This window comes from Cupriavidus sp. 30B13 (assembly GCF_049059565.2).
Taxonomy (GTDB): domain Bacteria; phylum Pseudomonadota; class Gammaproteobacteria; order Burkholderiales; family Burkholderiaceae; genus Cupriavidus.
Genome location: NZ_CP188223.1, coordinates 1,114,866 through 1,170,491 on the forward strand (window position 1 = coordinate 1,114,866; position 55,626 = coordinate 1,170,491).

Annotated in this window: 49 protein-coding genes (2 of these 49 running past the window's edge); 18 read left to right on the forward strand and 31 right to left on the reverse strand. The window is 69.3% G+C overall.

The genetic code is table 11. The features are described 5' to 3' along the window. The 3 genes in view from ACKI2N_RS05225 to ACKI2N_RS05235 are tightly spaced (at most 34 nt apart) and all read right to left on the reverse strand, a layout consistent with a single transcriptional unit that may run on beyond the window. Window positions 1-1,410, reverse strand: the beginning of a protein-coding gene (locus ACKI2N_RS05225; RefSeq protein WP_420995497.1) for an efflux RND transporter permease subunit. Its footprint begins 1,800 nt before the window's first position; only the first 1,410 of its 3,210 coding nucleotides appear in the window; its start codon is at window positions 1,408-1,410; the stop codon falls past the left edge of the window. After that, window positions 1,407-2,636, reverse strand: coding sequence for an efflux RND transporter periplasmic adaptor subunit (locus ACKI2N_RS05230; protein ID WP_420995498.1), 1,230 nt, complete (start codon window positions 2,634-2,636; stop codon window positions 1,407-1,409). The genes ACKI2N_RS05225 and ACKI2N_RS05230 overlap by 4 nt, the downstream gene beginning before the upstream one ends. 34 nt (window positions 2,637-2,670) lie before the next feature. Continuing rightward, complete coding sequence (locus ACKI2N_RS05235; protein ID WP_420995499.1) at window positions 2,671-4,113, reverse strand: efflux transporter outer membrane subunit; 1,443 nt, start codon at window positions 4,111-4,113, stop codon at window positions 2,671-2,673. Between the two features lie 732 nt (window positions 4,114-4,845). Between ACKI2N_RS05235 and ACKI2N_RS05240 the strand changes: the two genes are divergently transcribed. The 3 genes from ACKI2N_RS05240 to ACKI2N_RS05250 all read left to right on the forward strand — a co-directional run bounded on the left by ACKI2N_RS05240 (window position 4,846) and on the right by ACKI2N_RS05250 (window position 6,897). Further along, window positions 4,846-5,130: an ArsR/SmtB family transcription factor gene (locus ACKI2N_RS05240; protein WP_420995500.1), complete on the forward strand. Its 285-nt coding sequence runs from the start codon at window positions 4,846-4,848 to the stop codon at window positions 5,128-5,130. A gap of 199 nt (window positions 5,131-5,329) precedes the next feature. Beyond that, window positions 5,330-5,941, forward strand: a complete 612-nt coding sequence (locus ACKI2N_RS05245; RefSeq protein WP_420995501.1) for a 2OG-Fe(II) oxygenase — start codon at window positions 5,330-5,332, stop codon at window positions 5,939-5,941. 68 nt (window positions 5,942-6,009) lie between these two features. Further along, window positions 6,010-6,897, forward strand: coding sequence for a LysR family transcriptional regulator (locus ACKI2N_RS05250; RefSeq protein WP_420995502.1), 888 nt, complete (start codon window positions 6,010-6,012; stop codon window positions 6,895-6,897). Between the two features lie 13 nt (window positions 6,898-6,910). On the opposite strand, the gene ACKI2N_RS05255 is transcribed toward ACKI2N_RS05250, so the two are convergent. The 4 genes from ACKI2N_RS05255 to ACKI2N_RS05270 all read right to left on the reverse strand — a co-directional run bounded on the left by ACKI2N_RS05255 (window position 6,911) and on the right by ACKI2N_RS05270 (window position 10,633). Next, window positions 6,911-7,852 carry a GGDEF domain-containing protein gene (locus tag ACKI2N_RS05255; protein ID WP_420995503.1) on the reverse strand — a complete coding sequence of 314 codons (942 nt, stop codon included), beginning with the start codon at window positions 7,850-7,852 and terminating at the stop codon, window positions 6,911-6,913. 38 nt (window positions 7,853-7,890) lie between these two features. Then, window positions 7,891-8,571, reverse strand: coding sequence for a chemotaxis protein (locus tag ACKI2N_RS05260; RefSeq protein WP_420995504.1), 681 nt, complete (start codon window positions 8,569-8,571; stop codon window positions 7,891-7,893). Next, complete coding sequence (locus ACKI2N_RS05265; protein ID WP_420995505.1) at window positions 8,552-8,932, reverse strand: response regulator; 381 nt, start codon at window positions 8,930-8,932, stop codon at window positions 8,552-8,554. The genes ACKI2N_RS05260 and ACKI2N_RS05265 overlap by 20 nt, the downstream gene beginning before the upstream one ends. Before the next feature lie 696 nt (window positions 8,933-9,628). Further along, complete coding sequence (locus ACKI2N_RS05270; RefSeq protein WP_420995506.1) at window positions 9,629-10,633, reverse strand: zinc-dependent alcohol dehydrogenase family protein; 1,005 nt, start codon at window positions 10,631-10,633, stop codon at window positions 9,629-9,631. A gap of 358 nt (window positions 10,634-10,991) precedes the next feature. Between ACKI2N_RS05270 and groES the strand changes: the two genes are divergently transcribed. Both groES and groL read left to right on the forward strand, forming a co-directional pair. Then, a complete protein-coding gene (gene groES, locus ACKI2N_RS05275; RefSeq protein WP_017225479.1) occupies window positions 10,992-11,282 on the forward strand; it encodes a co-chaperone GroES in 291 nt (96 codons plus the stop codon). A gap of 38 nt (window positions 11,283-11,320) precedes the next feature. Continuing rightward, window positions 11,321-12,964: a chaperonin GroEL gene (gene groL, locus ACKI2N_RS05280; RefSeq protein WP_420995507.1), complete on the forward strand. Its 1,644-nt coding sequence runs from the start codon at window positions 11,321-11,323 to the stop codon at window positions 12,962-12,964. Between the two features lie 106 nt (window positions 12,965-13,070). On the opposite strand, the gene ACKI2N_RS05285 is transcribed toward groL, so the two are convergent. The 14 genes from ACKI2N_RS05285 to ACKI2N_RS05350 form a co-directional block, all read right to left on the reverse strand. Next, window positions 13,071-13,859, reverse strand: a complete 789-nt coding sequence (locus tag ACKI2N_RS05285) for a metallophosphoesterase (RefSeq protein WP_420995508.1) — start codon at window positions 13,857-13,859, stop codon at window positions 13,071-13,073. Window positions 13,860-13,979: 120 nt separating this feature from the next. Beyond that, on the reverse strand, window positions 13,980-14,648 hold the full coding sequence (locus ACKI2N_RS05290) for a methyltransferase family protein (RefSeq protein WP_420995509.1): 669 nt from the start codon (window positions 14,646-14,648) through the stop codon (window positions 13,980-13,982). Window positions 14,649-14,693: 45 nt separating this feature from the next. Next, window positions 14,694-16,157, reverse strand: coding sequence for a VWA domain-containing protein (locus ACKI2N_RS05295; RefSeq protein ID WP_420995510.1), 1,464 nt, complete (start codon window positions 16,155-16,157; stop codon window positions 14,694-14,696). Window positions 16,158-16,191: 34 nt separating this feature from the next. Further along, entirely contained in the window at window positions 16,192-16,830 is a 639-nt protein-coding gene (locus ACKI2N_RS05300; RefSeq protein WP_420995511.1) for a TadE family protein, read from the reverse strand. Beyond that, window positions 16,830-17,309: a TadE/TadG family type IV pilus assembly protein gene (locus ACKI2N_RS05305; RefSeq protein ID WP_420995512.1), complete on the reverse strand. Its 480-nt coding sequence runs from the start codon at window positions 17,307-17,309 to the stop codon at window positions 16,830-16,832. The genes ACKI2N_RS05300 and ACKI2N_RS05305 overlap by 1 nt, the downstream gene beginning before the upstream one ends. A 66-nt stretch (window positions 17,310-17,375) precedes the next feature. After that, window positions 17,376-18,329 (reverse strand): type II secretion system F family protein, encoded by a 954-nt coding sequence (locus tag ACKI2N_RS05310; RefSeq protein ID WP_420995513.1) that lies wholly within the window; start codon window positions 18,327-18,329, stop codon window positions 17,376-17,378. Window positions 18,330-18,360: 31 nt separating this feature from the next. Next, a complete protein-coding gene (locus tag ACKI2N_RS05315; RefSeq protein WP_420995514.1) occupies window positions 18,361-19,335 on the reverse strand; it encodes a type II secretion system F family protein in 975 nt (324 codons plus the stop codon). A 31-nt stretch (window positions 19,336-19,366) separates the two neighbouring features. After that, entirely contained in the window at window positions 19,367-20,719 is a 1,353-nt protein-coding gene (locus ACKI2N_RS05320) for a CpaF family protein (protein WP_420995515.1), read from the reverse strand. Between the two features lie 67 nt (window positions 20,720-20,786). Beyond that, on the reverse strand, window positions 20,787-21,998 hold the full coding sequence (locus ACKI2N_RS05325) for an AAA family ATPase (RefSeq protein ID WP_420995516.1): 1,212 nt from the start codon (window positions 21,996-21,998) through the stop codon (window positions 20,787-20,789). A gap of 67 nt (window positions 21,999-22,065) precedes the next feature. Beyond that, complete coding sequence (locus ACKI2N_RS05330; protein WP_420995517.1) at window positions 22,066-22,389, reverse strand: hypothetical protein; 324 nt, start codon at window positions 22,387-22,389, stop codon at window positions 22,066-22,068. A gap of 14 nt (window positions 22,390-22,403) precedes the next feature. Then, a complete protein-coding gene (locus ACKI2N_RS05335; RefSeq protein WP_420995518.1) occupies window positions 22,404-24,329 on the reverse strand; it encodes a type II and III secretion system protein family protein in 1,926 nt (641 codons plus the stop codon). Window positions 24,330-24,395: 66 nt separating this feature from the next. Next, window positions 24,396-25,247, reverse strand: coding sequence for a Flp pilus assembly protein CpaB (gene cpaB, locus ACKI2N_RS05340; protein WP_420995519.1), 852 nt, complete (start codon window positions 25,245-25,247; stop codon window positions 24,396-24,398). A 509-nt stretch (window positions 25,248-25,756) separates the two neighbouring features. Then, window positions 25,757-26,284, reverse strand: coding sequence for an A24 family peptidase (locus ACKI2N_RS05345; protein ID WP_420995520.1), 528 nt, complete (start codon window positions 26,282-26,284; stop codon window positions 25,757-25,759). Between the two features lie 109 nt (window positions 26,285-26,393). Next, window positions 26,394-26,588 (reverse strand): Flp family type IVb pilin, encoded by a 195-nt coding sequence (locus ACKI2N_RS05350; protein ID WP_420995521.1) that lies wholly within the window; start codon window positions 26,586-26,588, stop codon window positions 26,394-26,396. Window positions 26,589-27,832: 1,244 nt separating this feature from the next. Between ACKI2N_RS05350 and ACKI2N_RS05355 the strand changes: the two genes are divergently transcribed. Next, window positions 27,833-28,930, forward strand: a complete 1,098-nt coding sequence (locus tag ACKI2N_RS05355) for a YjgN family protein (protein ID WP_420995522.1) — start codon at window positions 27,833-27,835, stop codon at window positions 28,928-28,930. 77 nt (window positions 28,931-29,007) lie between these two features. Then, complete coding sequence (locus ACKI2N_RS05360) at window positions 29,008-30,150, forward strand: M48 family metallopeptidase (RefSeq protein ID WP_420995523.1); 1,143 nt, start codon at window positions 29,008-29,010, stop codon at window positions 30,148-30,150. Here ACKI2N_RS05360 and ACKI2N_RS05365 read toward each other — a convergent pair. Continuing rightward, window positions 30,147-31,028 carry a LysR substrate-binding domain-containing protein gene (locus ACKI2N_RS05365; RefSeq protein WP_426990830.1) on the reverse strand — a complete coding sequence of 294 codons (882 nt, stop codon included), beginning with the start codon at window positions 31,026-31,028 and terminating at the stop codon, window positions 30,147-30,149. The two genes, ACKI2N_RS05360 and ACKI2N_RS05365, sit on opposite strands and share 4 nt — an antisense overlap. A 224-nt stretch (window positions 31,029-31,252) precedes the next feature. Between ACKI2N_RS05365 and ACKI2N_RS05370 the strand changes: the two genes are divergently transcribed. Next, window positions 31,253-32,533: an MFS transporter gene (locus ACKI2N_RS05370; protein WP_420995525.1), complete on the forward strand. Its 1,281-nt coding sequence runs from the start codon at window positions 31,253-31,255 to the stop codon at window positions 32,531-32,533. Between the two features lie 55 nt (window positions 32,534-32,588). On the opposite strand, the gene ACKI2N_RS05375 is transcribed toward ACKI2N_RS05370, so the two are convergent. From ACKI2N_RS05375 to ACKI2N_RS05385, 3 genes are all read right to left on the reverse strand, one after another. Beyond that, window positions 32,589-33,095 (reverse strand): TPM domain-containing protein, encoded by a 507-nt coding sequence (locus tag ACKI2N_RS05375; protein ID WP_420995526.1) that lies wholly within the window; start codon window positions 33,093-33,095, stop codon window positions 32,589-32,591. Between the two features lie 6 nt (window positions 33,096-33,101). Then, entirely contained in the window at window positions 33,102-33,959 is an 858-nt protein-coding gene (locus ACKI2N_RS05380) for a TPM domain-containing protein (RefSeq protein ID WP_420995549.1), read from the reverse strand. A 105-nt stretch (window positions 33,960-34,064) separates the two neighbouring features. After that, window positions 34,065-34,697: a LemA family protein gene (locus tag ACKI2N_RS05385; protein WP_420995527.1), complete on the reverse strand. Its 633-nt coding sequence runs from the start codon at window positions 34,695-34,697 to the stop codon at window positions 34,065-34,067. A 446-nt stretch (window positions 34,698-35,143) separates the two neighbouring features. Here ACKI2N_RS05385 and dapA point away from each other — a divergent pair, with 446 nt between their 5' ends. Then, window positions 35,144-36,085 carry a 4-hydroxy-tetrahydrodipicolinate synthase gene (gene dapA, locus ACKI2N_RS05390; protein WP_420995528.1) on the forward strand — a complete coding sequence of 314 codons (942 nt, stop codon included), beginning with the start codon at window positions 35,144-35,146 and terminating at the stop codon, window positions 36,083-36,085. Between the two features lie 19 nt (window positions 36,086-36,104). Here dapA and hemL read toward each other — a convergent pair whose 3' ends face one another. Continuing rightward, window positions 36,105-37,397 (reverse strand): glutamate-1-semialdehyde 2,1-aminomutase, encoded by a 1,293-nt coding sequence (hemL, locus tag ACKI2N_RS05395; RefSeq protein ID WP_420995529.1) that lies wholly within the window; start codon window positions 37,395-37,397, stop codon window positions 36,105-36,107. A gap of 215 nt (window positions 37,398-37,612) precedes the next feature. Between hemL and ACKI2N_RS05400 the strand changes: the two genes are divergently transcribed. The 6 genes from ACKI2N_RS05400 (at window position 37,613) to ACKI2N_RS05425 (ending at window position 48,186) form a co-directional block, all read left to right on the forward strand. Beyond that, entirely contained in the window at window positions 37,613-37,783 is a 171-nt protein-coding gene (locus tag ACKI2N_RS05400; RefSeq protein ID WP_017225880.1) for a rubredoxin, read from the forward strand. 420 nt (window positions 37,784-38,203) lie between these two features. Further along, entirely contained in the window at window positions 38,204-38,698 is a 495-nt protein-coding gene (locus ACKI2N_RS05405; protein ID WP_420995550.1) for a response regulator, read from the forward strand. 21 nt (window positions 38,699-38,719) lie between these two features. Further along, on the forward strand, window positions 38,720-39,088 hold the full coding sequence (locus tag ACKI2N_RS05410; protein ID WP_420995530.1) for a response regulator: 369 nt from the start codon (window positions 38,720-38,722) through the stop codon (window positions 39,086-39,088). A 52-nt stretch (window positions 39,089-39,140) separates the two neighbouring features. Continuing rightward, complete coding sequence (locus ACKI2N_RS05415) at window positions 39,141-39,701, forward strand: chemotaxis protein CheW (RefSeq protein WP_420995531.1); 561 nt, start codon at window positions 39,141-39,143, stop codon at window positions 39,699-39,701. A gap of 119 nt (window positions 39,702-39,820) precedes the next feature. After that, the gene (locus tag ACKI2N_RS05420; protein WP_420995532.1) at window positions 39,821-41,986 is read left to right on the forward strand and encodes a methyl-accepting chemotaxis protein; all 2,166 of its coding nucleotides are present in this window, start codon (window positions 39,821-39,823) and stop codon (window positions 41,984-41,986) included. A 65-nt stretch (window positions 41,987-42,051) separates the two neighbouring features. Further along, window positions 42,052-48,186 carry an Hpt domain-containing protein gene (locus ACKI2N_RS05425; RefSeq protein ID WP_420995533.1) on the forward strand — a complete coding sequence of 2,045 codons (6,135 nt, stop codon included), beginning with the start codon at window positions 42,052-42,054 and terminating at the stop codon, window positions 48,184-48,186. A gap of 355 nt (window positions 48,187-48,541) precedes the next feature. Here ACKI2N_RS05425 and ACKI2N_RS05430 read toward each other — a convergent pair whose 3' ends face one another. The 3 genes from ACKI2N_RS05430 to ACKI2N_RS05440 all read right to left on the reverse strand — a co-directional run bounded on the left by ACKI2N_RS05430 (window position 48,542) and on the right by ACKI2N_RS05440 (window position 51,620). Further along, the gene (locus tag ACKI2N_RS05430; protein WP_420995534.1) at window positions 48,542-49,846 is read right to left on the reverse strand and encodes an MFS transporter; all 1,305 of its coding nucleotides are present in this window, start codon (window positions 49,844-49,846) and stop codon (window positions 48,542-48,544) included. A 102-nt stretch (window positions 49,847-49,948) separates the two neighbouring features. Then, entirely contained in the window at window positions 49,949-50,191 is a 243-nt protein-coding gene (locus tag ACKI2N_RS05435; RefSeq protein ID WP_420995535.1) for a hypothetical protein, read from the reverse strand. Then, window positions 50,184-51,620: an aldehyde dehydrogenase family protein gene (locus ACKI2N_RS05440; RefSeq protein WP_420995536.1), complete on the reverse strand. Its 1,437-nt coding sequence runs from the start codon at window positions 51,618-51,620 to the stop codon at window positions 50,184-50,186. Before ACKI2N_RS05440 ends, ACKI2N_RS05435 begins: the two co-directional genes overlap by 8 nt. 222 nt (window positions 51,621-51,842) lie before the next feature. On the opposite strand from ACKI2N_RS05440, the gene ppa reads away from it, so the two are divergent. Both ppa and ACKI2N_RS05450 read left to right on the forward strand, forming a co-directional pair. Continuing rightward, window positions 51,843-52,370: an inorganic diphosphatase gene (ppa, locus tag ACKI2N_RS05445; RefSeq protein WP_017228479.1), complete on the forward strand. Its 528-nt coding sequence runs from the start codon at window positions 51,843-51,845 to the stop codon at window positions 52,368-52,370. A gap of 177 nt (window positions 52,371-52,547) precedes the next feature. Then, window positions 52,548-53,123, forward strand: a complete 576-nt coding sequence (locus tag ACKI2N_RS05450; protein ID WP_420995537.1) for a cytochrome b — start codon at window positions 52,548-52,550, stop codon at window positions 53,121-53,123. A gap of 18 nt (window positions 53,124-53,141) precedes the next feature. Here the strand turns inward: ACKI2N_RS05450 and ACKI2N_RS05455 are convergent, their stop codons facing one another. Further along, the gene (locus ACKI2N_RS05455) at window positions 53,142-54,419 is read right to left on the reverse strand and encodes a GNAT family N-acetyltransferase (protein WP_420995538.1); all 1,278 of its coding nucleotides are present in this window, start codon (window positions 54,417-54,419) and stop codon (window positions 53,142-53,144) included. Between the two features lie 181 nt (window positions 54,420-54,600). On the opposite strand from ACKI2N_RS05455, the gene glnK reads away from it, so the two are divergent. Continuing rightward, window positions 54,601-54,939, forward strand: a complete 339-nt coding sequence (gene glnK, locus ACKI2N_RS05460) for a P-II family nitrogen regulator (RefSeq protein WP_006162803.1) — start codon at window positions 54,601-54,603, stop codon at window positions 54,937-54,939. A 456-nt stretch (window positions 54,940-55,395) separates the two neighbouring features. Here glnK and ACKI2N_RS05465 read toward each other — a convergent pair whose 3' ends face one another. Then, on the reverse strand, window positions 55,396-55,626 hold the 3' end of the coding sequence (locus ACKI2N_RS05465; RefSeq protein WP_420995539.1) for a trimeric intracellular cation channel family protein. 411 nt of this gene lie beyond the right edge of the window; only the last 231 of its 642 coding nucleotides appear in the window; its start codon lies beyond the right edge, outside the window; the stop codon is at window positions 55,396-55,398.

The window sequence follows — 55,626 nt, forward strand, 5'->3', positions numbered from 1 at the left end:
CCGGCCCACGATGCCGCCCATCAGCAGCAGCGGGATGAACACGGCCACCAGCGAGACCGAGATCGACACGATGGTGAAGCCGATCTCTCCGGCGCCCTTGAGCGCCGCCTCCATCGGCGTCAGGCCCTCTTCCACGTGCCGGTAGATGTTCTCCAGCATCACGATGGCGTCGTCCACCACGAAGCCCACCGCGATGGTGAGGGCCATCAGCGAGAGGTTGTCGAGGCTGTAGCCGAGCAGGTACATGCCGCCGGCGGTGCCCAGCAGGGCCAGCGGCACCGTGACGCTGGGGATCACCGTGGCCGGCAGGTTGCGCAGGAAGACGAAGATGATCATCACCACCAGGGCGATGGTCAGCACCAGCGTGAACTCCACGTCCGCCACCGAGGCGCGGATGGTCTGGGTGCGGTCGGCCAGCGTGTTGACGGTGATGGTCGGCGGGATGGCGGCCTGCAGGCGCGGCAGCGCGGCGCGGATGCGGTCCACCGTCTCGATCACGTTGGCGCCGGGCTGCTTGGTGATGGCGAGGATGATGGCGCGCCCGTTGCGCAGGGTGTTGCCCGCCGGCGCGGAAGCGCCGGCATAGGCCCAGCCGGCCAGCATGACGTTCTCGGGGGCGTCCACCGCCACGCCGATGTCGCGCACGCGCACCGGCGCGCCGTTGCGGTAGGCCAGCACCACATCGTTCCAGGGGGCGGCCTTGGTGAGCTGGTCGTTGGTATAGACGTTGAAGGCCTTGGCGCGCCCGTCGGTGCTGCCGGTGGGCTGGTTCACCGTGGTGTTGGCGATCACGCCGCGCACGTCTTCCAGGCTCAGGCCCATCGAGGACAGCTTCTCGGGACTCACCTGGATGCGCACCGAGGGCTTCTGCTGGCCGCCGATATTGACCAGGCCCACGCCCGCGATTTGCGAGATCTGCTGCGCCAGCACGTTGTCGGCGTAGTCGTTGACCTCGGTCCGCGGCAGGGCATCGGACTGCACCGCCAGCACCAGGACCGGCGAGTCCGCCGGGTTGACCTTGCGGAAGGTCGGCGGGGTGGGCAGGTTGTTCGGCAACTGGCCGCTGGCGGCGTTGATGGCGGCCTGCACGTCCACGGCCGCGGCGTCGATGCTGCGGTTGAGGTCGAACTGCAGCGTGATCTGCGCATTGCCCTGCGCGCTGGCCGAGGTCATCTGCGTGAGCCCGGAGATCAGGGAGAACTGGCGCTCGAGCGGCTGCGCCACGTTCGATGCCATGGTCTCCGGACTGGCCCCGGGCAGCGTGGCCGAGACCTGGATGGTCGGGAAATCCACCTGCGGCAGCGGCGCGATGGGCAACAGCGGCCACGCCGCCATGCCGACCAGCAGCAGGGCCACCGCCAGCAGCGAGGTGCCGATGGGACGCTTGATGAAGGTTGTGGAGATGCTCATGGTGCGTTCCCGGCGCCCGCCGCGGAGGTCGGCGCGGCGGGTGGATTGCTGCCGGCGCCGCCGGCGCTGGCCACGGTGGCCGCGGCCGGGGTCTCGCTGACCAGCGAGCCGGGCTTGATCTTGTACTGCCCGTCCACCACCACGCGGTCGCCGACGGCCAGCCCCTTGGTCACGATGGCGCGGCCGTCCTGCGTCTCGCCCACCTCGATGGGGCGCGAAGCCACGGTATGGTCGGGCTGCACCACGTACACATAGGTGCCGGCCGGGCCGCGCTGCACCGCCGGGGCGGGGATGGTCAGCGCCTGGTCGCGCTCGCCCAGCACCAGCCGCGCGTTGACGTACTGGCCCGGCCACAGCGTGTGGGTGGGATTGGGGAAGCGGCCCTTGAACTGGATCGTGCCCGAGGTGGTGTCGATGGTGTTGTTGACCAGGATCAGCTTGCCCTGGCCGAGCAGCGCGCCGCTTTCGCGCTCGGTGGCTTCCACGGTCAGCGGCGTGCGGTTGGCCTGGATGGCGTGGTTGATGCGCTGGAAGTCGCCGTCGGGCAGCGTGAAGACCACGTCGATCGGGTCGATCTCGCGGATCACCACGATGCCGGTGACGTCGGTCGCGTGGATGATATTGCCCGGGTCCACCAGCCGCGCGCCCACGCGCCCGGACAACGGCGCCCTGATGGTCGTGTAGTCGAGCTGCACGCGCGCGGCATTGATCTGGGCGTCGTCGTTCTTTACCGTGGCGACGAGCTGCGCCACCAGGGCCCGCTGCGTGTCGAGCGTCTGCTGCGTGGTGGCGTTTTCCAGGATCAGGCCTTCGAAGCGCTTGAGGTCCACGCGGGCGTTGGCGAGCAGCGCTTCGTCGCGCGCCTTCTGTGCCTCGACCTGCTGCAACTGCGCCTGAAAGGTGCGCGGGTCGATCTGCGCGAGCAGCTGGCCTTCCTTGACGTCCTGGCCCTCGACAAAGCCGACGCGGTCGAGCTGGCCGTCCACGCGCGACTTGATCGTCACCGTGCGCGGGGCCTGGACGGTGCCGACCCCGGTCAGGCGGATCGGCACGTCCTCGCGCGTGACCAGCGCGCTGGTCACGGCGATCGCGGGCGTGGACGCGGCCGCCTGCCGCGGCGCCAGCATGTGTTTGAGCGGGCTGGCGGCGAACCAGGCCAATGCGGCCAGCGCGAGCACGGCCAGGCCGATCAGGAAGGGATTGCGGCGGGAGATCTGGGTCGCCATGGAATGCCTTGGATAGTGAGACTGCCGATGCAAATCAGGGGTGGGCCGCGGCACCCGTGCCGGGCGGAGCGGCGGATGCGGCGGCCCTGGCCGGCGCGGCGCGGGTGCCGGGGCCGGTGTTGGTGCCGCCGGTGCCGCCGGTGGGATCGGCCATGGCCAGCGCCTTGCTGTCCCAGCCGCCGCCGATCGCCATGATCAGGCCCACGCTGGCGGCCAGTTCGCGGCCGCGCAACTGGATCGCGGTACGTTCGTTGGACAGCGCCAGCGCCTGCGCCGTTACCACCGTCAGATACGTGGTCGTGCCGGCGCGGTACTGCGCCAGGCTCACGCGCTCGGCCACGCGCGCGGCGTCCACCGCCCGGTCCTGAACCACCACCTCATCGTCGAGCACGCGCAGCGCGGAGAGGTTGTCCTCCACGTTCTGCAGGCCGCTCAGCACGGTCTGGCGGTAAGCTGCCGCCGCGCCGTCGTAGGCGGCCACCGCCTGGTCGTTCTCCGCGTTGCGCAGGCCGCCGTCGAAGATGGTGCCGGCCAGCGTCGCGCCGAGCGCCCACACGCGCCCGGGCGGACCGAACCAGCTGGCCAGGCTGCTGCCGCTGCCGCCGCCGAGGGCGGACAGCACCAGCGATGGATAGTACGCAGCGCGCGCCACGCCGATATTGGCGTTGGCTGCGGCCATGCGCCGCTCGGCGCCGGCGATGTCGGGGCGGCGCTCGAGCAGCGCCGAGGGCAGCCCGGGCGGCACCACCAGCGGGCGCATGCCGAACGGCGCCGGCGGCAGCGAGAACTGGGCCGGCGCGCGGCCGATCAGCACGGCGATGGCGTGCTCCAGCTGGGTGCGCTGCACGTCGAGGTCGACCCCTTGCGCGCGCGCGGATTCCAGCGTGACCTGCGCCAGCGCCACGTCGCCCGAAGTGGCCACGCCGGCGCGGAACTGGCTCTGGGTGAGCTTGAGCGATTCCTCGTCGGCGGTGACCGTGCGGGCGAAGAGGTCCTTGAGCACATCGGTCACGCGCAGCTGGACATAGTCCTGCACCACCTCGCCCTGGATGGACAGGCGGGCGGCGGCGAGGTCGGCGGCGCTGGCCTGTGAGTTGTCGCGGGCAGCTTCGATGGTGCGCCGCACCTGTCCCCACAGGTCGACTTCCCAGCTGGCGTTCAGCGTGCCTGTCTGCGTGGTCGCCATGGTTCTGGTGCCCTGCGTATCGGTGCGCGAGCGCATCGCCGACACACCGGCACCCACCGTGGGAAACAGGCCGGCGCGCGCGGCCTGCACCATCGCGCGCGCCTGCCGGTATTGCGCCTCGGCCTGTCGCAGGGTCTGGTTGGCCGCGTTGGCTTGTGTCACCAGTTCGTCGAGGCGGGTATCGCCGAAGCTGCTCCACCAGTCCCGGCTCAGGTCCACTTGCCGCGGTTCGGCGATCTTCCATTTCTGGTCCGCCGGCGCGACCTCGCCGTAGGCCGCCGGCAGGTCCATCGGCGGGCGCCGATAGTCGGGGCCGACGGCGCAGCCGGCGAGCCAGGCGCAGGCCAGGGCAACGCAGAGCAGGCGTGGCGGAAGCGGGCGCGCTTTTTTCATGGGCGGGAGAAACGGTCGGGCGTCATGGCCAAGCTTCGATGGGGTGATGCCGGTTCTTGTGCCGCGCCGCAAATCCTGTCGGAGGTGTGTGCGTCGGGGCATTCCATGTCCGGCTGGATATGCACCACTGGCGCCGTGCCGCGGGGCTGTGTTAAGGCAAGCATAGTGCGAGGTGCAACGCGGTGAAACGCATGGCCCATTACTGAATATTTCAGCGGTTTACGCCGGCTTGTGCGGCGCAATGCGCGCCGCTGCGGCGATGTGCCGGCTCGCAGACTTCGTGACGCGCGGTGGCATGCGTGGGCCGCCGCGCTGTTACCGGATCTTGCATGCGGACGATCGGGGCTTGTGCGATGCGGCAGGATTGCCCTTCGCCGTGCGGGCCGGCGGGGGGCGGCCCGTGCCCGGGTTGCGTGGCGCGGTGGGCGGAGCGCTTGTCCGGCCGCCAGGCGGGCGCGCCGGGCTGTTGTAATCTTGTGTAATTGTGCGGCGGCGAGCGCTGGCAGGTTGCATTTGCCAGGGCTGCCGCGTAGAAAGTAGATGTCGGGCGGCGCAGCGGGCGTGCTGTGGAAAGCGGGGCTGCCGGCCGGCGCACGAAGACTATCTGGACGACGAGCGGGAAGGCGTGGCATGGAGACCGATCAAGAAAGCACACTCACCTATGCGCTGCTGACGGTGCCGGCGCGCGCCGCCATCTGCCGCGCGCTGCTGGAAGCGGGAGAGGAGGGCATGCCCGCCTGCGATCTGGCCGGCGTGGCCGGGCTGAACCTGGCGCGCGCCAGCCACCACTTCCGGGAACTGACACAGGCCGACGTGCTGGCCCTGATCATCCGCGACCGCCAGGTCGTCTATGCGCTCAAGGCGCGCCGGGCCGTGCGCATGGCGCTGGAATACCTCGACAGCGGCGGGATGTAGGTCGGGATGTAGGGCGGGAGGTAAGGCCGGGGATGTGAAGCGGGGGTGCGGCAGTGCCTTGCCGGCGCCGCCCCGTATAATCGCTGCCGGCGCGCCTGCCGGCCATGGCCAGTGTTCCGCACACGCCGCGCGGCGGGGCGCGCTTGCTGCCCGGCAGCCGCCGGTCGCCGCCTCACCTCATCCCCGCATTCCCGTGTCCATGTCAGAGCTGGAAAACCTGTTTGCCGCCCTTGAAGCGCAAGGCTGGGCGGTCTCCGATCATCTGGTCGGCGCCGAACTCGCGGCCGGCCTCCACGGTGAAAGCCGCGCGGCCTGGGAGGCCGGGCTGTTCCACCCGGCGCGCGTGGGCAGGGGCGAAGGCACCGCGCGCGCGGAGGACATCCGCGGCGATTCGATCCTGTGGCTCGGCGACCTCACGGCCGGCCCGGCCACGCGCGAGTTCCAGGCCTGGGCCGCCGAATTCCGCCGGGCGCTGAATGGCCGCTACTTCCTCGGCCTCAAGCGCGAGGAATTCCATTTTTCGCATTATCCGGTCGGCACCGCCTACAAGAAGCATCTCGACCAGCACCGCGCGACGCGGGACCGCCAGGTTTCGCTGGTGCTCTATCTCAATGACGAATGGGGCGAGCACGACGGCGGCGAACTGGCGATCTATCCGCCCGGCGCCGCGGATGGCGCCGCGCCGCACCGCGTGCTGCCGCGCCTGGCGCGGCTAGCGGTGTTCCGCAGCGACCTGATCCCGCACGAAGTATTGCCATGCCGGCGGACCCGCTGGGCGCTCACCGGCTGGTTCCGTACCGACGCGGCATAGCCGGGCGAGGCATTCCTGCCGCGCCTTCTTTCCCACAGCGTTCGACCTGAACGGGAGCAGTCTGGCAGATGGAGTGGAGCGATATCCGGATCTTCCTCGCGATCGCACGGGCCGGCAGCCTGGGCGGCGCCGCGCGCGCGATCGGGCAGACCCAGCCGACCATGGGACGCAGGATCAGGGCGCTGGAGCAGGCGCTGGGGCAGACCTTGTTCCAGCGCACCAGCGACGGCTTCGTGCTGACCGCCGAAGGCGCCGCCGTGTTCGCGCACGCCGAGCGCATGGAGGAAGAGGCGCTTGCCTTCGAGCGCCAGCTTTCCGGGCACGGGCGCGGCCTGGACGGCATGCTGCGCATTTCTTCGTCGGACTGGTTCGGCGTGCACATGCTCACGCCGGTGATCGCCGGCTTCATCCGCGCGCATCCGCGCGTGGCGGTGGAACTGGTGACCGATGCGCGGCTGTTCAGCCTGGCGCGGCGCGAGGCCGACCTGGTGTTCCGCATCCGCGCCTTCGACGAGGCCGACGTGGTGCAGCGCAAGCTGATGCACATGGACTACGCGCTCTACGGCGCGCCCGGCACGGCGCCCCCGCAGGCGGGCGGCGGCGAGGGCCATGCGCTGCTGACGCTGGATGCCGGCTTCTCCGACCTGCCCGACGTGGCCTGGATGCGCCGGCTGCTGCCCGCGGCGAGGGTGGCGTTCGGCAGCAACAGCCGCGAGGCGCAGGCCCGGCTGTGCGCGGCCGGCGCCGGGCTGGCGGTGCTGCCGTGCCTGCTGGCCGAGCGCATCGGCGGACTGCAGCCCATCGACCTGGGCGAGCCGCCGCCGGGACGCGACGTATGGGTAGGCTATCACCGCGACCTGCGCCGGCTGGGCCGGCTGCGCGCTTTCCTCGACGCGGTCTTCGGGCAGCTTGGCGCCGGCCAGGCGCAGGCGGCGCCCGCGAGCGGCACGCAATGAGGATACCGGGACGCTAGAAGGCGACCCGGTTGCGGCCGGCCGCCTTGGCGCGGTAGAGCGCCTCGTCGGCCAGGCGCACGAGCTGGTCCGCGCTGCCGGTGGCGGGGCCGGCCTGCGCGACGCCGAAGCTCGCGCTGACCGTGATGGACCGGCCCGCATAGCGGACCGTCTCGGCCCGGATGGCGCTGCGGATCCGTTCCGCCACCGCGACCGCGTCGGCGAAGGCCGTGTTCGGCAACAGCGCGGCGAATTCCTCGCCGCCGTAGCGGCCCACCACGTCCCGGTCCCGCAGGCAGGCGCCCACGCGCAGCGCGACCGCCTTGAGCACCGCGTCGCCGCCCGGGTGGCCGTGGTCGTCATTGACGCGCTTGAAATGGTCCAGGTCGAAGATCAGGACGCAGAGCGCGCTGCCGGACTTGCGCCAGCGCTGGAATTCCTCCTGGAGCCGGTCTTCGATATAGCGGCGGTTGTAGAGCCCGGTCAGCGCGTCGCGTATCGATGCCTCGCGCAGCGCCTCCACGGCCTGGTCGCGCGCGCGCTGCGCAATGGCCAGTTCGGTCACGTCGAGGATGGTCACGCACACGGCGATGACTTCGTCGCCCTCCATGAGCGGGAGGAATTCGCAATCCTGCTGCATCCACTCGAGGTCGCAGGTGATCGGCAGGTCGTGCGCGAAGCGGAACAGGTAGGGCCGGTGCTCCCACGAGGTGAAGGCGCTGATCTTGAGCAGGAACACCGAGTCGAGCGTGCGCCGGAGCCAGGCCGCGGGCAGCTCGGGGAACAGCGCCAGCAGCGGCTGGCGCAGCGCGGCCGCGGCGCTCACGCCGCTGCGGTCCGCCATGAAATGGTTCCACAGCACGATGCGGTGCTCGCGGTCCAGCACGAACACGCCGCAGCCCATGCGTGCCAGCGCCAGTTCGTGCAGCCGCGCCTGCGAGGACGGGTCGATGGACATGTCGGGGCTCCAGGGACTGCCGGACAGGCCGGTCGCGGCTACAGGCTGGCGAGGAATTCATCGAGCGCCACGCACAGCCGGTCGATCGCGCTCTGCGCCAGTAGCGCGACCAGGTTGGCCTTGAAGCGGCTGCCCTCGATGCGGATATGGAGGTCGAGCAGCAGCGCGCCGCCCGCGGCCGGATTGCCGGACCTGGCGATGGCGCCGAAAACCTGCTGCGCATCGATCTCGCGCGGCACGGAGAAGGTCGGCACGCGGCCCAGCTGCCCGAGCAGGCCCGAGACGCACGCGCCCGCCAGCACGTTCGCCACCTCGAGCAGCAGGCCGCGGAATGCCATCTCCCGGCTGCCCTCGGCGGCCATGCCCTTGCGTCCGTAGAAGGCTTCGCAGAGGTCGCGCGCGCCGTCGCGCCCGAAGAACACCATCGTCTCGCCGGCGATATCCGAGCGGAAGCTCTGGCGGAAGGCAGCCATGTCGGGCATGCCGCCCAGCTGGCGCTCGATTTCCTCCTTGATCTGCTTCGGGTCGACCACGCTGATGCGCGGAATCGACAGCGTGACGAAACGGTCCAGCAGGCAGGCGAGCTTGGCGCCGGCCGCGCCCATGCCGATATTCGCCAGCTCCTGCAGCGCGTCGCGCCGGTCCGCGCCGAGCCGGGCCGGCACGCGCTGCGGCTTGCGGCTGTCGCGCGCGCCGCGCTCAGTCATGGTCGTGGTCATACAAACCGTACTCCCTGAGGATGGGCAGCAGCTTGTCGCGCGACACCGGCTTTTCGACGAAGGCGATGGCGCCGCTCGCGTTGGCGCGCTCCTTGGCACCCGTCTGCACGTCGGCCGAGACGATGATGACAAAGGTGTTGAGCTCCTCCCGGCGCAATGCCGCCAGCACCTCGTATCCGGTCATGCCCGGCATGGTGAGGTCGAGGAACATGATCGAGGCCAGGCCCGCGCGGTAGGCGGCCAGCGCCTCGATGCCGTTGGCAGCCTCGGATATCTCGATATCCCAGTCCTCCGGCAGCGCTCTGATGAGCAGCTTGCGCGCCAGGGTGGAATCGTCGCAGACAAGGACAGGGAGCGGCATGAATCTCCTCCGATCTATATTGATGTCCGCCGGGCGGGGGCGCGGCCCCTCTCTCGTGGCAGCCTTCGTGGTGGCCGGATGGTTGCGCCGGCAACCGGGTGGCGGTCCGCCGCATCTCGTTGCCGGCGGGATTCGCGTCGGACTCGCCGCGCCCGCGTCGTGCGTGAACAGGCCGACCCGCCTGTGGTGCGCCAGTCAACGATGACGCCGCCGCAATACGCCGGCGCCGCCCTCAATTAGATGGGCATGGCGGCCAAGAGTAAAGCGATTTGTGATTCGGGTTTCTATCAACGAAATTCGCTGCGAGGCCGGATTGCGGGCGAGGAATGCGGCGTTGGAGATTGAGATTATTCTTAATTTGAACTGGTGCGATCCGGGAGAGATGCTCACCGAGCCAGCCCGCGGAAGAACGATCCACGGCAAGGGGAAATGCCGGGCCTCTTGCGGCCTGGAAAGGGATATGGCGGCAGGCATGAAACCAGTGCGAAGCCGGAGGCGCATCGCACGGGCTGGAAAATTAAATGAGATTGCTCTTAATTTTTCTTAAGAGATTCGATGGAAAAAATGGTTGCGCGAAAGTCGGGAAATTCAATTCGGAATTCCCTTCGCGAGGAAATGGACGGGTTATCCGCCTTTGTTCTCCGGTTTGATTTTCCCGCCGGCCGCCGCGTATGGCGTGGCCGGCGCGGGTGCGGTCTAGCTTTGCGCGATTTCCACCACCAGCTTGCCCCGCGCCGTGCCGGTCTCGATGGCGTGGTGAGCCTCGATGGCATTGTCGAGGCCGAAGCGCCGCGGGTCGACGCGCGCTGCGAGCTTGCCGGCCTCGGCCAGGCGGGCCGCCTCGCGCAGGATCGCGCCGTGGTGCGCGCGGCCGCGGCCGGTGAGCAGGGGGATCAGGGTGAACACGCCGGAGTACGTCGCGGCGCGCAACGACAGCGGCGCCAGTTTGTGCGTGCCCCAGCCCAGGCAGCTCACCACGTGGCCGCCATAGGTGCGCGCGGCGAGGAAGGCGTTGTCGAGCACCTCGCCGCCCACCGTGTCGTAGACCACGTCGAAGCCGGCGCCCCCGGTGTACTGCCCGACATACCGCTCGACGGTAGCCGTGGCGAAGTCGATCGCGGTCGCGCCGTAGCCTTCGATGACCTCCCGGCTGGCGGCCGAGCCGGTGGCATAGACCTGCGCGCCGAGCGCGCGCGCGATCTGCACCGCGACATGCCCGACACCGCCGGCGCCGCCGTGCACCAGCACCGTCTGCCCGGGCTGCAGGCGGGCCCGGTCCACCAGGCCCTCCCACGCGGTGATGAACGCCAGCGGCAGCGCGGCCGCGTCGCGCATGGAGAGGCCGGCCGGCTTGCGCGCGAGGAGGTCGGCATCGACCGCGGCGTACTCCGCCAGCGACCCCTGCACGCCGCCCACGCCGCCGGTCATGCCGAACACTTCGTCGCCGGGCGCGAAGCCGGTCACGCCGGGGCCCGCCGCCTCCACCACCCCGGCCATGTCGATGCCGAGCACGGCAGGCAGCAGCTGGCGCGCATGCGCGGCGTTGCCGGCGCGGATCTTGGTGTCGAGCGGATTGACGCCGCTGGCCAGGATGCGGACCAGCACCTCGCCGGGGCCGGCCTGCGGCCTGGGAAGCTGGACGGGCCTGAACGGCGCGTTCGCGCTTTCGACGATCAGGGCCTGCATGGTGGCTTGGGACATGGTGGACTCCGTTTGGCAATGCGGTGGATGGATGCCCCCATTCTTGTGCATGCCAAAACGAAGATAAATCAACTTATCGGCATGTTTTCCATGCAGATATGCATGAGACGCCGGTAACGCGATCAGCGGCAGCGAGGCGGGAGCCCCGCGATCGCCATGCCCGGCGCAGGTTTCCGCTCACCCAAGGGTAAACACGTATCAAGTCCCTGACTTGAAAACGCAAACCCGCGTCCCTATAATTAGCACTCGTTGGGTCAGAGTGCTAACAGCGCTCTCTCAGCCTTCCGATTCTGCTGGCAGCTAGCGAAAGCGGCCAGTTTTGTGAACGTAAAATCACTTTTTGTACCAAGGAGTCCGTATGAATCTGCGTCCTTTGCACGACCGCGTGATCGTCAAGCGTCTGGACAATGAAACCAAGACCGCTTCCGGCATCGTGATTCCCGACAATGCTGCCGAAAAGCCTGATCAAGGTGAAGTGCTGGCCGTGGGCCCCGGCAAGAAGGATGACAAGGGCGCTTCGATCGCGCTCGACGTCAAGGTGGGTGACCGCGTGCTGTTCGGCAAGTATGCCGGCCAGGCCGTGAAGGTGGATGGCCAGGAACTGCTGGTCATGCGCGAAGAAGACATCATGGCCGTGGTGAACAAGTAATCACGCCCCCATCCGTACAGATTTAGGAGATTCAGAACATGGCAGCTAAAGACGTAGTGTTCGGCGACGCCGCCCGCGCCAAGATGGTCGAAGGCGTGAACATTCTCGCCAACGCAGTGAAGGTGACCCTGGGCCCGAAGGGCCGCAACGTCGTGCTGGAGCGCAGCTTCGGCGGCCCGACCGTGACCAAGGACGGCGTGTCCGTGGCCAAGGAAATCGAGCTGAAGGACAAGCTGCAGAACATGGGCGCGCAGATGGTCAAGGAAGTGGCTTCCAAGACCAGCGACAACGCCGGTGACGGTACCACCACCGCAACCGTGCTGGCCCAGTCGATCGTGCGCGAAGGCATGAAGTACGTTGCCGCCGGCATGAACCCGATGGACCTGAAGCGCGGCATCGACAAGGCCGTGGTGAACGCGGTCGAAGAGCTGAAGAAGCTGACCAAGACCACCACCACCAGCAAGGAAATCGCCCAGGTCGGCTCGATCTCCGCCAACAGCGACGAAGTGATCGGCAAGCTGATCGCCGAAGCGATGGACAAGGTCGGCAAGGAAGGCGTGATCACCGTGGAAGACGGCAAGTCGCTGGCCGACGAGCTGGAAGTCGTGGAAGGCATGCAGTTCGACCGTGGCTACCTGTCGCCGTACTTCATCAACAACCCGGAAAAGCAGGTTGTCGCCCTCGACAACCCGTTCGTCCTGCTGTTCGACAAGAAGATCTCGAACATCCGCGACCTGCTGCCGGTGCTGGAGCAAGTGGCCAAGTCGGGCCGCCCGCTGCTGATCATCGCTGAAGACGTCGAAGGCGAAGCCCTGGCGACCCTGGTGGTGAACAACATCCGTGGCATCCTGAAGACCGCCGCCGTCAAGGCTCCGGGCTTCGGCGACCGCCGCAAGGCCATGCTGGAAGACATCGCCATCCTGACCGGCGGTGCGGTGATCGCCGAGGAAATCGGCCTGACGCTGGAAAAGGCAACCCTGCAGGAACTGGGCCAGGCCAAGCGCATCGAGATCGGCAAGGAAAACACCATCATCATCGACGGCGCCGGCGACGCAGCCTCGATCGAAGCACGCGTGAAGCAGATCCGTGCCCAGATCGAAGAAGCGACCTCGGACTACGACCGTGAAAAGCTGCAAGAACGCGTGGCCAAGCTGGCCGGCGGTGTTGCCGTGATCAAGGTCGGCGCTGCCACCGAAGTCGAAATGAAGGAAAAGAAGGCCCGCGTGGAAGATGCACTGCACGCGACCCGCGCAGCCGTGGAAGAAGGTATCGTCCCCGGCGGCGGCGTGGCCCTGCTGCGCGCCCGCGCTGCCATCGCCAACCTGACCGGCGACAACGCCGACCAGAACGCCGGCATCAAGATCGTGCTGCGCGCCATGGAAGAGCCGCTGCGCCAGATCGTCCTGAACGCTGGCGAAGAAGCTTCGGTCGTCGTGGCCAAGGTCATCGAAGGCAAGGGCAACTACGGCTACAACGCCGCCACCGGCGAGTACGGTGACCTGGTGGAAATGGGCGTGCTGGACCCGACCAAGGTGACCCGCACCGCGCTGCAGAACGCCGCTTCGGTCGCCGCGCTGATGCTGACCACCGACTGCGCCGTGGCAGAACTGCCGAAGGACGAGTCGGCTCCGGCAATGCCGGGCGGCATGGGTGGCATGGGCGGCATGGACGGCATGATGTAAATCTGCCGGCCCGCCGTACCGGCAGCCTGCTTTACCCGCAGTAGCAAAAACCCCCGCTGGCGCGAGCCGGCGGGGGTTTTTTCTTTGGCGACAGCGCTGCGCGCGCTCAGATCTCCACGGTGAAGCACCAGTCGAAGGCCGGGTTCTCCAGCTCGCCGGTATGGCGGCGCACATAGCCGCGCGGGTTGCACACCACGCGCGCGCCGTCGAGCCGGTAATCGAAGCCGGTATGCGTATGGCCGTGGACCCAGAGGTCGGCCTGCGCGACCAGGTCGGGGCGGCGCGAGATGAAGCCGGCGGAAACCACGTCGTGCGAATAACGCGGGTCCAGGCTGCCGAGATCGGGCGCGTGGTGCGTCACTACCACGGTCTTGCCGTCGAACGGCGTGGCAAGCTGCGCCGACAGCCAGGCGCTGGCGGACTCGTGCCGCGCCAGCGCGTCGGCCGTGGTGAAGCGGCGCCGCTGCCCGTCCTCGCCGGCGGTTTCAATCAGGCGGTGGTCCACCATGCGGGCCGCGCAGGCCACCATCGCCTCCTCGCGCCGGCCGGTGCCGAACAGCGCGTAGTCGCTCCACCAGGTGGTGCCGATCACGCGCACCCGCTCGCCGCCGGATCCGTCGAAATATGCCACCGCGCCATTGAGCACGTGCACGTTCGCCGCCGCCCGCGCGGCTTCGGCCATGGCGGCATCGGCCGCATCGAAGGAACTCTCGTAGTACTCGTGGTTGCCCGGCACGTAGACCACCGGCTGGTCGAAGGCGCCGCCGGCCCAGTCCACGCCGGTGCGGCCGTTGGCGATGTCGCCGGCCAGCACCACCAGGTCGGCGGCGCAGGCGGGCATGGATGCGGGGAAGTCGTGCTCGAGGTGCAGGTCGCTGAGGATGCGGATCTTCATGCTGTCTCCATGCCGTGCGCGCGCCGCAACCGGCGCGCGTATCCGCATGGATTTTTCAGAAAAGGGCGGCCGCGGTCAAGCGCGGCCGCATTCCGGGCCGGCCCGCTCGATGCGCCGTGCTCAGAAGACGCGCGGGATCACGCGGGAGCGCACTTTGCCCTTGTAGCTCCGGTACGCGGGATCGTCGGACAGGAGCTTCTCCTCGCGGATGATCCGGATGCCCTGGAGCAGGAATTGCCCGGCAAATACCAGGAGGTTCTGCACGCCGAAGTTGGCCAGCAGGAAGCCGATGTCGGTCACGAAGTAGCCGAGATAGATCGGGTGCCGCACGAACCGGTAGGCTCCCCTCGATACGATGCCTCGGTTGGCCGGCAGTATGCCGAACGAATAGCGCAGCGACGCCTTCGCGAAGATCTGCCACCCCAGTCCGGCGATCTGGAGGCCGACGCCGATCGCTTCCGGCACGACCCGCGTGCCGGGCGCGAGCTGGAAGGCGAGGAAATAGTAGGTGCCGGCAAGCGAGCAGAGCACGGCAACGGGATTCCAGTCGCGCCGCGCCGGCGCGCGCACGACCAGTGAAAGGCCGAGCGTCAGGCACTCCGCCACCACCATGAGCAGGAGCGTGACGCGGGTCGGGTCGGCCATCCACTGCTTGATCGCCGCAACGGCGAACATTCCCAGCAGGAAGGCGGTGCTGCCTCTCAGGCAGGCTTCCAGCGCCGCATCGCGAAGGCGCAGCAGCGGCGGCAACGGGTCGCGCGCGAGCGGGATGGACTTGCTATCGATCATGATGCCTCCGGCATGTCGTGTTCTTCGGTGCGCGTTGCGTGCTGCCTATCTGGAGATCCGCAGGATCTCCGATGCCAGTTTCGAGAAGCAGGGCTTCAGGTTGTCGATGGTCTTGGCGTAGCAGTACACGCCGGAGGTCTGGTTCTTGTTGTACAGCGGCGCGTCTGTGGTGTTGGCCATGTTCTTGAGCAGGTCTTCGTCGAAGCCGCCGTTGCCGTCCAGCCCGAGCGTGAAGATGTAGACGTTGTTGTCGCGCAGGTAGGAGGCCATTTCGACGGGCACGTTGGTGGCCGCGTAGTAGACGTTCTGCGCCGAATAGGCAGACGTGACGGTGTACGGCACGCTGGTGGGGTAGATCGCGTACTGCTGGTCGGCGGCGTTGTGCGCGTTGTACCACTGCGGCATCGCCATCGGCTGCGTCACCGTCGTCGTCACGGTGCCGTTGCGGCGGCCGTTGTTGGTGTCGCCGGTGGTGGTGGTCGTGCTGAGGTTGGCGCAGGCGCCGGACATCTTGGTGTTCTGCTGCGAGATGACGTAGAACCCGCTGAGGCTGCTGCTGGGCGAGGTGGCCGTGATGCCGCCGGCGCATACCGTGTTGGTGGGCACCGGCGCGCTGGTCGTGGTGGTGGTCGTGCAGTTGCGGTTGCAGTTGGTGGTGACGGCGGTGGTCGTGACCGTGCCCATCTTGTAGCTGGCCGCCAGCGTGTTGGGCTGGCCGTCGGAGAAGAACACCACCACGCGCAGGCTGGAGCGGTTGCTGGTGATGCTGTCGAGCTGCGCGCGCGCCTGGTAGAGCGCCTCGGCGTAGTTCGTGTTGCCGCCGTTGCTCAGCTTGCTGATGGTGTTCTGCATGTTGGGGCGGTTGAAGCCCCGGGTGGTGGTGCTGATCGGGATGTCGGACACGCCGCCCGAGGCGAAATGCACGAGTCCGACGCGGTCCGACGACGGGCTGAACTGGTCGAGGAAACTGTTGGCGTTGGACTTGACGGTGCTCCACACGGGCGACATCGAGCTCGACGCATCGATCACGAAAATCAGGTCGAGATCCTTGCGGATCGACTGGGCCGTGGCGGCGACCGCCACGTTGTTGAAGCCGAGCACCTTCATCAAGGTGAGCGGCATGGTGGCCGAGGCCGAGATATTGATGGTGACGGCACCCGAAGTCGGGGTGTCGAACAGCACCGCCGGCGTGGCCAGCGTCGGCACGGCCTGCAGATAGCCGCTCGGGAAGTTGGTATCAAAGAAGTCCTGTGCTGCCTGCCGTGCCGCGGCCGCCTGGTCGGGCTGCGTGGTGCCGTTGGTGACGGCGCGGGCGGCCGCGACGGCGGCGGAGTCCACGGCCGCGTTTAGCTTTGCCTTGGTCACATAGGCCATGCCCGCGTCGATCGCGAGCCCGGCAATGCCGAGCAGGCCGATCATCGTTACGGCGGCGATCAGGGTGATCTGGCCGCGCTGTTTGCCTGCGCCCAGCGCGCGCGCGATTCGCGGTGTCGTTCCCAGGGTTCTCATGGCGGCTCCTTGCGTCTCGTTCTGGTGGCGGCAGTCAGAATGACGTGACCGAATACAGGTTCGGGCCGATGTCCGGCATCTTGAGCAGTCCCATGGCCAGCCCTTTGAACAGCATGTCGAAGTTGTAGTAAGACTCGACCACGTAGACGATCTGGCCGTCGGTGAGGAGGCCCGTCATGGCATTCGCGGTGGGCGACGTGCTGCCGCCGGCGGGCATGCCGCCGCAACTGCCGTCGCTTTGCCACTGGCCGGTGCTGCTGCCGCAATTCCAGACCTTGCTGCCCGGGACCGTGCCGCCGAGCGACCAACCCCCTGCCCAGCGGTACTGCTCGAGCACGATATTGCGCACGGCGCAATTCTTGCCGTTCTTATTGCACTCGTTGTCGCCCATGATCTTGGTGATGTAGATCATGCCGCGCTGGCTCATCTTCAGCGGAGGCGTGGTCTGGGCCAGCGCCACCATGATGTCCTGCGGCGTGTAGGCGGTGCTGCGCGAAGCGAGGCTCGCGCCCTCGCGAGTGAGATTGACCAGGATCAGGTTGGCCTGGATGGCGCGTGCAAAGTCGATCACGGGCAAGGTGAGGAAGATGAAGATCGGCAGCAAGATGGCGAGCTCGATGCTGGCAATGCCGCGTGAGGCGCGCCTGCGCGGAAGGGGGCGGATGCGGTTCATCAGAAGGCCTCGTTGCGCATGGTGGCGGCCACGCTGAACGTGTACTTGCCGCCCGTGGAGGAGAAGAACGCGGCCACCATTGGCGTGAGCAGTGGCCAGGAACAGTTGACCTGTATCACCACAAGGTCGCCTGCGCCGCCGAACATCGTGCTGCCGTTGGCCTGCGTGCTGCCGTTGACCCAGGTGGTCACGGTGGCGCCCGACATGTCATAGATGCCCAGCGACGTGTCGTGAATCTTGGCCAGCACGGCCTGGTAGCGCTGCTGGGTGGTGTTGGCCGGATCGAGGGTGCTCTGGCCGGTAACGGCGAAGCGCGCGCCCTCGCGTACGGCGTTCTGCATGGTGAGGTTGGCGAACATCATCATGCTGAAGTCGATGATGGAGAAAAACACCAGGAAGAACACGGGCGCCACCAACGCGAACTCGACGGCGCTGGCGCCGCGCTGGCGCAGGCGCCTGAGGATAGCCGAGGGTTGCATGGTAGGTCCTCCTGCCTTTGGTTGTGCCGGCCTGGCCTGCCGTCGCCGTCCGGTGTGGTGGACGGCTTATTGTCCGGTGCTCATCATGAACGGGATCAGCGACCGGTAGAACTGAATGGCCGGCGAACCCAGCAACACGACGAACAGCGATGGCAGGATGAACAGCGTCAGCGGAAACAGCAGCTTGACCGCGATCTTGGCCGCGCATTCCTCCGCGCGCTGGCGCCGCTTGGTGCGCAGCGTATCCGCGTGCACGCGCAACGAGTCGGCCACGCTGGTGCCGAAGCGGTCGGCCTGTATCAGCATGCTGACCAGCATGTCGATGTCTTCCACGCCGGTACGCAGGGCGAAGTTGCGCAGGGCCTTCTCGCGTGACAGGCCGGCGCGCAGTTCCAGCACCAGCAACTCGAGCTCCTCTCCGAGGGCGCTGTTTTCGTCACGGAACTCCTCCACAACCTTGAGCAGCGCCGCGTCGAGCGCCAGCCCGGCCTCGACGCAAACCGTGATCAGGTCGAGCGTGTCGGGAAACGCTTCGAAGATCGCCTCCTTGCGTACGCGGATGCGGCGGCGCAATACCAGGTCCGGCAGGTAGAAGCCGGCGATGGCGGAAGCCAGCAGCGCGGCAGGCAGCAAGCGTGGGTTGTCTTCGCCGATCATGCCGCGCGTGAGCAGCAGCACCAGTAGCGGGAACGCGATGGCCAGCACTGTCTTGGCCGCGAAGTACACCGCCACCGCCGACGGGCTGCGCCAGCCGGCGTTCATGAAGCGGGTGCGGATGGAGGAGGATTCCCAGCCCTCCTTCGGCAGGGCAAGCTTGGCCAGCGGCTTGGAGAGCCGTTCCAGCTTGCGCATCCAGTCATCCTGCAGCACGGAGGGCACACCGTCGCCTGTGGCTGATTTGCTCACCTGGGTGATGCGGCGGCGCAGGATATCGGGCTGGAACATCATCATGGCGGCCAGCGTCACGCCGAAGGCCACCAGGAAGGCCAGGACAAGGATCAGTATTTGCTCGATTCGCATGATTTTCCTCTTCCGGTTCTTCTGGCGGCGGCTACATGTGGATGCGCACGATCTTGCGCATCCACAGCAGGCCCAGCAGCATCAGCAGCACCGCGTATCCCACGATCCACGGCCCGACGGGATCGTTCGCGAGCGGATCCAGGAACGTGGGATTGAGCAGGTACATGGCCCCGGCCAAGGCAAACGGCAGCACGGCCAGGATGATGCCGGAGAAGCGCCCTTCGGCCGAGAGCACCCGTACCTGGCCCACCAGCTTCATTCGTTCGCGAATGATGCGGCTGACATTGCCGAGGATCTCCGCCAGGTTGCCGCCGGACTCGCGCTGAATCAGCACGGCGATTACCAGGTAGCGCAAGTCGGGCAGGGGGGCGCGCGCGGCCATGTTGTTGAGCGCGTCGTGCATGGATGCGCCGAAGTTCAGTTCGTCGAAGGTCAGGCGGAACTCCGCACCCAGCGGATCGGGCAGCTCGTCGCCGGCCATATCCAGGGCGCTGGAGAAAGAATGCCCGGCGCGCAGCGCGCGGCTGATCAGGTCGGCGCCTTCCGGAAGCTGCGTTTCGATCAGCTGGAGGCGGCGGCTGCGGCGCCTGAGCACAAACCAGAGCGGCGCTGCTGTCGAGCAGAGGGCCGCAATGCCTATCGCCATGGCCGGAAGGCCCATCAGCATGCCGAAGGCGCCGATCGCCAGTGCGGGCAGCAGGTTGAAGCAGAGAAAGGTCGACACTGTCCAGTTGAGTCCCGACTGCATCAGTAGCCGGTCGAGCGCATGGATGCGCGGCAGCTTGCGCAGCAGGTTGGCGAACGACGCCGAACTGCTCAGGGCACGCTCCTTCATGATGGACGACGACTGTTCCTGCCAGCCGGCCTGGACTGCCGCGTGCACGCGGCGTCCCAGGCGCCGCGCGCCGGCGCTGTGCTTGCGCTGCCACCACTGATAGGCGACCACCACCACCAGCACGATGGCGACAAAGAGCGAGAGGCCGAAGGCCGCGAAGGTCTGGTTCATGGCGTGATCTCCTGGGCGGTGTGCGCGTGGCTCATACCTCGAAGCGCATCGAGGGTTCGAACAGCCGTTCCGGCACGTTCACGCCAAAGGCCTGGAGGCGCTCGCAGAAGTGCGGCCGCACGCCGGTGGCGCAGAAGTGCCCTTTCACGCGGCCCTCCGCATCCACGCCGGTGCGCTTGAAGGTGAATATCTCCTGCATGTTGACCACGTCGCTCTCCATGCCGGTGATTTCCTGCACGCTCATCAGCTTGCGGCGGCCATCGGTCAGCCGCGACACCTGCAACATCACGGTGATCGCCGAGGTGATCTGCTGACGCATGGTGCGCGGCGGCAGCGACAGGCCCGCCATGCTGATCATGTTCTCGAGCCGGGTCAGCGCGTCGCGCGGGGTGTTGGCGTGGATGGTGGCGAGCGAGCCTTCGTGGCCGGTGTTCATCGCGTGCAGCATGTCGAGCGCCTCGGCCCCGCGCACTTCGCCGAGGATGATGCGGTCGGGCCGCATCCGTAGCGCGTTCTTCACCAGCGCGCGCTGGGTGATCTCGCCCTTGCCCTCGATATTGGGCGGGCGCGTCTCCAGGCGCAGCACGTGGTTCTGCCGCATCTGCAGTTCGGCTGCGTCCTCGATGGTGACGATGCGTTCGCTGGCCGGGATGAAGCCCGACAGGATGTTGAGCATGGTGGTCTTGCCGCTGCCGGTGCCGCCCGAGATCAGGATGTTCAGCTTGGCCTTGACCATGGCCTCGATCAGCTGCGCCATCGGCGGCGTCAGCGTCTGCAGTTCCACCAGGTCCTTGACCATCAGCGGGTTCACGGAGAACCGCCGGATCGAGAGCAGCGGGCCGTCCACCGCCGAGGGTGGGATGATGGCATTCACGCGCGAGCCGTCGGGCAGGCGCGCATCCACCATCGGGCTCGATTCGTCGATGCGCCGGCCCACGCGCGACACCATCTTGTCGATGACCTTCATCAGGTGCGCATCGTCGCGGAAGGTCACGTCGGTCAGTTCGAGCTTGCCGCGCCGTTCGACATAAACCTGCTTGAAGGTGTTGACCAGGATGTCGGAGACGGTCGGGTCGGTCAGCAGCGGCTCGAGCGGGCCGAAGCCGAGCATCTCGTCGCGCACGTCGGATACCAGGCGCTTGCGCTCGCTTTCGTTGATCGGGATGTTGCGCTCGTCGATGATGCGCTCGACCAGCAGGGCCAGTTCGCGGCGTACCTGATCCGGCGACAGGCGCTGCAGTTTTTCCAGTTCGACGCGCTCGATGATGGCCTCGTGGATCTCCATCTTGAGTTGCTGATACGCCGCATTTGCGGTGTTGGCCGGCCCGACGCGCTCGGCTACCGTTTCGCCGGCCTTTTCGTAGAGTTGTTCCCGCAGTGACATGTCGTTTCTCCGCGGCGCATCGCGCGCCTGTGTCTGGGTTCCGGGGCTGCGTGTTGCCGCCATGCCGTCAAGCGTGCCGCTCGACCGGCATGGCCTGGCCGGAACGGTCCTTGCCATGTCCGAGCAGCTTGCGCAACAGGCCGTCGTCCTGTTTCGCCGGGTTGGGATAAACCGTGTCCACCATCTGCGCCAGCGCGCGCGCGATCGGGCTGCGCTCGGCAAGCTGCAGCACCGGCACGCCCTGGTTGCTGGCGTCGCGGGCCGGCTTGGGGTCGGACGGCAGGATGTGCGCGATCTTGCCGCCCACGGTTTCCTCCAGCGTGCGCAGGCTGACCGGCGAGTGTTTCTCGAATTCGTTGATGACCAGCTGCAAACGGTCGTTCGGGTAGCCCAGCGAGCGGAATATCTCCATCAGGCTGCGGCCAGCGCGCAGGTAGGGCAGGCTGAGCTGCAGCACCGGGTAGATGGTGTCGCTGTGGTCCAGCACCATGATCGAGGACGGGTTGATGTCCTGGCCCACGTCGAAGATGATCACGTCGTAGGCCGGGCGCACCAGATCGAGGATGTTTTCCAGGTGGGCGGACTTGATGTCGCCGGCCTTGACAGGGTCGCCGGCGCCGGCGATCACGTCGAAGTTCGGGTGCGCATGCGTGATGCACGCATCGAGCAGGGCCAGGTCGAGCCGGTCGACCTGCTGGCAGATGTCGGCCAGCGTGGCCGGCGGCGTCTTGTCGGTGACCAGGAAGGCGCTGTCGCCGAACTGCTGCACCAGGTCCACCAGCAGCACGCGCCTGTTGCGCCGGGCGGCGATGGCATAGCCGAAGTTGGCCGCGACGAAGGTGGTGCCGCTGCCGCCCTTGCAGGACGCGAACGTAAAGGTCCTTGCCTCGCTGCTGCCGCCGTTGAGCGGCTTGGCCGCGAGCCGCTCGAGTTCGTCGTTGAACTCGCGCGGGTCCAGCGGCCAGCGCAGTACGCTGCGGATGCCCGTGCGCATGGCGCGCATCAGCAACTCGGCCGACGGCGACGGCGTGACCAGGATGCACGGCACGTCGCCGGGCTCCGGAAAGCGCTGGCGCAGGCGTTCCAGCACGTCGGGGCTGAAGTCGTCCGCCTGCAGGATCAGGAAGTCGGAGGGATGGATCAGCCCGGCCATGCCGAGCGCCTTCTCCGGGTCGGCGCAGACCAGTTGCAACTGCCGCTGCGTGGCGGCCTGTCCGGCCATCGACGACATCTGCCGCGCGCGCGTCTCGTCGGCCGAGACCAGAATGAGCTTTGCCATCTCAATTTCTCCCAGATTGTGTTGTGCCAGGCGGCATGCGCCGGCGTAGCCGCAAGCCGCCGTCCGCTCAGGGTGCCGAGGACGATGAAGACGAAGTGCCGACGCCGATCGCGTACGCGTTCGTGTCCGTAGGCGGATTGCGGAACGACGTGTTGTAACGGTCCATGGCGTAGGTGGCGCTGCGCGCATCGACGCCGGTGACGGGATCCGTGTTCAGCGACGCATCCGGATTGAGCGTCTGCATGGCGCGCACGATGCGTACGGCGTCGCCGAAGTGGGCGTCGTACACCGGCGTGGTGGTCATGCAGCCGGCCAGTCCTGCGGCCGCGCACGTGGCGACGGCGACGAAGGCGAACCGCGCGGAGCGGGCAGCGAGAGTGCGGATGTCCATGATGTTTCCCCTGTTCATTGCGCGGTGTCGGCGAGCGTTGCCGTGCCGGCCATGGTCGGCGCCGGCACGGCCGCATCGGCGGTGTCGCGCGGGCCCGCCATCGGTTCCTTGCTGGTGGCGGGCGCGGCGGGCGCGGGCGCCATCGGCGCGGCCGGGGCGCTGGTAGGCACTGGCGGCGGGGCATTGCGCGGCACGTTCGGCTGCAGGTTGATGTCGGGATGGCCTTCCATGTTGCCGTTGATGAAGACTTCGCCCGGGGTGGGCCTGCCGAACGAGTCGGTCGGCATCGGGTAGTTGGCCGGCAGCGGCTTGACCAGGCGCGGCGTGACCACGAACAGCAGCTCGCTCTTGTCCTGCTGGAAGTTGGTGCTGCGGAACAGGTTGCCGAGGATGGGCAGTTCGCCGGCGCCGGGCAAGGCCTTGAGGCTGCCCGTGACGTTGCTCTTGATGAGGCCGCCGATGGCGAAGCTTTGTCCGTCCATCACCTGCAGCGTGGTGGACGCGCGGCGCGTGGTGATCAACGGCAGGATGGTGCTGCCGCTCAGGTTCGGCGCCGAGAGCGCGACACCGGTGGGCGACAGCTCGGACACCTCGGGCGCCACCTTCAGGTTGATGCGGCCGTTGGCCAGCACGGTCGGCGTGAAGCGCAGGCCGACGCCGAAGGTCTCTTCCTGCAGCGTGATGGTGGTGCCGCCGGCGCTGGATGCCTGCGGCACCGGGATGAAGACCTTGCCGCCGGCCAGGAAGCTTGCCTCCTGCCCGCTGATCGCCATCAGGTTGGGCTCGGCCAGCACCTTGACCAGGCTGTCGCCTTTCTGCGCGTCGACCTGGAAGTTGAACGGCAGGTTGTTGTTCTTCATGCCGGAGATCACGCCCGCGCCGCCGGACAGGAAGTTGGCCAGCAGGCCGAAGCTCCAGCTGCCGAAGGCGCCGTTCAGGTTGGCCGAGGCGCCGAGCTGGTCGATCAGCGTCTTCGACACTTCGGCCACCTTCACTTCGAGCATCACCTGCTGCGGCGAGTCCACCGTCATCATGTTGATGATGCGCTGGCTGCGCAGTGCTTGTCCGTTGGCGTTGCCGGCGCCGGTCATGCCCATCCCCATGCCGCCCATGGCCATGCCATTCATGGCCAGCATCGGCTGGCCGGGTGCGCCGAACCCTTGCGGCGGTGCTTGCAAGGGGCCGCGTGTCTGGCGCATGACAAAGGCATTGGCGATGTCGATCACCATCTGGGCGACGGTGGAGTCCGGCACGTTGCCGGTCAGCACCAGGCTGTCGGCGGCGGAGGATACGCGCACGCCGCGCGCGCCCGGCAACAGATCGTGCAGGGTCGACTGCAGGCCGCCGGGATCGGCGCCGACCGTCACGTCGATGACCGTACAGTTGCCGCTCTTGCCTTGCACGATCATATTGGTGGTGCCGACGTCCAGGCCAAGCAGGTAGAGCGTCTGCGGCGAAACCAGCATGGCCTGCACCACGCCCGGGTTGCCCAGCGTGCGCGTGCGCACCGGCTCGGGTAGCGGCAACATGCGCGACTTGCCCACCGGCACCGCAATCTGTTGCGGGTCGCGCGCGGCGCCCGTGCAGTTGGGCCCGCGGCTGACACCACCGTCGCTCGGCGGCGGCGGCACGCTGGCCGCGCCGATGGTGAGCTGGATCGGGCCGTTGGCGGCGAGCTTCATCGCTTGCGGCGCGGTCTGCGCGGTCTGCGCGGCCTGGGTTTGGGCCGCGCCCGCCGCGCTGGCATTTCCTGTCGCGCCAGCGGTGCCAGCGGTGCCAGCGGTGCCAGCGGCTGCGGCATCGGCTGCCCGGGCCTGTTCGCTGCCCAGCCAGACGCAGGTCATCGACAGCACGGCTAGCGCGGTCAGGTTCAGGCGTGAGGGGCCGTTGCGCGGCGCGTGGCTGCGCGGGCTGCCCCCCTGGGTATGGTGTCGGTCCATTTGATTTCCCCCGGTTGTTGACCCCAGTGGCTGGGGCCGGCATTTGGCGTTGTCAGCGTCCGTGCGTTAGAAGCATTCTTGGTTTTGCTGCATGCCGCTGATCACGCCCACGCAATTGCTGGCGATCTTTCTCTCGGTCAGGCGCTGTATCACCTGCACCACCTTGGCCACCGGCGCCGGTGCCACCGCGGCCTTGAGCACCGGCTCGTTGAGCAGGCTGCGCTTGGTGGCGCCGGCGGTATCGACCGGGCGCGGGTCGATCTGGTTGCGCAGCACCAGCGACAGGGTGCCCACGCTGCGTGCCAGGTCGAGCTTCTCGGCTTCTTCCGGCGAGACTTCCAGCGTCACGGCATTGACCACCTTGGGCTTGGTCTCGTCGCGGTTGACCTCTTGCGCGATCGCCAGCACCAGGATCTTCTCCAGCACGATCTTGGAGATGGACTGTTCGTTCTGCGTGGCGCCTTCGGTCTTGGCCTGGTCTTTTTGCGTGTTGACGATGATGTCGACGAAGCTGCCCGGCAGCGCGAAGCCCGCCACGCCCACCACGTCGTTGACGCGCACGGTGATGGCGCGCTTGCCTTCGGCGATCACGGCGGAGAGACCGCCGCGCGTGCCGACGGGCGTGAGCTTGGATTCCAGGATGGGCTCGCCGCGCATCACGCTGGCCTTGGTCACGCGGCCGTCGATGAGCTTCTGGTCGGTCAGCGCTCCGGGCGGCAGGCTCTCGCGCGGCCAGTCGACGACCTTGACGAACTCGGGCGCGAGCCGCTGTCCGAGGTTGATGTCGGTGCCGGCCACCACCACCTTGGTGACGCTGCTCGAGCTTTGCTGCATCATCCAGCGCGAGGCCAGCACCACCGCCGCCAGGCCGGCCAGCGCCGCCACCAGCAGCATCACGATTGCGCGTACGTTTCTCATTTGATGGTCCTCCCCAGTGTGGATCCAGGCATCGGCGCCGCCGGCGAGGCGCGAGTGCCTCCCCTGGCCGTGGCGCCAGTTCCGTTCATCGGTGCCGCGTGCGGCGGCGTTCAGTCGAATGCGGTGAGGCCGCGCCGGTGGCCCAGGCGATGCATGTCCGCGTGGCTCTGGCGCAGGCCGTGCCTGTGCTCCGCGGCCATCGGGTCGCAAGACCCGAGGCGCCGGCGTGGGCAGGCACTGGTGTCTGCGAGAGGGAACGGGCCGGTCGAAGCCGCGTGCCGGGTGGCATGCCGGAGACGGTGCGCCGGCTTGGCAGGAGCCCGGAGCGATGCCGTGGGTGGGTGCTCGCGCATGATGTTTCTCTCCCGTTCCGGCCCGCTCGTCGGGCCTGTGTCTTGCCGCTTTTTTTGTGGCCTTCGGCACCCCGTGGCTGCCGGCTCTCTCTATGTGCCTGATATTGCGTGTTGCGTTGTCGTTGTTTGTCGTTGCGGGGCCATGCTTGTAGCTCGTCAGAGCACGCCCGTCATCACCAGCACCACGCCGCCCGCGATCGCCACCGCGTAGGGCAGGCGAGCTGCCGTCGTCAGCTTGTCCCGGCCGGCCAGGTTGGCCCGCAGGCCGAGCGGCAGCCACAGCAGGCGCGTGCCGATTCCGGCCAATGTCCTTCTTACCTGCTTGCGCATCAGCATGACGGCCAGCGCGAGCAGCCCTCCCACGGCGAAGCTCGCGACCGCGATTTCCAGCGCCCCCTGCGGCCCGACGAAGGCGCCGATGCTGGCCATCAGCTTGGCATCGCCGGCGCCGACCGCGCCTAGCATGTACAGCCCCAGGTAGGGTGCGAATCCGGCAAGGGCACCGGTCAGCCAGGTCTGAGCACCCTGGCCAAATCCGTGCAAGGTAATCTGCAGCACCAGCGCCACCATGAGTCCAGCCGCGACCAGCCAGTTGGGGATACGGTGGCTGCGCATGTCGCTGGCGGCGGCAAGGCCGACCAGGGCGAGCAGGTATCCGCTGGTAAGGGGGTCAAAGGCACTCATGGCATCCTCGTTGTGCGAAGCGTGTGGCGGCGTGGTGCGGGGTGTTCATGGACAGGGAGCGCACGGCCCGGCCGGCTTTGGGTCCGGCCGGGGCGCGCATGCTTTTGGCTCAGCCCGCAGCGGGTGCAGCACTCGTGAGTGCCTGCTGGATCTTTTGCCAGATACCTCCGACGGCGGTCGCGACCGCCGGGCCAGACACGATCATGACCAGCGCCACGAACGCCAGCAGCAGCGCATATTCCACGCCGGCAGCCCCGTCTTCTTCACGCGCAAAACGCTTGATGCCTTCGAACATGGTGTTCATGTCCTTCTCCTTTACGTCATGGTTCAAGGGGAAAAAGCGCCCGCTGAGAATCGGGCACAAGATTCGGCCGGTGGTGCCGGCCGTGGCCAAGCCAGGGGGATTCCTCGATGACGCGTGCGCGGTGGCGCAACAGCGATGCAAGGATCGCTGTTTCCCCGTTGCGCTACGCGACAAGGCGGGCCTCCCGGCTCCACCAGTCTCCAGGGAACCTCTCGGCTGGGTGCCAGCCGGCGGGTCCTCACCTGGCGCGGTCGCCGCTTGCTGCGGCTTGTTGCGCTGGTAGGTGCCGCGAACCGGTTCTGACCTCCCTCAGGAACCGGTCCGCGCCTGAAAGTGCTGCAAGACTGCTTGTGATCGCCGCCGCGGTGTGTCGCATGTCGCCGCTGCGCCGTGGGCCATGGAAGCAAAAGATTGCGCTGGCCCGTCGCCAAACCTCCCCGCGAAGCGGCTGCCCTGTCCCGGCAGCCGCTTCCCCCCGTTTCAACGCTTTGTCGTGATGCCCGGGCTGTCGGATTGCACCGCCTTGACCCTGGCATCCTCGGCGTACCGTGTTGTTGTCTCCGGTCGCTCTGGTCTTTGTAACGGGCATAAGAGCGACGAACATGCCAGTGAGACTAAGTCATTGATTTGATTGGTGATGTTTTTGGGCCACTTGTAACTGTCCGGTTTTGTTGTAACAGGATGTTTCCTTGTTGTTACTGCGCGGATGCCCTCGCGTCTCTGGCAAAATCCCGGCGGACAGCCACGGAGTGGCGTGTCGGACCCCCAGAACGGAGAAAAAGTGCGCGGCAGGGCGCGTAAGATGCGTTCGCAGACGGCATGCCGCCTGGCGGGCGAGGGTAAGCGAGCAGGCGCCTGCGGGTGGTGGAGCAGCCGGCGCACTGCGGCACGAATGGTTTCATGCGCGATACGGCCCCGCCAGGATCGCGCACGTGCGCGAACGCACGTTGCGCCGCGCGCATGCCCGCCGGCGGTGCGGGACGCCGCGCCAGGGATGAGGCAGACGCCAAAAGTTGTAGCCGTGCCGGGGACGAACGTGGGCGATGCCACATTGGCGGCGGCACTTTCTCGCTCTGTTGGATGAGGCAGGAACTTCTTACAAAGTGACCCGGATGGCGCCGTTTTGGTTGCAGTCCTGATACATTGCTCGCCGCGGCGGAGGCGGCGGGATATCGTCGCCGGCTTGTCCGCGGATGCGTGCGGCCTCGCCGGCGCGCTTCGCGGTATTCATGGGAGAAGCCAGCATGCAAGACAACAACAATGATTTGCCGTCGCCGGCCACCGGCGCGCCGGCCGTGCCGGCCGCATCCGGGTCCGGCGGGCAGCCGCGCCCGCTGCGGTTCGAGTTCGTCGGCTCGGGTTCGGAGTATTTCCGCATCTGGATCGTCAACGCGCTGCTGACGATCGTCACGCTGGGCATCTACTCTGCCTGGGCCAAGGTGCGCACCATGCAGTACTTCTACCGCAACACCCGGCTCGACGCCGCCAGCTTCGACTATCACGGCCGCGCCTCGGCCATCCTGAAAGGCCGGGCCATCGTGTTCGGGCTGGCGATGGTGTTCCAGCTCACCAGCCACATCTCGCCGCTGCTGTCGCTGGTGCTTGGCCTGGCGCTGGCACTGGTGTTTCCGCTGCTGCTGGTGCGTTCGCTGCGCTTTCGCATGGCGAACTCGAGCTACCGCGGCTTGCGCTTTGCCTTCACCGGCGGCGACGCCGAGGCCTACAAGGTGTTCCTGCTGTGGCCCGCGCTCACGCTCCTGACGCTCTATGCGCTGGCGCCGCTGGCGCACCAGCGTTTCAAGCAGTACCAGCACAACCACACGCGCTTCGGCACGGCGCCGTTCGCCATCGATGCCACCGCGGGCGGCTTCTACGGCGTCTACCTGCGCGCGTTCGGCATGATGGTGGCGGTAATGGTGGTCACGGCGGTGGCCGGCGGCGCGCTGGGCAATGTCTTCGGCGGCGGCCGCGGCGGCGTGGTGATGGCCTTCCTGGTGGCCGCGGTGGGCTTCTACGTGGCGCTGCTGGCGATCGGGCCGTTCTTCATGGCGCGCCTGCAGAACCTGGTGTGGAACCACACCACGCTGGCGCCGCACGCGTTCCGCAGCGAGGTCAAGGCGGGCCGGCTGTTCTTCATTTTCGTCACCAACATGATCGCCACCGTGCTCACGCTGGGCCTGTTCATGCCGTTCGCCAAGGTACGCTCGATGCGCTACCGTATCGAGAGCATGACCATGCTGGCGGCCGCGCCCCTGGATGCCTTCGTGGCCGGCGAAACCCAGCAGGTCGGCGCGCTCGGCGATGCGGCGGTGGACTGGTACGACATCGACATCGCGCTGTGAGGCGAGCCTGAGCCGTTTCTTGCTGTGAGCCTCTTCTTTTCCCCGCTGGCCCGATCCGTTCGCCTCATGTTCGCCTGATGCCGCCTTCCTCCACAGCCCCGGCCCCGGTAGCCGCCACTTACTTCGACGGCCGCTCGTCGCGCGCGCACGCGGCCAGCCTGTCGGTCGAGGGGCGCAACGCGGTGCTGCGCGAGGCCGGCGGCGCGGTCCTGCGCAGCGCGCCGCTGTCGACGCTGCGGGTGTCGGAGCGCGTGCGGCGCGCGCCGCGCCTGGTGACGTTCGCCGACGGCGCGTTCTGCGAGGTCTCCGATCACGCTGGCCTGGCCGCGCTGCTGGACGCCAGCGGCCACCGCGAGGGCTGGGTGGCGCGCGCGCAGAACAGCTGGCGGCTGGTGCTGCTGTCCGTGCTCGGGCTGGTGGCGGCGCTGGTGTTCGGCTATTTCGTGGCGCTGCCGTGGGGCGCCGGCATGGTGGCGCGCAGCGTGCCGCCGGCGCTGGAGGCGCGGCTCGGCGAAGCCACGCTGGCCAGCATCGATGACGGGCTGCTGGCGGCGTCCAGGCTGCCGGCAGCGCAGCAGGAGCGCATCCGCGCGGACTTCGCGGCACTGCGGCGACCGCCCGATGCGGGCCACGACTACCGCATCCTGTTCCGTCGCGGCGGCCGGCTCGGCGCCAATGCGCTGGCGTTGCCGGGCGGCGCCATCGTGGTCACCGACGAACTGGTGACGCTGGCCGGCACCGGCCCGGGCCTGATGGGCGTGCTGGCCCACGAGGCCGGGCACGTGGCGCAGCGCCACGGGCTGCAGCAGATCCTGCAGGCTTCGGCGGTGGGCGCGCTGGCGGCGTATTTCTTCGGCGACTATTCCAGCGTGCTGGCCGGCGTGCCGGCGGCCATCCTGACGCTGCGCTACTCGCGCGACCACGAGCGCGCGGCCGATGCCTACGCGGTCGATGTCATGCAGCGCAACGGGCTGCCGGTGTCGGCGTTCGCCGACGTCCTGCAGGCGCTGGAGGCGGCGCACAAGCAGGATGTGGCGGCGGCAGCCGGGGACGGCGCCTCCGCCGGCGCTGGCGAGCGCGAAACCAAGCGCGAGCGGCGCAGCCGACGTGCCGCCGAAGATCGCGGCGCGCCGGAAGACAACGATTTCTTCTCCACCCATCCGCTCACGCGCGAGCGCATCGACGCGCTGCGCGCGGCGGCGCGGCAACAGGGCGGCTAGATTCCGACCGGCCGGGCCGTTGCCGGCAGCGACGACGCCGCCACCTGTTCCTGCAGCCAGGCGTGGAATTGCTGGATGGTCTTCTCGCGCGGATTGGCTTCGCGCCATGTGACCCAGTAGTGGAGGCTGGACGGGATGCGCGTGGTGCCCAGCTGCACCAGCTCGCCGCTGGCGAGATAGTCGCGCGCCAGCTGCAGGCGCGCCGTGGCCGCGCCCAGGCCGGCCACGGCCGACTGCAGCATCATCCCGGCGTCCTGGAAGATCGGCCCGCGCTCGGGTTCTCCGCCGGGCAGGCCGGCGGCCTCCAGCCAGTCGCGCCACGGCCGCAGGGCGAAGCGCAGCATCGGCAGGCGCGGCAGGTCCGCCAGCGTGAAGCCGGGATAGCGCGCCAGCAGCGCGGGGCTTGCCACCGCGACCACGTGGTCCTCGATCAGGTTGTGGCAGGCGAAGCCGGGCAGTTCCACGCGCTGGTGCCAGATGCCCACGTCCACCGCGTAGGGATCGGGCGGGCTGATCTCGGCATGCAGCCGCAGGTGCAGGTCCAGCCCCGGCAGCGCCGCGTGCAGGCTCGGCAGGCGCCGGATCAGCCACGCGTTGGCCAGGTCCGCCATTACGCTCACTTCCAGCCGCGTCACCTGGGGCGCGCAGCCGTTGCTGGCCTCGCGCAGGCCGTCCTCCAGCTCGGCCAGGCCGTCGCGGATGCGCTCGGCCAGGCGCGCGCCCACGTTGGTGGGCACCATCAGGTGGGCGGCGCGCTGGAACAGCTTGGTGCCGAGGTTGGACTCCAGCGCGCGGATATGGTGGCTGATGGCGCTATGGGTCAGGGACAGCTCCTGCGCCGCGCGCGAAAAGCTGCGGTGGCGGGCGGCGGCCTCCATGGCGCGCAGGGCCTGCAGCGCGGGCAGGTGCGGCGTGGTGCGCTGGCGCGTGGTGCCGGGCGGCAGCGTGCATGCGGGCCCGTCGGCGGTGGCCGCAGCGGCGGGCGGCGTTGCCGCCGGGACGGGTTCGGGAGTTCGGGAGGTCATTGCCGTCAAATTCTACTCACAATCGTGGCAGGTATCTTTCGTTGGCCTTGCGAGGCGCGGCTGACGACAATGCGGGCATGACTTCTGCCAATCCCGCTTCCTCCGCCGCGCCTGCTTCCTCCGCCGCCGCGCCTTCGCGCGACACCGGCATGCGCTGGCGCGTGCTGTGCATCTTCTCGCTCGGTTTCCTGGTTTCCTATATCTTTCGCGGCGTCAACCTGGGCTTCGCGCCGCACCTGATCCGCGAGATGGGCCTGAGCGCCGCCGATCTCGGCCTGCTGACCAGCTTCTACTTCCTGGGCTTCGCCTGCGCCCAGATCCCGGCGGGCCTGCTGCTCGACCGCTTCGGCCCGCGCCGTACCGAGGCCGTGCTGCTGCTGGCCGCGGTGGCGGGCGCGCTGATGTTCGCCCGCGCGCCGGGCATGGCGGCGCTGGCGGCCGGCCGCCTGCTGATCGGCATCGGCGTGTCGGTGTGCCTGGGCGCCGCCATCCAGGCGCTGTCGATCTGGTTCCCGCTGTCGCGCATGCCGCTGCTCAACGGCGTGGTCATGGCCATCGGCGGCCTCGGCGCGGTGGTGGTGGGCGCGCCGCTGGCCTGGCTGCTGTCGTGGACGGACTGGCGCACGGTCAGCTACGGACTGGCCGGCCTGACGCTGGCGATGGCCGCGCTGCTGTGGTTCGCCGCCCCTGAGGCGGGCGGCGCCGGCAAGCAGCGCCTGGCCGAGCAACTGCGCGGCACCTGGCAGGTATTCCGCAACGGGCGCTTCCTGCGCGTGGTGCCGCTGGCGCTGCTCAACCAGGGCATCTTCCTGTCGGTGCAGACTTTGTGGGTGGGCGCCTTCCTGCGCGACGTGGCGGGCCATTCGCCCGAACAGAGCGCGCGGCTGGTCTCGGTGATCGGCTTCGCCATGATGGGCGGCTGCGTGTTCGCCGGCTGGGCCGCGCGCCACCTGGAGCGCGCCGGGCTGAGCCTGTACGCGTTCGCCGGCCTGGGCATGAGCGGCTTCATCGTGGTCCAGTGCCTGATCATCGCCGGCGTGCCGCTGCCGCCGGTGCTGATGTGGGCCGCCTACGGCGTGTTCGGCTCGAGCGGCATCCTGGCCTACGCGGTGCTGGCGCGCAGCTTCCCCGAAGCCCTGATCGGCCGCGCCACCACGGCACTGACGCTGACGGTGTTCCTGGCCACCTTTGCCTGCCAGGTCGGCGTAGGCATGGTGCTCGACCTCTGGCCGGCTACCGGCGGCCGCTATCCGAAGACAGCGCACCTCACGGTCTGGAGCGGGCTGGTGGTGCTGCAGGTGGCGGCGGCAGTCTGGTATGCGCTGGGCCGCAAGCGCGGCGCGCAGGTGGCTGCCTGACCGCGGTGCGCGGCCAGGGGAGAGATTCGCTTGCGCGGCTGAACCGGGCCGGCGGCTACAGCACCACCGGCCGGTCGTCCAGTTCGTTGTGGTTGGGTTTGCCGTCTTCGGCCGGGAAGTGCGTGGCCAGCAGGTGGTGGATCTTCTCCACTGCCGCCAGCACGGGCTTGACCGACAGGTCGCGCGCCAGCCCGGCGGCCAGTTCGTTGCAGATCGCGCGCCACGTGTCCGGGCCGACGCGGGTGTCGATGCCGCGGTCGGCCAGCAGTTCGACCGCGTGGTCGGCCAGGTTGATGTAAAGCAGCACGCCGGTATGGCCTTCGGTGTTCCAGACCTCGAGCGCGCCGAACAGGGCGCGGGCCCGGGCGCGCGGCGTGGTGCCGGCCAAGGCCAGCCCGACCGGCAGGCTGGATTCGATCACCACCCGCACTTCGCCCTGGTGGCGCTGCTCGCCGGCGGCGACCGCCTGTTGCAGTTGTTGCCGGGCCTCGGCGGGAAAATGCCGGTTGGCGGCGCCGGGCAGGGTGCCGAGATGGCGCAGGGCGCGTTTGATATGAGGCATGCGTGGCTACCAGTTGCCGGAGGCGCCGCCTCCGTCGAAACCGCCGCCCCCGCCGCCGCCGAAGCCGCCGCCACCACCTCCGCCACCGCCGCCGAAGCCGCCTCCGCCGCCACGTCCCCAGCCGCCACGTCCCCAGCCGCCGCCGAGTCCGCCGAGCGTGCCGCCCAGGCCGCCGGCGGCCGCATCCCAGCCGCGCCGGCCGGTCACGATCTGCGGGCCGCGCGGACGCCGCGCCGCGGAGAGGAAGAAGAACAGGATGATGGCGAGCGGGAACAGCACCGGCAGCCAGTCGGCCCACGCGTCGCTCCGGGCCGGCTTGCCGCCGGCCTGCGGGCCGGGCAGGCCTTCCTTGTCGATGGTGGCCTGGATGGCCGAGACGCCGGCCGCGAGGCCGCCGTAGAAGTCGTTCTGGCGGAAGTGCGGCGCCATCACGTCCTGCAGGATGCGCTTGGACATCGCGTCGGTGAGCGAGCCCTGCACGCCGCGGCCTACCTCGAGCCGCATCTTGCGCAGCCCGGGCGGGTTGTCCTTGGCGATCAGCAGGATCACGCCGTCGTCGATGCCCTTGCGCCCGGCGCGCCAGGCGTCGGCCACGCGGATGCTGTAGGCGTCGATCGGCTCGGGCTCGGTGGTAGGCACCATCAGCACGAAGATCTGGCTGCCGCGCTGCTGCTCGTACTCGGCCAGCACGTTTTCCAGCGCGCTGCGCTGGCCGGCGCTGAGCGTGCCGGTGAGGTCGGTCACGCGCTGGGTCAGCGGCGGCACCGGCACGAAACCGTCGGCGCCGGCGGCGCCGGGGCCTGCGGCTGCCGCGGCCGGCCCGGCCAGCAGCGTGCCGAGCATCAGCATCAGCGCCAGCAGCATGCCGCGCCAGTCGCGCCAGTCGCGCGCGGTGCGCGTGGCCGGCGCGGGAAGGAATCGGGCCAGGTCTTGCCGCATGGGTTCAGCCTTTTGCGTTTGCCGCCCGGATCAGAACTTCACCGCCGGCGGCGTGGAGATGGCCTTCTCGTTCTCCACCGTGAAGGACGGCTTGACCGGGTACTTGAACACCATCGCGGTCAGGTTGGTGGGGAAGCTGCGCGCGAGGATGTTGTAGTCGCGCACCGCGGCAATATACCGCTGGCGTGCCACCGTGATGCGGTTCTCGGTGCCTTCGAGCTGCGACTGCAGGTCGCGGAACGACGCGTCGGCCTTGAGCTGCGGATAGTTTTCCGACACCGCCAGCAGGCGCGACAGCGCGCCGCTGAGCTCGCCCTGGGCCTGCTGGAAGCGCTTGAAGGCCTCGGGGTCGTTGAGCGTCTCCGGCGAGACCTGGATGCTGGTGGCGGCGGCGCGGGCCTTGGTGACGGCTTCGAGCGTCTCGCGCTCGTGCGTGGCATAGCCCTTGACGGTATTGACCAGGTTGGGGATCAGGTCGGCGCGGCGCTGGTACTGGTTGATCACCTCGCCCCAGGCCGCCTTGACGGCCTCGTCCTTGGCCTGGAAGTCGTTGTATCCGCAGGCGGACAGCAGGCTGGCGCACAGGCCCAGCAGCAGCCAGCGCAGGACGGACCGCGGCGAGGACAGGGACGCAGACAGGGTCGGGGACGGGGATGCGCGCATCGGATACTCCGGAAATCGAGGAAGCACCAGTGTAGCGCACGGGCCCGCGCCGGCAAGCGATCCGGCCTGCGCGCGCGGGTTGACGGCGGCGGCCCGCTGCCGGTAGATTGTCGGCTTCGGCGCGGTCCGGCCCGACCATCGAGGTCATGCCCGGCTGGCGCCGCTGCAGCCTCACCTTGCATCCCCAACCTGCCATGCGCGCCTGTCCGCTGATTTCCGCACCCGCCCGTGCTGCTTCGCAGCCGCAGGTGCCCGCGCGCGCCAAAGCCAAAAAACAGCCGCTCGTCTGACCGGGGCGTGCTGTTCCGTCAGATGAGCGACGGAACGGCACCTGCGATCGGGGGCGAGGCCGGCTTTGCATCCTCCCGCTGTCCACTGCAGGCCCAGCCGCCGATCCGGCGCCCTTCTGTACGGTTTTTTCCTGACCGGTCGTACAGGAGCGTTTCATGCAGCAAGCAGAACCATCACGACAATCGGAACCATCGCGGCCACAGGCCCGGCTGCCGCGGCAAGCCTTCGCGGGCATCTGGCTGCCGCTGGTGACGCCGTTCGCCCACGGCGAGGTCGACCACGCCGCGCTGGCGCGGCTGGTGCGCCGCTATGCCGCCGCCGGCATCGCCGGCTTCGTGGCGTGCGGCAGCACCGGCGAGGCGGCCGCGCTCGACGAAGACGAGCAACTGGCCGTGCTCGATACCGTGCTCGAGGCCGCCGCCGGCCTGCCGGTGATGATGGGCGTGTCGGGCAGCAACGCGCGCCAGGCGCAGGCGCGCGTGCGCCGCCTGGCCGCGCGCCCGCTGGCGGGCGTGCTGGCGTCGGCCCCCGCCTATGTGCGGCCGTCGCAGGCCGGGCTGGTCGATTATTTCCGGATGCTGGCCGACAGCGCCGCCGCGCCGCTGGCGCTGTACGACATCCCGTACCGCACCGGCGTGAAGCTGGAGACCGACACCATCCTGGCGCTGGCCGCGCATCCGAACATCCATGCCGTCAAGGACTGCGGCGGCGACTACCACGGCACCCAGGCGGTGATCGCCGACGGGCGCCTGGCGGTGCTGGCCGGCGAGGACCATCAGGTGCTGGGCACGCTGTGCCTGGGTGGCAGCGGGGCGATCCTCGCTTCGGCCCATCTCTGCCCGGAGTCGTTCGTGGCGCTGGCGCGCGCGGTGGCTGGCCAGCGGCTGGACGAGGCGCGGCGCCTGTTCCATGCCCTGATGCCGGTGATCCGGCTGGCGTTCGCGCAGCCTAACCCGGGGCCGGTCAAGGCCATGCTGGCGCGCGAGGGCTGGCTGCGCAACGAGCTGCGCGCGCCGATGACGCCGGCCGGCGAGGCGCTGGCCGAGGCGCTGGCGCGCGCCGGCGCCGGCCTCGGCGAGGCGGCCGTGCGCGGCTAGCCGCGCGGGCGGGGCGGCGTCAGCCGGCGGCGAACGCCATCCTCGCCGCCTCGAGGGTGGCGGCGAGGATGGCGTCGTCGTGCTGCGCCGAGACGAAGCCGGCCTCGAAGGCGGACGGCGCCAGGTAGACGCCGGCATCCAGCATGGCGTGGAAGAAGCGGTTGAAGCGCGCGGTGTCGCACTGGGTGACTTCGGCGAAGCTGCCCGGCACGCCCTCGCGGAAGTACAGGCCGAACATGCCGCCGATGGCATCGGCGGCGAACGGCACGCCGGCTTCGCGCGCGGCCGCCGCGAGGCCGTCGGCCAGCTTGCGGGTCTGCGCGGCGAGGCGGTCGTGGAAGCCCGGCGCCTGGATCAGCTTGAGCGTGGTCAGCCCGGCCGCCACCGCGAGCGGGTTGCCCGACAGCGTGCCGGCCTGGTAGACGCCGCCCAGCGGCGCCAGGCAGGCCATGATGTCGCGCCGGCCGCCGAAGGCCGCGGCCGGCATGCCGCCGCCGATCACCTTGCCCAGGCAGGTCATGTCCGGCGTGATGCCGTAGTGCGCCTGCGCGCCGCCCAGCGCCACGCGGAAGCCCGTCATCACCTCGTCGAAGATCAGCACGGCGCCGTGCTTGGTGCACAGCGCGCGCATGGCTTGCAGGAACGCGTCGCTGGCGCGCACCAGGTTCATGTTGCCCGCCACCGGCTCGACGATCACCGCGGCGATCTCGCCCTCGTGCTTGATGAAGGCCTGCTCGAGCTGCTCGACGTTGTTGTACTCCAGCACCATGGTGTGCTTGGTCACGTCGGCCGGCACGCCGGCCGAGGAGGGGGCGTTCCTGGTGGTGTCGGCGAACGTCAGCAGGCCGGAGCCGGCCTTGACCAGCAGGCTGTCGGCGTGGCCGTGGTAGCAGCCCTCGAATTTGACGATCAGGTCGCGCTTGGTGAAGCCGCGCGCCAGGCGCAGCGCGCTCATGGTGGCTTCGGTGCCGGACGAGACCAGGCGCACCTGCTCGATCGACGGCACCAGCTTGCAGATTTCCTCGGCCATCTCGATCTCGGCCTCGGTCGGCGCGCCGAACGAGAAGCTCAGGCCGGCGGTTTCCCGCACCGCGCGCACCACTTCGGGGTGGGCGTGGCCGACGATCATCGGGCCCCAGGAGCCGATGTAGTCGATGTAGCGCTGGCCATCGGCGTCCCACATGTAAGCGCCCTCGGCGCGCGTGATGAAGCGGGGCGTGCCGCCCACCGAGCGGAAGGCGCGCACGGGCGAATTGACGCCGCCCGGGATGGTTTGCTGGGCGCGGTCGAAGAGCTGCTGGTTACGAGACATGGGCTTTGCGTGAAATCAAAAGCAGGAGGAACGCGTTCTATCGGGCGGCAAGTGGCGCGGAAATGCCCGCAAAAAAGCTGCTATGCGGGGTATTTGCGCGGTAACGTGCGCGAACACGGCGTGTTTGGCCCGGATCATGCTTGTCCGGCTGGCGCCGGAGGCGCCGATTCGGTACCATCTGGCCCTGAATTTTAATGGAGAGTGACTGGACCGTTATGGAATACAAGACCTGGATGTGCCTGATCTGCGGGTGGATTTACGACGAAGCCGCCGGCGCGCCCGAAGACGGCATTGCCCCCGGCACCAAATGGGAAGACGTGCCCATCAACTGGACGTGCCCGGAATGCGGCGCGCGCAAGGAAGATTTCGAGATGGTGGCCCTGTAAGACGCCACCGTGGCATTGCCATGCGGGGCGGGGTGCCGCATTCGCCTCTCCAGGCATCGTCCCGGCAGGCCAGCATGACGTGCCCGTGACGGAGCCGGCCCGGTTGCCCGGCCTGCGCCGGTGCGTCGCGCCAATGCGACAGATCGCCAGGGGGGGCCGCGGATTCCGGATTGACGGCCCCACGGTGAGTTGTCACACTCTGTTTCAAATTTGAACATCCGCCCTTTGGAGGGTGGGCCTGGGCAGGCGCGGGTACCACGCGCCGCCCTTTTGCCGGCGCGGGCCACCGCGGCGGCGCGTTGATCGGGAATCAGGACGTATTGTTTCGGGGTCCGCCGGCGCAGCCAGGCTGCGCCGCGCGGAAGTTCTCAGGTGAATGCCGGCGCGTCCCGCGAGGAGCGCGCTGGTTGCGGGAACGGGATGCGGGTCTCTCAACTACAAGAAAGTGTCCGGCTCGATGCCGGGCAGGTCGATGTCCCGGCCGGTGGCGCAGCCGCCGGCGGTACCGCTGCGCCCGCGCGCCGCAAGGTGCTCGTCATCGACGATTCCAGCACCATCCGCCGCACCGCCGAGATCTTCCTGTCGCAGGCCGGCTGCCAGGTGCTGCTGGCCGAAGACGGTTTCGAGGCGCTCGCCAAGGTCGGCGACATGCATCCGGACCTGATCTTCTGCGACATCCTGATGCCGCGCCTGGACGGCTACCAGACCTGCGCCCTGATCAAGAAAAGCCCGCGTTTCCATGCCATTCCGGTGATCATGCTGTCGTCCCGCGACGGCGTGTTCGACCGCTCGCGCGGCCGCCTCGTCGGCGCGCGCGACCATCTCGCCAAGCCGTTCACCCGCGAGTCGCTGCTGCAGGCCGTCGATGCCTGCCTGCCACGTGCCGCCGCCGTGGCCAGCGCCGAGCCGGCCTGAGCGCATCTCTAGGAATGACTCATGACCATCAGCAAGATCCTCATCGTCGACGACTCCCCGACCGAAGCCCTGTTCATGTCCGACCTGCTCGGCAAGCAGGGTTTCAAGGTGTCGGTGGCCGGCAACAGCGACCAGGCCTTCGCCCGGCTCGAAAGCGAGCGCTTCGACCTGATCCTCATGGACGTGGTGATGCCGGGCCAGAACGGCTACCAGGCCACCCGCGCCATCAAGCGCGACGACCGCTTCAAGGATATCCCGGTCATCATGTGCACCAGCAAGGGCCTGGACACCGACCGCATCTGGGGCATGCGCCAGGGCGCGGCCGACTACATCGTCAAGCCGGTCGACGGCGAAGAGCTGCTCGGCAAGATCGCGGCGCTGGCCCACTGAGCCGCCGCGGCCGCTGCACGGTTACCTCTCTTTCCCTCAACGGAATCCGCCCATGAACGCGCCGCGCCAGGACCTCCGCGCCCGACAGACCCGGCTGCAGGACTACCAGGCCATGCTGGCCCGCCGCCTGCGCGAGGCGCGCAGCCTGCCGGCGATGGACAGCTACCTCGGCCTGCAGGTAGGCCAGCGCCACTGGCTGCTGCCGCTGCCGGAGACCGGCGAGGTGCTGGAGATGCGCCAGCCCAGCCGCGTGCCGCTCACGCAGGGCTGGTACACCGGGCTGGTGAACGCGCGCGGCAGCCTGCTCGGCGTGGTCGATTTCGGCCTGTTCTGCGGCGAGGGAGCCACCCCGCTGCAGCCGGGCAGCAAGATCGTGGTGCTGTCGCGCCAGGTCGAGCGCGCCTGCGGCATCCTCGCCACGCGCGTGGTCGGCCTGCGCCATGCCGGCGAACTGAGCCTGCCGGCCGCGCCGCCGCAGGGCCAGCCCGAGGGCGCGCCGGAGTGGGAGGGCGCGCGCTTCGCCGACCGCGACGGGCGCGACTGGCAGGTGCTGGACGTGCGCCGCCTGCTGGCGTCGCCGGCGTTCCTGCAGGTGGGCCGGCAGGCCGCCTGAGCACGGACGGCACGGAGGAGCCGGGCAGGCGGCACGCAACGGGGAGGGCGCGGGCCCGCGCTGGCCGCGCACGCGCCGCGGAAAAACCAAGAATCGAAGAATAACGAACAGAGGGTGCTATGGGTTTCAAGAACATCAGCCTGGGTCGCCGGGCGCCGGTGGCCGCTGCCGCCGAGATGGCGGTGAACGCGGCGGCGCCGGCCGACAGGAGCACCCCGGCCGGGCGCATCGCCGACCGGCTGTCGCGCATCCCGTTCGCCAGCCAGCAGCGCGCGCTGACCGGCGGCGTGGTGCTGTCGCTGGTGGCGCTGCTGGCGTCGGTGTACGCGGATAACCGCGAGGCCAACAACGGCGCGGCCCAGATCGAGATCGCCGGCGACATGCTGATGCACTCCCAGCGCCTGGCCAAGGCGGTGCCGGTGGCGCTGCTGGGCAATGCCCAGGGCTTCGCCCAGTTGCGCCAGTCCAAGGCCGAGCTGGCCGGCGACTTGCAGTCGCTGCAGAACGGCAACGGCGAAAAGCACGTGCGCGCCACCGGCGGCGCGGCCGCCCCGCTGCTGGAAAAGGCCATCGAATCGTGGCGCCGCACCGAGAAGAGCGCGGGCGACGTGCTGGCCCAGCAGCCGACCCTGACCACCATCGGCCAGACGCTGCAGATCTTCAACGCCTCCAACCCGGAACTGCTGGAAAGCGCCGAGCAGGTGGCGGCGCTCAAGCTGCAGGGCGGCGCCAACGCGCGCGAGGTGGCCGCCTCCGCGCAACTGGTGATGCTGACGCAGCGCCTGGGCAAGAACCTCAACGAATTCCTAGCCGGCGAAGGCGTCAACCCCGAGACCGCGTTCCTGCTGGGCAAGGACACCAACACTTTCCGCGAGACGCTGGACGGCCTGCTCAACGGCAGCGAGGCGCTGCGCCTGGCCGCCACCGGCGATGCCGAGACGCGCACCTACCTGCAGCAGCTCTCGCAGCGTTTCGACGCCGTGCAGAAGACCACGCAGACCATCCTGCAGAACCTGCCCGGCCTGATCGCCGCCAAGCGCGCCCAGCAGCAGATCTTCAACGACAACGAGGCGCTGCGCGGCGAGCTGTCGCAGCTGCAGGCCGCCTACGCCGAAGGCGCGCGCGTGCGCCCGCTGACCCTGGGCGCCACCATCGTCTCGGCGGTGCTCACGCTGCTGTTCCTGGCCGGGCTGGCGGCGCTCTACCTGCGCGACTCGCGGGTCCGCGCCCGCGAGGCGGAAGCCCGCGAGCGCGAAGCCGATGCGCGCCGGCTCGAGGAAAAGCGCACCAACGACGCCACCCAGAAGGCCATTCTGCAGCTGATGAACGAGCTGCAGGACATCGCCGACGGCGACCTGACCAAGCAGGCCACCGTGACCGAGGACATCACCGGCGCCATCGCCGACTCGGTGAACTACACGGTGGAAGAACTGCGCGAACTGGTCGGTCGCGTGCAGCTGACCGCGGGCGAGGTGACGCAGGCCTCGGGCCAGGTGCAGGACACATCGACCCAGCTGGTCGCCGCCTCCGAGGAACAGTCGCGCCAGATCCGCCAGACCGGCGAATCGGTGGTGGAGATGGCGGACCGCATCACCCAGGTGTCGCGCGGCGCGGCCGAATCGGCCAACGTGGCGCGCGCATCGCTGGCCGCCGCCGAGCAGGGCCAGTACGCGGTGCAGAACGCCATCGCCGGCATGAACGACATCCGCGAGCAGATCCAGGACACCTCCAAGCGGATCAAGCGCCTGGGCGAGTCGTCGCAGGAGATCGGCGAAATCGTCGAGCTGATTTCCGACATTACCGAGCAGACCAACGTGCTGGCGCTCAACGCCGCCATCCAGGCCGCCTCGGCCGGCGAGGCCGGGCGCGGCTTCTCGGTGGTGGCCGAGGAAGTGCAGCGCCTGGCCGAGCGCTCCGGCGAGGCGACCAAGCAGATCGGCGCGCTGATCCGCACCATCCAGACCGACACGCAGGACGCCGTGCACGCCATGGAGCGCAGCACGCAGGGCGTGGTGGAAGGCGCCAAGCTGTCCGACAACGCCGGCGCCGCGCTGGTGGAGATCGGCCGCGTGTCGCGCCAGCTTGCCGAACTGATCGAGCAGATTTCGCAGACCACCTCGCACGAAGCCGGGCTCGCCACCGCGGTGGCGCGCAATATCGAAGGGATCCTGCAGGTGACCGAACAGACTTCGTCCGGCACGCGCCAGACCGCGCTGTCGGTGCGACAGCTCACCCTGCTGACCGAGGAACTGCGTAACTCCGTGCTGCGATTCAAGATCGCCTGACCGGGTTGCGCGAGCCGGGGCCGCCGCGGGCCGGCGCCACCGCATTGGACGCATTGGATGCAGTCATGTCATTGAATTTCCCGGCCCCGCGCGGGCCCGCCGGTACCGATCCGGCGCCGGCCGCCCAGCCTGCCGGCGCCCCGCATGCTGCCGACGCCGCCGGCGGCCCGGTGGCGCGCGACCTTTCCATGCTGGCATGGCTGGCGCCCAGCCTGCGCGCCGCGCTGGACGATGCCGCGGCCGAACTGGGCCACTACGTCGACGAAGTGCAGCAGGCGCCCGAGGCGCTCGGCGCGCGCGACACCACCTCGCTGCGCCTGGCCGGCCAGCAGCTGCACCAGGCCGCCGGCGCCGTGCACATCGTCGGCCTGCGCGGAGTGGACCCGTATTGCCAGGCGCTCGGCCGCCTGCTCGACGCCATCGACGCCGGCACCGTGCCGGCCGACGCCCAGACCCTGGGCGTATTCCGCCTCGGCGTGCAGGCGCTGGCCGAGTACGTCGACGACCTGATGGCCGGCGACGACGAAGACCCGGTGCGCCTGTTCCGCTCCTATGCCGACGTGCTCGGCCGCCTCGGCGAGGACCGCGTGCATCCCGCCGACCTGTGGGTCGACGAACTGCAGATGCTGCCCGGCATCCTGCTGCCGATGCGCATGGCTTCCTCGGTCACGCGCGCGCGCCAGCGCTTCGAGGCAGCGCTGCTCAAGGCGCTGCGCCTGCCGGTGCCGTGCCACGACGAAAGCCTGCTGCGCGAAGCCTACCTGCCGCTGGAGTCCGCGCTCGAAGACGTGCGCGCCAGCGAGCAGGAACTGCGCCGCGCCACCGACCACCCGGACCGCGGCGTGTGGCACGTGCTGGCGCTGGTGTTCGGCGCGCTGGCCCACGGCCTGCTGCCCTCCGACCTGCTCGCCAAGCGCCTGGCGGCGCGCGCCCACCTGCTGCTGCGCCAGTACCTGCAAGGCCAGGTGCGCGTGCCGCAGGCGCTGCTCAACGACGCCGTCTATCTGCTGGTCACCACCAACGGCGGCGGCGCGGCGGCCTCCGCCGGCACGGCCGAAAGCCAGCCGGTGCTGGTGCTGCGCTCGGCCATCCGCGAATGCCTGCAGGCGTTCCGCATCGATGCCGCGCACGCCGTGGCGCGCGCCGATTTCCGCGTGCGCTACTACGGCTGGCTCGATCCCATCGACACGCGCAACCTGCAGCAGGCCGCGGCGGCGCTGGAGCGTGCCGCCGCCGACCCGCAGCACGGCGACTGGCATGGCGCGCTCGCGGCGCTGGCCGAGGCCGCGCAGCCGCTGGCCCAGCCCGCCTTGCTGCGCTGCCTCGACGCCGCCGCCCGGTCCGGCCCGCAGCAGGAAGGCGCGCAGCAGGAGGGCGCGCAAGGCGAGGCCATCGGCAGCGGCGCCATCGCGCTGTTCCTCGGCCGCGCGCTGGCGCTGCCGTGGCGCGTGCACGGCAACACGGGCCATGCCGCGGCCGCCGGCTTCGCGCAGCGCTGCGACGAACTGGCGGCATATCTGGGCGCGCGCCGGCAAGGCAATGCGGCGGCGGCCCCGCGCTGGCTGGCCCAGATGGTGGAGCAGGCGCGCGCGCAGCGGCTGCGCGAAGCCGCCGTGGCGCAGTTGCGCGGCCATCTCGACAGCGGCGAATCCTGGCTCGACGCCTACGACCGCGACGCGGCGCGCCCCGAATCGGGCGCCCACCTGCGCGATGCGGACCGCGCCTTCGCCGCGCTGGGCGCCACGCTGGAACAACTGCAGCAAGCCGGCGCGCTGCCGGAAACGCTGCATGCCGAGGCGCTCGGCGTGGCGGCGGCACTGCAGCGCGTCACGCTGTCGCTCGGACTGCTGGCCGGCGCCCGCGTCGCGCTCGCGCCGGACGGCGAGCCGGATGCCGCCGGCGTTGCCGGAATCGCCGACGCCGACGGCGAGCGCGCCGGCTGGCTGGCGGCGATCGCCGGCGAGCTCGGCACCGTGCATGCGTTCATCGACGCGCTGGCGTTCGGCCGCAGCGCCGCCGCCGACGCGCAGGAAGGCGCTGCCGCCGGCGCGCCCAGCCCGAGCGGGGATGGCAGGGACAGCGGCGCGGTTTCCCACGCGGCCTTGCTCGCCAATGCGCGCGCGGCCGCCAGCGAGGTGGTGCGCCAGCCGGCGGCCGCCGACGCGCCCGAGGTCAAGGCGCTGCGCGCCGCGCTGCAGGCGCTCGGCGAGCAGGCGGCCATCGACGACGCCGCCAGCCTGCGCCGCCAGGCGGACGAAGCCACCACCCAGCTCAATGCCTGGCTGGCCGGCTCGCAAGGCGCGGCCGAACGCCTGGTGGTGGCGCTGGCGGACTCGCTGCCGGCCAGTGCGGCGAGCGCGCCCGCCGCCGCGCCGGTGCCGCCGGCGGCGGCGGACAGCGCCGCCATCGACGCCGAGCTGCTGGACATCTTCCTCACCGAGGCGGATGAGGTGCTCGGCGAGGTCGCCGGCGACCTGCGCGGCGGCCTGCCGGCGCTGACCGATCCCGATACCGTCAGCCGCCTGCGGCGCGCTTTCCATACGCTCAAGGGATCGAGCCGCATGGTGGGACTGCACCGCTACGGCGAAGCGGCCTGGGCCATCGAGCAGGTGATGAACCTGTGGATCGCCGAGGCGCGCGGGCCGTCGCAGGCGGTGGCCGACCTGCTGCTGCGCGCGCACGGCGAACTGGCAGCCTGGGTGACGGCGCTGCGCGGCGATCCGCTGGCCGCGCACGACACCGCGGGCCTGCTGGCCGCGGCGCAGTCGGTGCGTGCCGGCGAGGAGGCCGCCGCCGGCCCGGGCGCTGGCTACGCGCCGCCGCAAGACGCCCGGGCCGAGATGGACGCCTTCGCGGCGGAGCCGGTGCCGCAAGCAGGCTCCCTCGCCGCGGACGAGCCGCCCTGCGCCGAGGCCGGCACTGGCGCGAGCGAGGCGGCGCACGAGCCGGCGCCCGAGGCAGCGTCCGAGGTGCCCGATTCGGCGGACAACGACAGCGACAGCGCCGCCGACGCCAAGGTCATCCCGTTCCGCTTCGCCAGCACGCCGGCCGAGCAGAACGACCATTTCAAGGTGATCGGCCCGGTCCGCATCAGCCTGCCGCTCTACAACGTCTACCTGCAGGAAGCCGACGATCTGGTGCGCCAGTTCGCCACCGATGTTTCCGAGTGGCGCCACGAAGGGCGCCCGTGCCCGAGCGAGCTGGCGCTGCGCGTCGCGCATACGCTGCAAGGCAGCGCCTCCACGGTGGGCCTGGAGCCGGTGCGCGCGATCGCCGAGGCGCTGGAGCGCCTGATGCTGCAACTGGGCTCGCATCCGGTAGCCATGCATCCGGGCGATTTCCGCCTGCTGGAGCAGGCAGTCGAACGCGTGCGCGGCATGCTGCACCAGTTTGCCGCCGGGATCTGGCCGGACGCCGACGACGCGCTGTGCCGCAGCCTGGCCGAGCTGGGCGACCGCGCGATGGTGCGCCCGCGCCTGGCCGTGCCCGAGCCGGCCGGCCTGGCGCCGGAGGCGGAAGACGCGCCGGTCGCGCTGCTGTTCGGCAAGCCGCCGGCAGCGCTGCTGTTCGCCGGGGTGGCGCAGGACGATGCCGCCGCGTTCGCCGCGCCCGCATTCGAGCCCGCATTCGAACCCGTCTTCGAGCCCGCCGCAGCGTACGCGGCGGCGCCCGTCACCGAAGCCGCGAACGAAAGCACGGCGCCTGCCGGCGAGCCGCCGCCCGATCCCGTGCTGGTCGAGATCTTCCTCGAGGAAGCCCACGGCAGCCTGCCGGAACTCGGCAAGCTGCTGCGCGGCTGGGAAGCCGCCGCTACCGCCGGCGACGGCCAGCACGCCAGCCACGCCGGCCTGATCCTGCGTGCCCTGCATACGCTCAAGGGCAGCGCGCGCATGGCCGGCGCGATGGCGCTGGGCCAGGCCGCGCACGAGATGGAAACGCTGCTCGACGCCGCCGTGCGCGGCGGCCGCGTCGATGGCGCGCTGTTCGCGCGCCTGTACGCCTGGTACGACCGCATCCTCGCGCATGGCGAGGCGCTGCAGGGCGGCCGCCTGCTGCCGGTGGACGACCCCGAGCTGATCAACGCCGGGGATGCACAGGAAGGCGCGCAGGACGGCGCCGCGGCGCCGGCCGAAGCGCCGGCCCTTCCGCAGCTATCGCAAGTATCGCAACTATCGCAACTGCCGGTGGCCGCGGCGGCGCCGCTGAGCACGGTGGGCGTGGGCACGCTGCAGCCCGCCGCCGTGCCGGTCCTCGCGGAAACCGGCGAGCGCCTGCGCGCGCTGGTGCGCGTGCAGGCCCGCACGCTCGACACGCTGATCACCGACGCCGGCGAAGTCGGCGCCACGCGCGCGCGGCTGGAGAGCGAGCTCGATGCGCTGCGCAGCTATCTCGGCGAACTCAACGACAACGTGGCGCGCCTGCGCGGCCAGCTGCGCGAGATCGAGATCCAGGCCGAATCGCAGATGGCCTCGCGCATCGCCGACGCCCAGCACGCGCCGGATTTCGATCCGCTCGAATTCGACCGCTTCACGCGCTTCCAGGAACTGACCCGCATGATGGCCGAGTCGGTCAACGACGTGGCCACGGTCGAGCAGAACCTGCAGCGCGGCTTCGACCGCGCCACCGGCGACCTCGACGCGCAGGCCCGCCTCACGCGCGGCCTGCAGCGCAGCCTGATGCAGGCGCGCATGGTGCAGTTCGACGCGCTGGCCGAGCGGCTGTACCGCGTGGCGCGCCAGGCCGCCAGCGAGACCGGCAAGGAAGTGCGCCTGCTGATCAAGGGCGGCACGGTGGAAGTCGACCGCTCGGTGCTGGACCGCATGGCCGGCCCGATCGAACATCTGATCCGCAACGCGGTCGTGCACGGCATCGAGCCGGCCGAGGCCCGCCGCGCGGCGGGCAAGCCGGCCACCGGCGCGCTCACGCTCGAAGTGCAGCAGGAAGGCAACGAGGTGGTGCTGCATTTCGTCGACGACGGCGGCGGCCTGGACCTGGCGCGCATCCGCGCGCGCGCCATCGAGCGCGAGCTGCTGTCGGCCGACGACGACGCCGGCGAGGCGCGCCTGACCGAGCTGATCTTCGCGCCCGGCTTCAGCACCGCGGAGTCGGTCTCCGAGCTGGCCGGACGCGGCGTCGGCATGGACGTGGTGCGCGCCGAGACCGTGGCGCTGGGCGGGCGCATCGCGCTGGCCACGCAGGCCGGGCAGGGCACCCGCTTCACCGTGCACCTGCCGCTGACCACGGCCATCACGCAGGTGCTGCTGGTCACGCTGGGCGGGCGCCAGTTCGCCATCCCCAGCGGCATGATCGACCAGGTCCAGCAACTGCGCTCGCAAGGCCTGCTCGAAGCCTACAACCGCGGCCGTCTCGACGCCGCCGGCGGCGAGGTGCCGTTCTACTACTTCGGCACGCTGCTGGAAGAGACGCCGGCCATCGCCGCGGGCCGCAAGTATTCGCCCATCGTGGTGGTGCGCAGCGGCGCCGAACGCATCGCCGTGCATGTGGACGAGGTGATCGGCAACCGCGAAGTGGTGGTCAAGCACATCGGCCCCCACCTGGCGCGCCTCGAAGGCATCGCCGGCGCCACCACGCTGGGCGACGGCGAGATCGTGCTGATCTACAACCCGGTGGTGCTGGCGCAGCGCTTCGTGCGCGAGCGCGGCGAGCCGCCGCGCCTGCCGCTGCCCGGCCTGGCGCAGGCAGCGCAGCAGCCGGCGCTGGGCGCGGTGGCCGAGCTGGGCCGCGGCGGCGCCTTGCCGGTGGAAGGCCTGGGCACGCAGCCGACCATCATGGTGGTGGACGATTCGCTCACGGTGCGCAAGGTCTCGCACCGCCTGCTGACCCGCGCCGGCTACCAGGTGGTGCTGGCGCGCGACGGCGTGGACGCGCTGCGGCAACTGCAGGACGTCATGCCGGACGCCATGCTGGTCGACATCGAGATGCCGCACATGGACGGCTTCGACCTGACCCGCAACGTGCGCGGCGACAGCCGCACCGCCCACATGCCGCTGGTGATGATCACCTCGCGCACGGCCGAGAAACACCGCCGCTACGCCGCCGAGATCGGCGTCAACGTGTACCTGGGCAAGCCGTACAACGAGGATGAACTGCTGACCACACTGCACCACCTGCTGGGCGAGCGCGCGGCGGGAACGGCAGGGTCGGTGGCGCAGATGCTGGGCGAGGACGCGGGGAACTGAGGCAGGGGGCGACAAAGCCCCGGGCGATCGACGAAGCCGGCGAACGGGCCCATCCTTCCGGAGCGATCGACGAAGCCGGCGAATGGGCCCACACCGCGAGATCTGGCCCAAGCAAGATGCCCTCCCTCTCCCCTCACGGGGAGAGGGCCGGGGAGAGGGGCGGTTTGACTAGGAGCCACATCGAGCGGAGCCAGCGGTGTGGTCCAGCATGGCGGCAAGGAACGAAGCCGATGGTGTTGTCCGGCACGGCGGCACTCACCAGCCCCCGCCCTCTCCCCCGGCCCCTCTCCCGCAGGCGTGAGAGGGGAGCAAACCGGCGGAAGTCATACCCCGGGGCATGCTCCGCAGCCCGACCCTACTTGTTCACCATCTTCGCCGGCACCGACAAGGTCAGCGCCGCGCCGATCACCAGGCACGCGGCCAGCAGGTACATGCCCGAGTCCGTGCTTTGCGTCAGGTCCTTGAGCCAGCCCACCGCGTAGGGGCTGATGAAGCCGGCCAGGTTGCCCAGCGAATTGATCAGCGCGATCCCGGCGGCCGCGCCGGTACCCGCGAGGAAGGCAGTGGGCAGGCTCCAGAACAGCGGCAGCGTGGTCAGGATGCCGATGGTGCCGAGCGTGAGCCCGAACAGCGCCAGCACGGTATTGCCGTGCCAGTGCACCGACAGCACCAGTCCCACAGCGCCCACCACGGCGGGGATGGCGATGTGCCAGCGGCGCTCGCGGTTGCGGTCGGCGCTGTAGGCCACCAGGATCATGCCGATCACCGCGCAGCCGTAGGGAATGGCGGTGAGCAGGCCGATGTCGAGCGTGCTCTTGACGCCGGTCTGCTTGATGATGGTGGGCAGCCAGAAGCTGATGCCGTACAGCCCCATCACGAACGAGAAGTAGATCGCGCTCATCAGCCACACGCGCGGGCTGGTCAGCACCTGGCCGACCGGGGCGTCCTCCTTGTGCATGTCCTCGCTGGCGATATTGCGCTGGAGCACCGCCTTTTCGTCGTCGCTGAGCCACTTGGCGTGGACGATGCGGTCGTCCAGGTAGGCCAGCACGATCAGCCCCACCACCACCGACGGCACGCCTTCGATCAGGAACATCCACTGCCAGCCCGACCAGCCGTTGTGGCCGTCGAAGGCCTGCATCACCCAGCCCGACAGGGGGCCGCCGATCACGCCCGAGAGCGCGATGGCGGTCATGAAGAAGGTGGTGGTGCGCCCGCGCCGGTGCGCCGGGTACCAGTAGGTCAGGTAGAGGATGATGCCGGGAAAGAAGCCGGCCTCCGCGATGCCGAGCAGGAAGCGCAGCACGTAGAACATGGTCGGCGTGGTGACGAACATCATCGCCGCCGAGATCAGGCCCCAGGTGATCATGATGCGCGCGATCCAGATGCGCGCGCCCACCTTGTGCAGGATCACGTTGCTCGGCACCTCGAACAGGAAGTAGCCGATGAAGAAGATGCCCGCGCCCAGCCCGTAGATGGTCTCGCTGAACTTCAGGTCGTTGAGCATCTGCAGCTTGGCGAAGCCGACGTTGACGCGGTCCAGGTAGGCCACCACGTAGCACAGCAGCAGGAAGGGCACCAGGCGCCAGCTCACCTTGCGGTAGGTGGCGTCCTCGAAGGCGGTGCCGGCGGCACCGGGATGTACTGCGGTCGTAGTCATGCTGTCTCCTCTGGGATTTACTCTCTCTGGTTGCACGATACCGCTGGATATGGCGCCGCGCGCGGCGCCGGGAAACCGGTTGTGTCTTTCTCCTGTCTCCTCCTAGTGGGCGAAAGGTCCGCGCCCGCGCAGCGCGTTGGCCGTCATCATCACGGCGAGCAGGAAGGGCAGCGCCACGTAGAGGCACCAGTGCACGCGGTCGCCCACGGCCTCGCCCCATTTGCGCTTGAAGACTTGCAGGCGCGGCATGCCCGACGGGTTGGTGGCGCGCTTGTTTCTGACGTGCCACGCCATCCAGAAAAAGAAGATGGCGAAGGCGACCGACAGGAAGTTGATATTACCCATGTTGTATGGCGATGGTTTTCAGTGTGGTGAATCCGTACAGGGCCTCGAAGCCCTTCTCGCGGCCGTGGCCCGACTGGCCGGTGCCGCCGAACGGCAGCTCGACGCCGCCGCCGGCGCCATAGTTGTTGATGAAGACCTGGCCCGCGCGCAGCTTGTGCGCCAGCCGCAGCTGGCGCGCGCCGTCGCGGGTCCAGATGCCGGCCACCAGTCCGTAGGGCGTGCCGTTGGCCAGGGCGATGGCCTCGGCCTCGGTGTCGAACGGCATGGCGGCCAGCAGCGGGCCGAACACCTCTTCCTGCGCCAGCCGGTGCGAGGGCGGCACGTCGCGGAACAGCATCGGCACCTGGTAGTAGCCGGCTTCCGGCGCCTCGGCCACGATCTGGCCCTGCGCCATGGCGGCGATGCCGGCGTGCTGCGCGTCGGAGACGAAGTCCCACACGCGCTGCTGCTGCTTGCGGCTGATCAGCGGGCCGCATTCCAGGTCCAGCTCCGACGGTCCCACGCGCAGCGATTCGAACACCGTGGCCAGGCGGTCCAGCACGGTGTCGTAGAGCGCGCGCTCGACCAGCACGCGGCTGCCGGCCGAGCAGGTCTGGCCGGCATTCTGCACGATGCCGTTGACGATGACCGGCACCAGCGCGTCGAGGTCGGCGTCGGCGAACACGATCTGGGGCGACTTGCCGCCCAGTTCCAGCGTCACCGGCACGTGGTTCTCGGCCGCCATCTGCGCCACCAGCCTGCCGGTCTGGGGCGAGCCCGTGAACGAGATATGGTTGATGCCGGGGTGGCGCGCCAGCGCGGCGCCGGCCTCGTGGCCGTAGCCGGTGACGATGTTGAGCGCGCCTTCCGGCAGGCCGGCCTCGGCGGCCAGCTCGGCCACGCGCAGCAGCGACAGGCAGGCGTCCTCGGCCGGCTTGACCACGCAGGCGTTGCCGGCGGCCAGCGCCGCGCCCACGCTGCGCCCGAAGATCTGCAGCGGGTAGTTCCACGGGACGATGTGGCCGGTCACGCCGTGCGGCTCGCGCACCGTCAGCACGGTGTAGCCGGGCTGGTAGGGGATGGTCTGGCCATGCAGCTTGTCGACCGCGCCGGCGTAGAACTCGAAGTAGCGCGCCACCGCGCGCGCGTCGGCGGCGGCCTGGCGCAGCGGCTTGCCGGTGTCGCGCGCTTCCAGCGCGGCGAGCTCGGCCTCGTGCTCGATCAGCACCAGCGCCACGCGGTTGAGCAGGCGCACGCGCTCGGCCGGCGCCATCGCGCCCCAGGCGCCTTCGGCGGCCTGGCGGGCGGCGTGGACGGCCACGTTGACGTCGACGGCGTTGCCGCGCGCGATCTCGGCGAAGGGCTCACCGCTGGAGGGGTCGAAGACCTTGATGCGCATGCCGGAATCCGGCGCGATCAGGCGGTTGGCAACGAAATGCTGGGCATGCATTGATGGGGCTCCGGCTGGATGCGACCGCCGCCGTGCGGCTGGCAGTGCGCCTGTCGATGCGTGGTTCGGACAATTCAGCATTATCACCCAGCGCGCGCGGCCTGCAACGCACGCGGCGCGCACGGACCCCGGCAGGCCCCGGCACGTGATCGTCAGGGCCGGGTCAGCTTCGAACCGCTATAATGCCCGCCATCCACAAACACAGGCATCTGGAGAACTCGCATGAGCTTCAACCTCGTCTCCCCGGGCAAGGACATCCCCAACGATTTCAACGTCATCATCGAGATCTCGGCCCAGAGCGATCCGGTGAAGTACGAAGCCGACAAGGAAACCGGCCTGCTCTTCGTCGACCGTTTCATCGGCACCGGCATGCGCTATCCGGCCAACTACGGCTTCATTCCCCAGACCCTGTCGGGCGACGGCGACCCCGTCGACGTGCTGGTGCTGTCGCCGTTCCCGATCCTGGCCGGCGCGGTGGTGCGCTGCCGCGCGCTGGGCATGCTGAAGATGACCGACGAATCCGGCGTGGATGCCAAGCTGGTGGCCGTGCCGCTGGACAAGCTGTCGCCGGCCACCGCCTTCATGAAGGGCCTGTCGGACGTGCCGCAGAACCTGCTGGACCAGATCAAGCACTTCTTTGAGAACTACAAGGCGCTCGAAGCGGGCAAGTGGGTCAAGGTCGAAGGCTGGGCCGGCATCGAGGAAGCCCACAAGGAAATCACCGACGGCGTGGCGAACTACAAGAAGTAAGCGCCACGCCGCAGCAAGCGGCCGCCCGCGTGTGATCCCTGGCGGACATGCGCGGCGCCGCCGGATCCCGACCCGCCTCCGGCGGGTTTTTTGTCGCCGGGCACTTGACCGGGGCCAAGTCCGGCGCCGTGGCCCGGGGTTAAGCTCCGGGCACATAGCACACGGAGCCCTGTCCCCATGAGCGCGATCTCCCCCACCGATGCCCTGGCCCGGCGCTATTCCGGCGCGGCCGTGTTTTTCCACTGGGCGGTCTTCCTGCTGGTCGCCGCAGCCTATGCGGCGATGGAGCTCAAGGGCTTTACCGCGCGCGGCAGCGCGGCCCGCTTCGCCGCCATGGCCGTGCATGAGTGGGCCGGCGTGCTGGTGCTGGCGCTGGCCGTGCCGCGCCTGCTGTGGCGCCTGCTGGGCGGCGCCCCGGCGCCCGAGCCCGGCCCGCGCTGGATGCGGCTGGCGGGCGGCGCCATGCACCTGGCGTTGTACCTGTTCATCCTGGCCCAGCCGCTGCTGGGACTGCTGACGGTCAATGCCGCCGGCCACCTGCTGGCGCTGCCGGCACTGGGGCTGGAAGTGCCGGCGCTGGTGGCCCCGGACCCGGCCCTCAAGGACACGCTGAAGTCCATCCACGAAACCCTCGGCACGGCGTTTTATACGGTGATCGGCCTGCATGCGCTGGCGGCGCTGTTCCACCACTACATGCTCGGCGACGACACGCTGCGCCGCATGTGGCGCCGGCGCGGGCGCATGGCGCGCTAGCGTACCGGCGCGGGCGCTTCAGGCGCCGCCGGCGCCCGGCGCGCGCGCGAACGGCGTGCGGTCGTTGAGTTCGTCGAGATAGGCGTCGATGCCCTGGCGCTCGCGCTCCAGGAAGCGCTCCACCGCGTCGGCGAAGGCCGGGTGCGCGAGCCAGTGGGCCGAGCGCGTCGCCACCGGCAGGAAGCCGCGCGCCATCTTGTGCTCGCCCTGGGCGCCGCCCTCGAAGGTGCGGATGCCTTCGGCGATGCAGAATTCCAGCGGCTGGTAGTAGGCGGTCTCGAAATGCAGGCAGGGATGGTGCTCCAGCGCGCCCCAGTAGCGCCCGAACAGCGTGCTGCGGGCCGGATCGGCGTCGTATACCACCAGCGAGGCGGCAATCGGCTTGCCCTCGCGCTCGGCCACCACCAGCAGCAGGTTCTCGGGCATCGCCGCGCCGATGCGCAGGAAGAAATCCAGGTTCAGGTAGGGCGTGGAGTGATGTTCGCGGTAGGTCTGGCGGTAGCAGCGATGGAAGAAGCGCCAGGCTTCTTCGTCGATCTGCGGCCCGCGCAGCTGGCGAAAGCCGATTCCCGCTTCGGCCACGCGGCGGCGCTCGGCGCGGATGTTCTTGCGCTTTTTCTGCGACAGCGTGGCCAGGAAGGCCTCGAAGCTCTCATAGCCGGGGTTGGTCCAGTGGAACTGCACGCCGTGCCGCATCAGCAGGCCGGCGCTGTCCATCAGCGCGGCTTCGTGCTCGTCCGGGAACAGCACGTGCAGCGAGGACAGCTCGCTCTGCTCGGCCACCGCCAGCGCGGCCCGCAGCAGCAGCCGGCGCTCGTCTTCGCCGCGCGCCAGCAGGCGCGCGCCCTGCACCGGGGTGAACGGGATCGCGCACAGCAATTTGGGGTAGTAGGGCAGGCGGTGCTGGGCGTAGGCGTCGGCCCAGGCCCAGTCGAACACATATTCCCCGTAGGAATGCGATTTGGCGTACAGCGGCATGGCGGCGGCCAGGCTGTCGCCGCCGTCTTCCTGCTGCGCCCACAGGGTCAGGTAGCGCGGGCTCCAGCCGGTCTCGTCGCAGGCGCTGCCGCTGGCGTGCAGGGCATGCAGGAACGCGTGGCGCAGGAACGGCGTGGCGCCGGGCTGGGCCGCCACCAGGCTGTCCCACGCGGCCGCCGGGACCTCAGACAGATCCGAAACGATCAGCGTGCGATAATCCACCGTCCGCCTGGGTTTGTGTCCATCTTGTGCCGAAGCCGTCCCTGGCGCGTTTTCGGCGGGATGGTCCGGTCCGGGCTTGCAAGATTCCGACTGCATTGCGCTTGATTCACTCACCGTTGGCTGCCGGCCGAGTCTACCGGAAACGGACGGGTGCTGCAGCGCGGCAGACCGGCGTGGCCCGGGGCTGGCCGGCTTGCCGCGGTGCGGCAGCCAACATCCCGCCGCCATGCCGCAGGCTAGAATCTTTCACTAATCAACGAGAAGACAAGGGGCCAACATGAAGCAGATTACCGCCATCATCAAACCGTTCAAGCTGGACGAAGTGCGCGAGGCGCTGGCAGACGTGGGCGTCACCGGGCTGACGGTTACCGAGGTGAAGGGTTTTGGCCGCCAGAAAGGGCATACCGAGCTGTACCGCGGTGCCGAGTACGTGGTCGATTTCCTGCCCAAGATCAAGATCGAGGTCGTGGTGGCCGAGAACCAGCTCGACACCGTGCTGGACGCCATCGTCAAGGCCGCCCATACCGGCAAGATCGGCGACGGGAAGATTTTCGTGACCGAGATCGAGCGCGTGATCCGCATCCGCACCGGCGAGCAGGATGAGGCGGCGGTCTGAGCGGGACTGAGGTAGGTTAGGGGGCTTTGGGTTTTGGCGCTTCGGCTTCAAAGTCAAAGTCGGCTGCCGAACTTCAAAGTCAAAGGCTTTCGCTCCCCCGGAGCGACCTACTTTCTTTTCCCCGAAAAGAAAGTAGGCAAAGAAAGCGGGCTGCCTGGCCGGCAGGGGCAGAGCCGCACAGGGTTTCCCCGGGTGGTGGTTTCGTGGTGGGGCCTGCGGTTCTGCTGGCCTGCTGCCGTTGCCGGTTCGACTCGCCACGATCTTGCTGGCGGTATGGGTTGCGGGGTCAGACCTATGATGGCGGGCGCGCTGCCGGCTCGGGCATCTGCCGTTACCGGTTGTGGCGGCCGCGGCGTAGCGCCGCCACTGGTTTCGTGGTGGGCGCGGTGGAACCGGCGCGGGTGTCGGCGGTGAAGATGACGCGGGGGCGCGCGCGTCGAGCCGGCACGGCCCGGGCTAGCTCGGCAGTTTCCAGCCGAAGCGCACCGACAGCAGGCGGGTTGCCGTGATGGTGATCGCGCCCGCCAGCAGGGCCGCCTCCTGGTCGGCCTGCAGCCAGGTCAGGCCGACATAGACCCAGCAGCCCACGAACGCGCAGGTGGCGTAGGGCGAGCGGTCGCGCAGGATCATCGGCACCTCGTTGCACAGCACGTCGCGCACCACTCCGCCGAACACCGAAGAGATGAT

What these genes read in the sequence shown, in the direction of transcription:
- ppa (WP_017228479.1), top strand. Translation starts at nt 51,843, where the DNA reads ATGAGCTTCAACCTCGTCTCCCCGGGCAAGGACATCCCCAACGATTTC.
- ACKI2N_RS05230 (WP_420995498.1), bottom strand. Translation starts at nt 2,636, where the DNA reads ATGGCGACCCAGATCTCCCGCCGCAATCCCTTCCTGATCGGCCTGGCC.
- ACKI2N_RS05380 (WP_420995549.1), bottom strand. Translation starts at nt 33,959, where the DNA reads ATGCTGCTGGCGCTGATGCTGATGCTCGGCACGCTGCTGGCCGGGCCG.
- ACKI2N_RS05285 (WP_420995508.1), bottom strand. Translation starts at nt 13,859, where the DNA reads ATGAAGATCCGCATCCTCAGCGACCTGCACCTCGAGCACGACTTCCCC.
- groL (WP_420995507.1), top strand. Translation starts at nt 11,321, where the DNA reads ATGGCAGCTAAAGACGTAGTGTTCGGCGACGCCGCCCGCGCCAAGATG.
- dapA (WP_420995528.1), top strand. Translation starts at nt 35,144, where the DNA reads ATGCAGCAAGCAGAACCATCACGACAATCGGAACCATCGCGGCCACAG.
- groES (WP_017225479.1), top strand. Translation starts at nt 10,992, where the DNA reads ATGAATCTGCGTCCTTTGCACGACCGCGTGATCGTCAAGCGTCTGGAC.
- ACKI2N_RS05290 (WP_420995509.1), bottom strand. Translation starts at nt 14,648, where the DNA reads ATGATCGATAGCAAGTCCATCCCGCTCGCGCGCGACCCGTTGCCGCCG.
- ACKI2N_RS05440 (WP_420995536.1), bottom strand. Translation starts at nt 51,620, where the DNA reads ATGCATGCCCAGCATTTCGTTGCCAACCGCCTGATCGCGCCGGATTCC.
- ACKI2N_RS05385 (WP_420995527.1), bottom strand. Translation starts at nt 34,697, where the DNA reads ATGCGCGCATCCCCGTCCCCGACCCTGTCTGCGTCCCTGTCCTCGCCG.
- ACKI2N_RS05270 (WP_420995506.1), bottom strand. Translation starts at nt 10,633, where the DNA reads ATGTCCCAAGCCACCATGCAGGCCCTGATCGTCGAAAGCGCGAACGCG.
- ACKI2N_RS05245 (WP_420995501.1), top strand. Translation starts at nt 5,330, where the DNA reads ATGTCAGAGCTGGAAAACCTGTTTGCCGCCCTTGAAGCGCAAGGCTGG.
- ACKI2N_RS05400 (WP_017225880.1), top strand. Translation starts at nt 37,613, where the DNA reads ATGGAATACAAGACCTGGATGTGCCTGATCTGCGGGTGGATTTACGAC.
- ACKI2N_RS05250 (WP_420995502.1), top strand. Translation starts at nt 6,010, where the DNA reads ATGGAGTGGAGCGATATCCGGATCTTCCTCGCGATCGCACGGGCCGGC.
- ACKI2N_RS05415 (WP_420995531.1), top strand. Translation starts at nt 39,141, where the DNA reads ATGAACGCGCCGCGCCAGGACCTCCGCGCCCGACAGACCCGGCTGCAG.
- ACKI2N_RS05420 (WP_420995532.1), top strand. Translation starts at nt 39,821, where the DNA reads ATGGGTTTCAAGAACATCAGCCTGGGTCGCCGGGCGCCGGTGGCCGCT.
- hemL (WP_420995529.1), bottom strand. Translation starts at nt 37,397, where the DNA reads ATGTCTCGTAACCAGCAGCTCTTCGACCGCGCCCAGCAAACCATCCCG.
- ACKI2N_RS05330 (WP_420995517.1), bottom strand. Translation starts at nt 22,389, where the DNA reads ATGGACATCCGCACTCTCGCTGCCCGCTCCGCGCGGTTCGCCTTCGTC.
- ACKI2N_RS05315 (WP_420995514.1), bottom strand. Translation starts at nt 19,335, where the DNA reads ATGAACCAGACCTTCGCGGCCTTCGGCCTCTCGCTCTTTGTCGCCATC.
- ACKI2N_RS05265 (WP_420995505.1), bottom strand. Translation starts at nt 8,932, where the DNA reads ATGCCGCTCCCTGTCCTTGTCTGCGACGATTCCACCCTGGCGCGCAAG.
- ACKI2N_RS05235 (WP_420995499.1), bottom strand. Translation starts at nt 4,113, where the DNA reads ATGGACCTGCCGGCGGCCTACGGCGAGGTCGCGCCGGCGGACCAGAAA.
- ACKI2N_RS05355 (WP_420995522.1), top strand. Translation starts at nt 27,833, where the DNA reads ATGCAAGACAACAACAATGATTTGCCGTCGCCGGCCACCGGCGCGCCG.
- ACKI2N_RS05310 (WP_420995513.1), bottom strand. Translation starts at nt 18,329, where the DNA reads ATGCGAATCGAGCAAATACTGATCCTTGTCCTGGCCTTCCTGGTGGCC.
- ACKI2N_RS05345 (WP_420995520.1), bottom strand. Translation starts at nt 26,284, where the DNA reads ATGAGTGCCTTTGACCCCCTTACCAGCGGATACCTGCTCGCCCTGGTC.
- ACKI2N_RS05295 (WP_420995510.1), bottom strand. Translation starts at nt 16,157, where the DNA reads ATGAGAACCCTGGGAACGACACCGCGAATCGCGCGCGCGCTGGGCGCA.
- glnK (WP_006162803.1), top strand. Translation starts at nt 54,601, where the DNA reads ATGAAGCAGATTACCGCCATCATCAAACCGTTCAAGCTGGACGAAGTG.
- ACKI2N_RS05370 (WP_420995525.1), top strand. Translation starts at nt 31,253, where the DNA reads ATGACTTCTGCCAATCCCGCTTCCTCCGCCGCGCCTGCTTCCTCCGCC.
- ACKI2N_RS05255 (WP_420995503.1), bottom strand. Translation starts at nt 7,852, where the DNA reads ATGTCCATCGACCCGTCCTCGCAGGCGCGGCTGCACGAACTGGCGCTG.
- ACKI2N_RS05410 (WP_420995530.1), top strand. Translation starts at nt 38,720, where the DNA reads ATGACCATCAGCAAGATCCTCATCGTCGACGACTCCCCGACCGAAGCC.
- ACKI2N_RS05430 (WP_420995534.1), bottom strand. Translation starts at nt 49,846, where the DNA reads ATGACTACGACCGCAGTACATCCCGGTGCCGCCGGCACCGCCTTCGAG.
- ACKI2N_RS05325 (WP_420995516.1), bottom strand. Translation starts at nt 21,998, where the DNA reads ATGGCAAAGCTCATTCTGGTCTCGGCCGACGAGACGCGCGCGCGGCAG.
- ACKI2N_RS05425 (WP_420995533.1), top strand. Translation starts at nt 42,052, where the DNA reads ATGTCATTGAATTTCCCGGCCCCGCGCGGGCCCGCCGGTACCGATCCG.
- ACKI2N_RS05375 (WP_420995526.1), bottom strand. Translation starts at nt 33,095, where the DNA reads ATGCCTCATATCAAACGCGCCCTGCGCCATCTCGGCACCCTGCCCGGC.
- ACKI2N_RS05305 (WP_420995512.1), bottom strand. Translation starts at nt 17,309, where the DNA reads ATGCAACCCTCGGCTATCCTCAGGCGCCTGCGCCAGCGCGGCGCCAGC.
- ACKI2N_RS05405 (WP_420995550.1), top strand. Translation starts at nt 38,204, where the DNA reads ATGCGGGTCTCTCAACTACAAGAAAGTGTCCGGCTCGATGCCGGGCAG.
- ACKI2N_RS05240 (WP_420995500.1), top strand. Translation starts at nt 4,846, where the DNA reads ATGGAGACCGATCAAGAAAGCACACTCACCTATGCGCTGCTGACGGTG.
- ACKI2N_RS05435 (WP_420995535.1), bottom strand. Translation starts at nt 50,191, where the DNA reads ATGGGTAATATCAACTTCCTGTCGGTCGCCTTCGCCATCTTCTTTTTC.
- ACKI2N_RS05335 (WP_420995518.1), bottom strand. Translation starts at nt 24,329, where the DNA reads ATGGACCGACACCATACCCAGGGGGGCAGCCCGCGCAGCCACGCGCCG.
- ACKI2N_RS05360 (WP_420995523.1), top strand. Translation starts at nt 29,008, where the DNA reads ATGCCGCCTTCCTCCACAGCCCCGGCCCCGGTAGCCGCCACTTACTTC.
- ACKI2N_RS05300 (WP_420995511.1), bottom strand. Translation starts at nt 16,830, where the DNA reads ATGAACCGCATCCGCCCCCTTCCGCGCAGGCGCGCCTCACGCGGCATT.
- ACKI2N_RS05455 (WP_420995538.1), bottom strand. Translation starts at nt 54,419, where the DNA reads ATGCAGTCGGAATCTTGCAAGCCCGGACCGGACCATCCCGCCGAAAAC.
- ACKI2N_RS05450 (WP_420995537.1), top strand. Translation starts at nt 52,548, where the DNA reads ATGAGCGCGATCTCCCCCACCGATGCCCTGGCCCGGCGCTATTCCGGC.
- ACKI2N_RS05365 (WP_426990830.1), bottom strand. Translation starts at nt 31,028, where the DNA reads ATGGAGGCCGCCGCCCGCCACCGCAGCTTTTCGCGCGCGGCGCAGGAG.
- ACKI2N_RS05260 (WP_420995504.1), bottom strand. Translation starts at nt 8,571, where the DNA reads ATGACCACGACCATGACTGAGCGCGGCGCGCGCGACAGCCGCAAGCCG.
- ACKI2N_RS05350 (WP_420995521.1), bottom strand. Translation starts at nt 26,588, where the DNA reads ATGAACACCATGTTCGAAGGCATCAAGCGTTTTGCGCGTGAAGAAGAC.
- ACKI2N_RS05320 (WP_420995515.1), bottom strand. Translation starts at nt 20,719, where the DNA reads ATGTCACTGCGGGAACAACTCTACGAAAAGGCCGGCGAAACGGTAGCC.
- cpaB (WP_420995519.1), bottom strand. Translation starts at nt 25,247, where the DNA reads ATGAGAAACGTACGCGCAATCGTGATGCTGCTGGTGGCGGCGCTGGCC.